Source organism: Sivoneniella epilithica UHCC 1019 (assembly GCF_040830845.1).
Classification (GTDB): Bacteria; Cyanobacteriota; Cyanobacteriia; order Leptolyngbyales; family Leptolyngbyaceae; genus ULC077BIN1.
Genome location: NZ_JBFPDP010000040.1, coordinates 1 through 52,533, shown reverse-complemented (window position 1 = coordinate 52,533; position 52,533 = coordinate 1). Strand labels below are relative to the sequence as shown.

The following is a 52,533-nucleotide window of genomic DNA, read 5'->3' as shown; positions in this document are numbered from 1 at the left end:
TGGGCGACCAATGACCTCAACTTAAGTGAACTCCAAAGACTTCAGTTCGCCGAGTTTGCTTGGGCGATTGAGGAGTACCATCGAGGACTCAAGCAATGTTGCGGAGCCGAACGTGCTCAGGTTCGTTCCAGTCGTGCCCAGCGCAATCATGTTGGTTTAGCGATTCGTGCCTTCCTGCGTTTGGAACTGCATTGGTTCGCAACGGGCATCAGTTGGTACGAGGCAAAGTTGGCGATCGTGCGGGATGCGATTCGTTCCTATTTAGCCGCTCCTCGCTTTGTTCTCAATCCAACTGCGTAATCCCTGCCTAAATTTGCGGCTATTGAACCAGTTGAAGAAATGGAGAATGAATCAATGGCGATCGCTCATCCTGATCCTGAAATCCATCCCCGCAAGTCTCGTGCGAGTGTGCCCACGGATTTAATGCATCAACTCAAAGAATTGGCGGCAACAAAATTCAATGTTGAAGGCTCTAATGCGGATGTGATGCAGGCGATCGTTAAGTTTCTCAGAGACGATACGACTCCGACGATAGCAACTTCGATTGAATCGTTTGGCAGCACGTTTCAATGGTTTACGGCGGAGGTGGAAAGGTTGAGGGCGGAAAATCAAAAACTTGCGGCAAAACTTGACCAAGCGCGGGTACAACTTCAAAGTATGGAATCGGGGGCGATTCGACCCGTAGAGGAATTGGAGGCGTTGAAGAGTGAAAATGAGCGACTGAAGGCGGAGTTGATGCAGTTTCAGCAGTTAAAACAACTGTTTACGGGTTCGGCTCCAGTTGCTCCGATACCTCCGACCGTGGTGCCAGCGGTGCCAGTTCAACCCAGAGTTCAACGAACTGTCGCGAGTCATATGCCGCAAAGAAGAATTCGGGATGAGGGAACTGCGTTAGAGAAAATTGATGAGGCGATTTCTCTGATTATTGCCTGGAATGATGATCCAATTAGAGCGTTTAATGACAAGTGGTTTATTGGCGTTCCCGCGCTTTTACAGTTACTCAGGGGCAACAACTATTCGGCTTCTCAAGGTCGAGTACAACAAGCTCTAGCCAACCGTAGACCGGAGATTGAAAGCCATCATCAACAGCATGGGCTTGGGCAACGCCATAACGTCAGACACATTCGCCCTATTAGTCAAGATATCGCTTTATGAGGGATGCGATCACTGTTGTTTGACTCAATTAAGAAGCTGGGAACAGGCTCACAATTTAAATCCGATTTTGTTGGTTGAAGCGGTCACAATCAAATTCAACCACTGTTGCCTTGATAGATTCTCATACTGCCAAATACAATGCACTCGATTCTTGAGGGCGCACATGGAGGTAGATGCCGGTAGTGGCAATGCTGGCATGACCTAAAGTCACTTGCACTAAGTTAATTGGGGTGCCTCGTTCCAAAGCATGGGAGGCATGGGAATGCCGAAACCAATGAGGTGAGACTTTCGCGGCTACCTCTGCGCCATCGCAGGAAGTTTTAAGAATTCGTTGTACCTGACTGCGATCCAGCATCTTTCCACTCCGGCTCTTGAACACAAATTCATCTGGGTCTAGGGTTTCCCGTAAATCTCTGACAATCTGCCAGGTCGCCGCACTGAAAACAACGGTGCGCGTCTTTTGCCCCTTGCCAAACAAGGTCACTTGTCCTCGACCAAAGTTGGAGTCTTGCAAATCCCGCCAGCGCAATGAAATGATTTCAGACACTCGCGCTCCCGTGGCATATAGCAATCGTAGTAAGGCGTAGTCACGGGCTTTGGACGTATGAGAAAGGATGCTGAGAACTTGCTGTTCACTCAAAATCCGTTCGGCGATCGTCAGTTTCGTTTTAGGCAGTTTCACCGGTTTGCCTACGTTACGAGTGAATACGCCGAGGTCGTGTCCAAAGGTGATCAGGGATTTGATGGCACACAATCTGCGTCGCTGCGTAGAAGGAGCATACCCTTGGGCGATGAGAGCGTTGGCAAAGGCTTGAACATCATTAAGGGTGATGGTTTGCAGAGATTTATACTCCACGAATGCTAGAAAATATTTGATGTCACGACGGTAGCCATCACAGGTGTTTTTGCTCTTACCATGCAACCATAGCTCAATTAGGTCTTGATTGTTCTGTACGACCACCATCGGTTGCAGGTCGAACACAAAAGATGCCACCGTTTGGAAGGGGGCTTCTGAAGGTGGGGCAAATGGATTAAGGGTTATCATGATGCTCTCCAAGGTGTAAGCATGGTTTCCATTGCTTCTTACCTTAATGCGATCGCCCCTCCAATCCACTAATTCTCACATCTACACTACCGTTATGATGCCTACGGTCAGAAGCTTGGTGAATCGGGCACGGCAGAGAACAAGTACCTGTTCGCTGGAGAGCAGTTTGACGAAAACTTAGACGATTACTATCTACGTCAGCGTTTCTATGATACGAATACTGGTAGATTCGGCAGAATGGACACCTATGAAGCTGGGGTGGGAGATCTCAGCAATGCGAATAAGTATGTCTATGCCAGCAATAATCCAATTACGATGACTGATCCAACCGGGCTATTTAGTGGAAATATCCAAGAGTTTACAGTAACAGAAAAACTGCGAACAGACTTAGAAGCAGCTTATCGTCTGCCTGCGGCACTACGTACCTATCAAGCAACACGAACAAGTATGCTCGCCATAGCAGCGGCGGTGGCAACAGCTACAGCTTTTGGCGCAATAATGACTGTCAGCACTGCTCGAAGCCTAAACCGCCTTTTAGGAGTCCCAATAGTTTTTTGGGGAAACGATGTGAATGAAGTTACAGAACACCAATTTAAAGCTGTAACAGGTTCTGGATACACCATCAACAACACAAGTGGCGCAATTGGACAATCTATACCTATTAGTGTTGCACTACATCGTGGAGATACGAGGTTTCCCGACAAATGGAGATACGATCATCCTCAATCTATAGGTAGAAGCCGCGTGTCACAAGTAGATGAATTTCCGTATGGTTCGACCATAGAAGGAGGTGAGAATAATTACAATATGGGACTTGTGTCTCTGCATCAAGTGAATGGCTCTCAAAATGCTAGTAATGGAACGAGACTACGACATTTTTGGAATAAACCAAACGTTAATGTGACCAAGTATGGAACTAATCGGCTCTACAGTCTATTCCTGAATGTTCCTGTTCCAGGGTTGGGTGGGTCATTCGGTCTAGACAGACAAGGGCAGCCTGTATCAGTCTAACGATGACTTGAATTAACAACTTTTTGGTGAAAAATATGAGCAATGTTTCTGTTCTTGGGGAAACTCTATTAAGTTTCATCAGTCCACACTTTTTAAAGTTTGTTCAAGAGTTAAATCCAGGAATTTCTCGGTCTATTCTTCAGTCGGATTTATCAGAACTGGAACAGACATTACCCAATGATTTTTACGAATTATATGAATGGAGGAACGGAAGTCTAAATGGATTTCCACGACCTTTTAATTCAGGAGACATTCTTGACTTTTCTCCGGTCGAGCTTATTGTTGAAGAAATGAAATGGGAACTATATGGAGACGCTCCTCCAACTTATAGAGGTTGTCGCCTGCTACCTTTTATTAAAGTAGATTCGGATTCTGTTGCCATTACACTAGGACGTAATTACTTTGAAGAGGCTCACATTATTTACATTAATGAAGTAGGTGACTCATATCTGTATTGTGACAGTATCACCAGTATGTTAACATCCACTGTTGAATGTTTTGCGTCTGGAGCTATAGCTGTAGACGATCAAGGCAATGTCGAGGAAGACTATTATCTATCCTCAGAAATTTGGCAAAGAAATAACCCTTACGCATTAGCTGAAGCGATTTCAGAGCTAACATCATCCATAGATGTGTGTACTTCAGAAGAATTAATAGAAGACAGAGATTATTCTAGAGGACTTGACTCTTTGACCTCTACTTTGGCAACATTGTGGAGGTTTCGTCCGGCAGAAGCTATAACAGTGCTACAAGGTAATTTAGTCAAGCTTAAGGAAATTAATTCAGCAAGAGGGGGAGGGTTGTATTTAACCCTAGATGAATGGCTTGAAAAAGTTGAATAGTGGCATTCTCATCACCTGACAAACTTCAACCCTTCCGCCCCTTTGGTAAACTGGTCAGTAAAGATACTCATGACCGTGCGCTTGCGAATCTTGATATTGCCACTGAGGGACATGCCCGACTGCAACTTCACCTCGCGCCCATTCACTCTTAACGACTGCCGCTGCAATTGAATCTTTGCCGGAAACGTATACTGAGGCTGAATTTGGGTAGGCGGCAATGCATCCGAGCCAATCCAGATTAGCTTGCCCTGAATATCGCCAAACTCACTAAATGGAAACGAATCAATCCGCACATCGACGGTCATGCCTTCTCGGATAAAGCCAATGTCTTGATTGGTAATCGACACCTTTGCCACCAGCGCATCATTCGGCACAATTTTGAGAATCGGCTCCGTCGTATTTGCCACAAACCCCGGTGAACCTGCCTTCAACTCAAACACCGTTCCCGCCACAGGCGCGTGTAAATCCCCATACTTCAACGTCTGCTGCGTCTGACTCAACTGACTGTCAATCTCCGCAATTCGGCGATTGTTCTCCAGAATTGCCTTGCTCAATTGACTATCAATCTCGGCAATCTTTTGACCATTTTCCGCTAGTTTTGTCGTCCCCTCCTTGCGATCGCCCGCCCGCGTATTTTCCACCTTGGTTTGCGACTGAGAGATGGCAAATTGCAGCCGGATTTTCTCTTGCTGTAGCTGCCTCACCTCTGAACGGTTCGCTTCCACCTCTTGCTCTTGCTTCAGGTACTGCACCTGGGAAATTGCCCCGGTTTTTGCCAGGGGAGCCACATTATTTAAGAGCCGTTGATTAATTTGAAATGTCTTTTGAGCAGCCACCAGCTTCGTCTGCGCTTGCTGCAACTGCTGATACAGTTGACTAGTTTCTAAGCCGCCTGCGGTCGTCCGGGTTTCCAACTCCACTCGATTCGATTGCAATCTCTCCCGTTGGTCTGAGGTCAAAGCATTCCCCCCAGTCGTACCATCCAACTGCGCTCGAAACATCTGATCTTCTGCCACTAACTGAGAGCGGCTGCGGGTCAAACTCAGAAATTGGGTTGGAATCGGCACCCTGGGATCGGTTGCTTGCCCCCGCATCTGCGCTCCGTAAAATTCATTCTCCTGCACCAGCGTCAGCCGAATCTTTTTGAGCGAAGCCAGTTGCGCTTGCACCGTCGTCGGGTCGAGCCGCAATAACAACGTTCCCCGTTTTACCTGTTGCCCATCTTTGACGTAGACCGCCTTGACCACGCCATTGACGGGAGCCTGAACATCCTTCACAGCCCCTCGCGGCTCTAGTTTCCCCTGGGCTGGAATGGCTTCCTCAATTTCTGCCAAACATGCCCAAGTCACCCCCGTAACCGTCACGCCCATCAAGACCCAGAGGATTGCCCGTGACCAGAATGGCGACTGCTTCATCATTAGCGGATGTTCAAACCGCTCTTCCTTAAACACCCGCTTTGGTTTTACCTTTGGACATGGTTCTGATTGAGGTTGTGCTGTAGGAACTGGCTCCACATTGGCATTCACCTTGCCATTGAGTTCCCCTGTATTGAGATGCCCGTTGTTGCTAATCGTCATGTCAGACTGCCTCTTGCTTTCTCATCTCCCTATCGCCCCATCGCCCCATCGCCCCATCGCCTCATCCCTCTTACTCCCCACCCGCATCCTGCTGCTGGTACAGGCAGTAATACAATCCCTTCATTGCCATTAGTTCCTCATGGGTTCCCTGCTCTGCCACAGCCCCCTTGTCCATCATCAAAATCAAGTCAGCACTGCGAATCGTGGCAAGTCGATGGGTGATGAAGAAGACCGTGCGTCCTCGAAATGCCGCCATCAAGTTTTGACACACCTGCCGCTCACTGTGTAAATCCAGGGCAGAAGTTGCTTCATCCATCACCAGCAAATTAGGATTCTGCAACACCGTGCGGGCGATCGCTACTCTTTGGCGTTGTCCACCGGAAAGAGAGGCTCCCCGTTCCCCCACTCTGGTGTTGTAGCCATTGGGCAATTCCATGATGAACTCGTGAGCAAAGGCAATCTTTGCCGCTTCCACAATTTCTTCGGGAGTCGCATCGGGATTGGTCAGAGCAATGTTTTCCTGGACGGTGGTATCAAACAGCAGCGTATCTTGCAGCACCATGCCGATTTGTCGTCTGAGCGAATACAACTCGACTTTGTGGATGTCGTAGCCGTCAATCAAAATCCGCCCTGACTCCAGGTCATACAGACGCGGCAGCACTTTGGTTAGGGTACTCTTGCCGGCTCCACTTTGACCGACCACGCCGATGAATTTACCTGCTGGGACTTCTAGACTGACGTTGTTTAGCTGGCGGGACCCATTCGGGTTGAAGCGGAAGCATACGTCTTCGTACTTGACCACGCCCTCAATTGCAGGCATGGGAATGTTCTTGCGATCGGCTTCCTCGGTTTCCTGGGGCGTATCCAAAATGTCAGCCAACCGTTCCAAGGACAATGCCGTTTCCTGAAAGTTTTGCCACAGTTGAATCAGTCGCAGGAGTGGGCTGGTGGTATAGCCAGCAATGATGCGGAAGGCAATCAGTTGTCCCAGTGTCAATTGTCCCTGTAGCACCAGGTAAGCACCAACCCATAGCAGCAGGAGGCTGGATAACTGGTTGAGAAAGTTGCTGAGCGACCCTGCGGTCGTGGAAGTCAATACGGTCTTAAAGCCAGCCACCACATAGCGAGAATAGCGGTCTTGCCACTGCCAACGAGAGCGCAGTTCGATATTCTGGGCTTTAACGGTTTGAATTCCAGAAACCACTTCCACCAAATACGATTGCGTCTCGGCATTGCGCTCCGCTTTGATCCGGGTCTGCCGCCGGATGATCGGCGAAACAATCAAGGTGAGCAGCGCAAACAGCGGTACGGTTGCTAGAGCAACAGCTGTGAGCAAGAGGCTGTAGAACAGCATGACCACGATGTAGATGACCGAAAAGACAGCATCGAGTACCACCGTCAATGCGGTGCCCGTGAGAAACTGGCGGATGTTCTCGAGTTCATTGATGCGGGTGGCGAGTTCTCCCACGGGGCGCTTTTCAAAGTAGCGCAAGGGCAATCGCAGCAGATGATCAATCACCTCACTGCCCAATGCCATGTCAATTCGGTTGGTGGTATCAACAAACAGCATCGTCCGCAGCCCGTACAGCAATGCCTCGAAGACGGCCATCAGGATCATCAAGCTACCCAGGACGTGCAAAGTATCCCCACTGTTCTGCACAATCACTTTGTCGATGATCACCTGAGTGATCAACGGATTCGCCAACCCAAACAGTTGCACGAAGAAGGATGCCAGCAAGACCTCAATCAAAACTTTGCGGTAGCGGATGACCGACGGGATAAACCAATTCAGTCCAAACTTTTGCTGGGGCGTATCTTTAGTCGGTTGTAGCAGCACCACCTCGCCTTCTTCTCCCCAAGCTTCGGCAAAGGCACTGGGTTTCATTCGGCGGATGCCCTGTTCGGGAATTGCCAGCACCAGTTCCTTTTCAGTTGCTTTGTACAGCAAAGCAAAGCTATCCTGCCAGGGCAGCATCACTGGAGTTTGCAAACGGGTGAAGGCAGCAGACGGCACGGTTGCCAGTTCGGCGGTCAGTCCCATCAATTCAGCGATCGCCCCACAGAATTGCAGGGAAATGCTGCCGCTGCGTCGGTCTTGATTGACTAAGGCACGGCGCATGACATCCCGACGAAAGGGCATTTTCCAGAGCTGACTAAGCATCTGGAAGCAGGCAAGGGAGCCATCAATCGGTCCGCGACCCTTGACATGGGGATATTTAGCTTTACGCCTGGAAGTCTCTTCGTCGTCTTCCAAAGCGGTTGGACGTTCTGGGGCGAAGGGGATCTCAGCTATTCGCGGTTGGCTATTCGCTGTTAGCTCTTGATCGCTAACGGCTAACGGCTGAGGGCGAATGGCTGCAATGGGAATGCCGATTAGACGGGCGGAGGGGCTGTCGATGGTGAGGACGGCTTGCGGATCATCTAGGCGATCGCCTGGGGTGAAGTTGGTGGTGCCGCCGCTGAGGAGCCAGAGCAGGTTGGGGTCGAGTTGACTCAGGGGTGTTTTGCCCTTCGGCAGAGTAAGAACGGTTGCGTCGGGAACCAGTTTGAGCGTCAAAGCTTTGAGGTCTACTTCGCCAATTGCTTGACGTTGCAGTTCGGCACCCAGCAGATCAAACAGTTCGGTCAAATCCACATGATGGTGAAAGGCAGCGGCAAATTCGGGTTCCTGTTGGAGAAGTAAACGAAAGTCTTGGGCAGGCAGGGTGAGGCAGACGGATTCAACTGACGCAATTCCCGTTTCACAGGGGATGCCGCGCAGCAGCCCAGCCCAACCGAGAATGGCTCCAGGGCGCAACAGTTGCAGGGTGTCGGGCAGTTGCGAGTGGGGAGAATAGGCGAGCAGTCGGGCTTGCCCTTGGTAGAGAATGGCGACTTGAGCAGGCATAGTTTCGCGCATTACAATCGCTTGTCCCATCCGGTAGCGCAGCAACTGAAGTTTGCTGGCTAACAGTTCTAGGGCATTCTCACTCAGGCGGTCGAACGGGGGAGTGGTCGCCAGAAAATCGTAGATGGGGGTGGTAGTGGAGGTCATGCGTGAGCCAGGGCAAGTGGGGCAAGCTGAGATGTGGGCTGGGGTTGAGTTAACTGTTCCTGGAACCAGGTGTCAAAGAATTGATCCAGCAGCCGCTGCCGCATGGCATCATCGAGTTGAGCCGAAATCAGTTTTTCCAACCGGAAGACAACGTACCACTCACCAATTTGAGTGGGTGGAAAGAGTTGACCGGGTTGACCTTGAACCAGTTTTTCTGCCAGAGCAGGATGGGGTTGGGTCAGGGGCACGGGTCCCAGCAGTCCACCCGTTTCGGCTTCAGATCCTTGCGAGTATTGCTGGGCAAGGTCAGCGAAGGATTGCTCATCGGCTTGAATGCGGAAGTAAAGTTCCTGTGCCACTTCCGGGTGGAGAGTGCGGATGAGGGAGTAAATCACCTGATCTAGTTCGGATTTACGGGTGAGGAAGTAGGACTCCAATTTGTTGCCCCAGGTGCGGTGTTTGAATGTCTCAATCCGCAGGGCGCGAGTGGCGCGGGTTTCCAGTTGTTGGGGTGTGATGCCCTGCTGAAGTAACCAGGCTTGACGAGCGGGTACTTCCGTCAGGTGATGGATTTCATAGAACTGTTCCAGGGCTTGCTCAGTTTCTTCTAAGCTGCACTCAATGCCTTCAATTGCCTGATCAGTCAGCAGTTCCCGGCAGAGTTGCGGCAGCAGTTGATATTGAATCAGCAGGGGCATCAAATCGGTGGTCGTGATGGTACGGTTCCCGATTTGCAAAACTGGGGTGGTCATAGGTAGATGCGGCAGGGCGGTAGGAGGATAGTCAGAGTTGGCGATTAGCTTTGACAATCCTTAGTGCAGAGTACCCAGTTCTAATGGAGGAATCACTATGACAGTGGAAGAATTTTAGAGAATCGTGCGGAATGGCTAGGGGGCGATCTCAAGGCAAAATCCGCCAGCATAGCCAACGCGATCGCACTCCGTCACTCCTTCATCCACATTCTCCATGAAATTGCATGGGCGTGTTGGGTTTCGCTTCACCCACGGGTTTACAGACAGAAACTTGACAATGCTCAATCTAACCTACGCCAGGGATGATCGCACTGAGATTCGGAGATTCTGAGCAACTATGAAAATCGCCCATCTGCCCGTTGCAGCATTTCTACAATTTCCTGAAACCCATTAATTTCTGCCCAAAGCATTGCTGTCCAACCACTACGACTTCTGCGGTTGGGTTTAGCTCCACGATCTAGAAGAAACTTTACCAGATCAGTGTTACCTACAATGGCAGCTTCCATAAGAGCAGTTTCGCCCTCTGCGCTCCTAGCCTCAATGTCAGCGCCTCTCTCAATAAGTTGACAAGCTAAGTCTGTTAATCCTTCCCGAATTACACACATCAACAGACTTACACCTGTGGCACGTTGGCATACATCAATAGACTCACCTTGCTCTAGAAGGCTTAAAATGCTCGGTATAGATTTTGATGAAACTGCCGATTCCATCGCAGAACTCATTGAAACAAGTTTTCTAGCCATGTAGATTGTGTCCTGAATTTTTACCGTAAAAAACCCACATTAGATTGATGAGCCATGTAGCTACCAAGCACCACGACTAGCATTGAAAGCTGCTAAAGCAAGTTGTGGTATTAATTCCGAAGTAATTCTCTGAATAGTGATGTATGCCGCTGTTGCCGCGGCTGCGTCTATCCAATCGCTAATAATATCGTAAGTAACAACACCCAAGATAGGTGGATGAACCCAGACAATATCACTACTTTTAGTCACTATGAATGGCGGAGGTGTAAATGTATTCCCTGGTAGCCAATGTTGAGGCATTTCTGAAACTCCGTTAAGGAGAGTAAGATATGCAGCTAATTCTCCTAATCCTCTAGTTAGCTCATTTGAGGATTTGATTTCATAAACTTCATAACTGCCAAAATCTACTAAGTCTGGTCTTAATCTATTAAAAGGAGGAACTCCTGGATGATTGTAGTCATTGAGTGCTCGCCTAATCACATATTGTAAAGTTAGTTGACGACTTCCATCGATCGCTCCTAAAAAATCACTCCAGCGAACACCGTGACGGTCATACTCACGCTTCTCTACATTCTCGGTGATGAAGTACTGACCTATTAGGTTGTTAATCTCACCACCTCGATCAAAGTTAAGGACAGAAAATCCAGTTGGATCGATAAATTTGACTGGATTAGCATTTGCGTAGATGTACTTCTGAAGAGTTATAGGTTCTGTGCGTTGTCCTTCCCAAGAATCTCTTCTAGTAAATCTTCCAATTTCCGCATCGTAATATCTTGCCCGCAGGTAATAGTCTCCTAAAACCTCGTCAAACTGCTCCCCGGCAAACAGGTACTTGTTTTCTACAACGCCCGTGCTGCCTAGATTTTCCCCAAAAGCATCATAACGGTAGTGTAGATGTGAAAGTTAGTGGGTTTGGAGGGGCGATCGCGGAACGATACAATACGATTGCACTACCAGATTGCCAAAGGGCTAACATGGCTCAAAATCCTTTTGATCAGTTGTCCAAGCAGTATTTGGAAGAACTGCTTGCTCCCCTGGGTTCTGTGAAGCGGCAATATGAGATACCGGGGGAATCGAAATTTGTTGACCTTTGGTTTGTTCCTACCGCTACGCTAACTGCACAAGCAACTGACCTAGGGACATTGGGACGCATCACACAAACAATGGTGTTGCTAGAACCCTTTCGCAATGCTCCCACTCGCTATGAGGTGAGAACGTGCCTGTTGAAACTGATCTGGATTCAAGAGGATGAACGACGCAAAGCCGAGCAACTGGGACAGAAGCTCAAGGAAACCGACTTACCGCAACTCTGGATTCTCGCAGCAACCGTGACAAAACCCGTTATCGGAGCGTTCAAAGGGGAGGTGAGGGAGGATTGGTTGCCAGGGATTTATTTTTTGGGTGAGGGGCTGAAAACTGCGATCGTTGCCATTGACCAATTACCTGAAACAGAAGAGACCTTGCTCCTGAGAATTTTAGGGCGTGATCGGACGCAAGAACGAGCCATCCAAGAGGTCTTGGCACTTCCGCTTGAACATCCGAAACGGAATGGCATCTTGCGGTTGCTGGCAAGCTGGAAGGTTAAAATCGAGATAGATGAGATTTTGGACTTTACGAACCGGGAGTCGATGATGGCACTTTCAGAAGCCTTTTTGCAGTGGGAGCAGCAGACGCAAGAAAAAAGTCGGCAGGAAGAAGCACGATCGCTCATTCTCCGCTTGCTCACTCGCCGAGTGGGAGGACTATCAGAGCCAATGCGATCGCAAATTGAGCAACTCTCTGTGCCTCAATTGGAAGCTTTGGGAGAGGCGTTGCTAGATTTCAGTAGCATGGCAGATCTGGAGAATTGGTTGGGGGAGAATGGGTAGAAGCGATCGCTGAACATGACCGTTGATTCAGCGTCGCTGGCTCTAAAAATGCTTCAGGAGAACCTTCCACTGGAAACGATCGCTCGCACTACCAAATTGACGATCGCTCAACTTCAACAACTCCAGGTTGACCCACCACCGTAGCACTGAAGGTGAGATTGCTGGCAGAATCATAGCTGTTTGCGATCGTCTATCTCGTAAACGTTCCTGAATGTTGGGTTTCATGCTTCGATTAACCTATTAGGGAAGGAAGCTTAGTTTTCTTTAGGATCGTCCCTGGGAAAAGATTCACGCAAATCCATCCATTCCTCAAACATTATTTTGAGATCTGATTCACTAATTCCAATTGTTTCATCATAATTAATATTATATAAACCGTTACATACCTCGTTAAAGGATTGCCACACAGTATAGAAATTATTTCTCGAGATTTCTATACTGATAACAGGTTGATCTGATGCGTTGAAATCAAGTTTTTGTCTAAGGTATTCAAGGAAATGAATGACCTCTTCCAAGAAGTATCCTACCCGTGTCTGAAACTCTCTCTCTGAGATGGATCGACACACTTCAGAAATTACATTAGATATTATCCTTAGTTCATGATAGCTCAAACCTATTAGATGTAAATCACCATCACTAGATATATATTGCATTGTTTTAATTCATCAGTGTTACATGTTGAAAATGATTTATCCTTAAGTTGCACTAATTCTTTGTGTCAGGCCAAACATCAAAGAATTCTTTTTTATTTCTAGGTCGAAATGCTGTTCCACCATGAGGGTCTTCCGGATTTTCAATCACTATTGTTCCTGTATTGTCATCCCAGTAAGCCGTTCGGTGTCCTGAGCTTTTTTGATCTGATGGGTTCATCATTATACTCTCTATAAGCTCTGCAAGTTCTTGTGCACTGTTTATTCCAATTGGTTGGAACTCTCCCCGATGGTCTGGCCAAGCATGTTGATAAGCAATGTCATATGCTACGTCGATATTAATTGAAAAGACATACTGTACAAAGTCATTAATGTCTCCCGCTGAACGACCAGTATGAGAAGGAACACTTGGGCTACTTCCACCACCAACTCCACCCAATGGTTCTGGAGTCCAGGTATTCCGCCATGCAAGAATGCTATCTAGTACAGTCCTTGGTCGAGCATCTTCGCCAAATCCTCCAAGTCGTTCAGGATTGTAAGAACCTGTCGTTATGGAAGCAACTTTGATGGCGGCTAATATACCAAAGATGACATCTCTAGCAACAAATTCTGTTAGAGCAAGTAGACCTGATGGATCAACTCCATTGATTGGATTGTTGTGAGTGTAGCTGTATTTGTGCAGTGTTAGTGGTTCAGCCTGTCTGCCTTCATAAGTATCTCGCCTTGTAAATCGTCCAGAGTCAGTGTCGTAGTAACGTTGTCTTAGATAGTAGTCACCCAAATTCGAGTCAAACTGCTCTCCTGCAAACAGGTACTTGTTGTCTACAGCACCCGTTTCGCCTATATTTTTCCCAAAAGCGTCATAACGGTAGTGTAGATGCAGAAAATGATGGGATTGGAGGGGCGATCGCTCCATACAAAGACTCAAAATCATTCCCTCAAGCTGGTACAATCGCACCATGTTTGATAACGTTTCCAAATTCCTTGTTGAGCAATACTCAGCCGATTTTGCCAGTTGGCTGGTGGGTGAACCGATTGCATTGACTGAATTGAGTCCATCCGAATTGTCGCTGGAACCGATTCGCGCTGATGCCTTGATTCTGCTGCAATCGGCTGATGTGGTTTTACACTGTGAGTTTCAAACCGACCCTGACTCAACGATGCCCTTTCGGATGGCAGATTACGCCCTTCGCGTGTTTAGACGGTTTCCTCAAAAACGTTTGGTGCAAGTGGTGATTTACTTACGTCCTACTGACTCCGAGTTAGTGCAGCAAAACACGTTTACTGCCAATCGCCTGCGGCACGAGTTTCAAGTGGTAAGGTTATGGGAGCAACCCACCGAGGTTTTCTTTCAGCGCCCTGGACTGTTGCCCTACGCTGTGTTGAGTCAAACGAGTGATCGCTTCTCAGTTTTGCGGGAAGTGGCAGAAGCAATTGACGCACTACAAGGCAGACAGCAGCAGAGCAATTTAGCTGCCGCCACTGGCATATTGGCTGGGTTAGTATTAGAAAAACAGATGATTCGACGATTGTTACGGAGAGAACTGATGCAAGAGTCTGTAATTTATCAGGAATTGCGGGAAGAGGCACGTGAGGAAGTTCGTCGGGAAGAACGTCTCAAGGGTGAGCGGTCGCTCATTCTGCGCCTTCTCAATCGCCGAGTGGGGGAATTGACCCAACAAGCACGATCACAAATTGAGCAACTCTCTGTACCTCAACTGGAAGACTTGGGAGAGGCGTTGCTAGATTTCAGCAGCATGGCAGATTTGGAGAATTGGTTGAGGGAAAATGGGTAGAAGCGATCGCTGAACATGACTGTTAATTCAGCGTTGCTGGCTCTGAAAATGCTTCAGGAGAACATTCCACTGGAAACGATCGTTCGCATTACCAAATTGACGATCGCCGAACTCGAACAACTCCAAGCAAACAACCAGTAGTGATCGCATTACCCACCTGCCATCGCACTCCCTCACACCACCATCAGAGCGATCGCTCATCCTAGAGCAACTCACAAACCTATTTATAGAGCTGCCTCAGAATATTCAAGATGCGATTGTCTATCTACCGAGTGATCGCCTCAAGGCATTGAGTCTTGCTCTTCTAAGATTTAAGAGCTTAGTAGATTTGGAGCAATGGTTGAAAGAAAATGCAGGCTAGGCAATCGCACTCGACCAGCCTACACGATACGCGATCGCGCTTTCATTAAATCCAGTAGTTTCAAATGATCGTACTGTGTCTTCACTTCCTTCTAAACTGAGAGGCTACGCACTAAAACTTTCCAGTTTCTGTACGTTTGGTAGAATATGTGGATCTTCCACTTCGAGAATAATCAACTAAATCATCTTCACCGTCAGCAATTTGAACTGAAAACCTATAAGGAGCTAGTAGTGAAATTCTGGCTAAGCCTTCAGGTGTTTCGTTTCTTACAGTTAAACCCTTGGGTAAAGTCAAAAGCACCTTTTTCCCGCTGATGGTATAAAGCACCACTGGTACATCTCTTTCTAAAACACCAAACTTGTATTCCGGACTGTTGCAAGAATTAAGCAGAACTAGAAAGTTGAGTAACAGAGAAATACAGAGAACAGAAAGATAGAACTTACGATTGCTCATTGATATTTAAATAAAGTGAGTTTAGTGCAAAAACATTCTCAACTATTCTGAATATTGTTTCTTAGAAGAATCCCCAAGAAGGCAAAATTAAATCAACTCCAGCGTCCTCAAACCACTTACCCATTGCAAAGTAAATGAGGACTTCAATAGGGTTCCCTAATCCTGGCTCTTTCGCTGGTCTTGATGATCTACGTGATCCTGCGTTGGTGACCCTACTAGGGTTAAGGTATGAAGCTTCATTTAAAAGTTGACCATACTGAATAGGCGAAATCTCATGCGCCGCGCCGTACAGCATTACACCCTTATCAGGAAGTGCATCCTGAATAATGGTAGTACAGTTGTTAGCACCAGCAACAAATCTGTATTCTCCTATCATCTTACCTAGCTGACCATAATGCATTTTAGTCTCCCCAGGTTGCCGATATCGGCTTTCAAAGAACTCAGCTATTCCACGTTCTTCGGCTGGAGTATAGTTTAAGAAATAGCGATCTACAGTGTCCTGTGAAGATGTAAAGCCAGGATTGTTAAAATATTCGGCAGTTGTTACTCTGAATAAAAAGCCTCCTCCTTTTGTGCCACCGGAGTGGGGGGGAATTGTTCCACTTGGTTGATACCTGCCAAACGTATAGACTGTACCATTTACATCTATCGCAGCATGTCCATACCAGTTAGCACCTGAGTGAATGTAAACGAATGTCGCAAATCCACTTGGATCGATCCCACTGACAGGGTTTGCATTTGCATAAATATACTTTTGCAAAGTTACAGGATTGTCAAGAGTTCCCTCATAATCATCCCGTCGTATGAATCTTCCTGCTTCCACGTCGTAGTACCGTGCCCTGAGATAGTAATCATCCAAATTCTCATCAAACTGTTCTCCAGCAAACAGGTACTTATTCGTTACACCACCCGCATCACCGAGATTCTGACCAAAAGCATCATAACGGTAGTGTAGATGTGAAAATTAGTGGTTTGGAGGGGCGATCGCTCGCTCTTATAATTAGAACCTCTGAACTGCTTTATACCCCCGCTATGATTGACCACGATCGCCTGTTCAAAGAACTCCTCTCCACCTTCTTCATCGAGTTTTTGGAGCTATTCATCCCGGAGATTGCCAGCACGATCGCACCCAATTCGCTTCGCTTTCTGCAACAGGAATATTTTGCAGATTTAGTCGAAGGTGAGGAGAAAGTGATTGATCTGTTAGTAGAGGTAAAGCAGGCGGGTCGAAATGCGACCTTTCTGGTTCATGTGGAAGCTCAGGCATCCAGTCAAGCCCACTTCAATCGCAGGATGTTCCATTACTTTGCAAGGCTGCATCAGCGGCATCTCAAGGATATTTACCCGATTGTGGTGTTTTCGTTTGATGAACCGTATCGTGAAGAAGTCAACCGCTATACCGTAGAGTTTCCCAACCGGAAGGTGTTGGAATTTAGCTTTGAGGCAATTCAACTCAATCGATTGAACTGGCGAGACTATTTGCATCAGCACAATCCAGTGGCGGCAGCATTGATGAGCAAGATGCAGATTGCACCGGGCGATCGCCCCAAGGTAAAGGCAGAATGTCTACGCCTGTTGGCTACACTGCGATTAGACCCAGCGAGAACCCGCTTGATTTCGGGTTTTGTGGACACGTATCTGCGATTGAACAGTCAGGAAGAGCAAGCATTTCAGGAAGAGGTTGGTAAACTAGAGGTAAACGAGCGAGAGGGCATTATGCAAATTGTCACAAGTTGGGCAGAGCAGGCGCGACAAGAAACTCAAGTTGAAATCGCCCGGCGGATGCTGGCAGAAAAGTTGCCTATAGAAACTATTGCGCGTATCACAGGGCTTTCTGTTGAACAAATCGAGCAGTTGCAGAAGATCGATCCTCAACCTCCGCAAGCATAACCAGCGCGATCGCTCCTCGCCATAAGGTGCGATCGTACTTTAGAAGTCATTGATCATTGATTCCACGAACTTCAAAACTTTATCTTGAGGAGTTTCTTTGCAAAGTAAACCAATGGTAAGCATAATTGTTTGACTGAGAAATCCAAATGTTATCAAGTTAGACGAAAAAAGACCATGAGCAGCACAATTAAAAGTAATTTTACCTGATGGTACTGAGCTAAGCTCCTCTTGCACTTCTAATGCCTTTTTAAGAATAGCGGGTACGTATTCTTCTGAAATTCCTATTTGAATAATTTCAGGTGCTACCGCAAGAAATTCTTGAAAGCTAGGTGTTTCATTTTCGCCTACAGCAACTTGAATGAGGAGCTTTTGAGTTTCTTCAGGTGAAAATTTTGCTCCTAGAAAGCCATAAACAGGTCGGGAACCTTGAAATAGACGCAATTCAATAGCAGCTTGATGGGGTTTGCCACAAGTTGCAGTTGTTGCTTCACAAATGTCAACAGTTGCCTCACAAATTTTTTGAGCTGTGAAACCTGTTGGAGGAACTTCGTCTAACCAAATTCGCCCCTTTTTACCTGAATTTAGTTCTAGTTCAAACATTATTTTAACCCCCAAAAGCTTTTCCAATAATTATTGAAGTGATCTGGATGTGCCTGGATAACTTCAGGTGCATAAACAGACCTTTGATCTACTGCGTATTTAGCTAAAGCTGCTGAATGGGCTTCTTCATAAGCCATGCCTCTCGACATAAAACCAGCTTCGGCAACTTCATGTGTATAGAAAACTGCATCTGCATTTGAGATTGGACGGTTTGCTTTATGTGCTGCTCGAAGTCTTTCTATCATCATTGTATTAGGTGGATGATCACCAAACCTCTTTAAATGGGTTTCCACAATCTCAAGCCCCTTTTGAGAAACTTTGACAGTCCTACCTGCCAAAATACCAAAACCCTGACCAAAGTTTTCAATACTCCCTCCTACAATCATTCCACCGCGAGGAACAGGTATCGGAGGCAAGTTTTTGAGAAGATAGGATGCAGCGAATCCAACAGATACAAAAGCTGCATTTATTGCAAAATCTGTAAAAAAGTTATCTACCCCATAGTTACCATTAGAAAGAGTGGAGCTAATGAAGTAAGCTCCGGTATCAGCTTGGATTCCTGCCAAAATGTTACGAACTGAATTGGCTGCGCTAGCTTCAGCAAGGGTGAACAATCCAGTTGGATCTGTGTGGTTAACTGGATTTGCATGGGTGTAAAGATATTTATGCAGTGTTAGAGGGTTACTTAGACTACCCTCATAGCTGTCTCTTCTGGCGAACCTTCCCGTACTGGTGTCGTAATACCGCTGCCGCAGATAGTAATCGTTCAAGCTCTCGTCAAACTGCTCCCCTGCAAACAGGTATTTGTTATCTACAGCACCCGTTCCGCCTATGGTTTTACCAAAAGCATCATAACGGTAGTGTAGATGTGAAAATTAGTGGTTTGGAGGGGCGATCGCCCTTGAATCTGGCATCCTTTCCCAAGACTTTTAGTAGTACAATCGCTTTGATTGTTCAGTCTGACTCACCCATGAGACGGGATTCAATTTTCTATGCCTTATTTCAGCAATCTCCGACGCTTTTATTTGAGTTACTCGAAGAGCCACCTCTGGGTGCTGACAAGTATCGATTCGATTCCGTAGCGGTGAAAGAACCTCGGTTTAAAATCGACGGAGTGTTCTTACCCCCTGACACTGAAGTACCCGGAATTGTGTACTTTTGTGAGGTTCAATTTCAAAAGGATGAACGGTTGTATGAGCGGTTATTTGGTCAGTCGTTTTTGTATTTCTATCGCAACCGCGATCGCTTCAGGGATTGGCAAGCTGTAGTGATTTATCCATGCCGCACAATGGAGCAGAGCCAGATTGAACCTTATCGGGCGTTGCTGGAAAGCGATAAAGTGCATCGTGTGTTTTTGGACGAGTTGGGAGAGATGGAGCAATTACCGTTAGGAGTTGCATTAATGGTATTGACAACCCTTGGAGAAGCTCAAGCACCAGCAGAAGCAAGAGCGTTACTCGTGCGATCACGGCAGGAAATAGACGAGCCAGCAGCTAGTCGCGCCATAATGGAGATGCTGACCAGTATCATGGTCTACAAGTTTACAAATCTGAGTCGGCAGGAGATTGAAACGATGTTGGGAATCAGTTTGCAGCAGACGCGGGTATACCAGGAAGCTAAAGAAGAGGGGCAGCAGGAAGCGCTTCAGCAAGTAGTGATGAATCTTCTAAAGGAGGAAATGACGGTGGAGGCGATCGCTCGTGTTACTGGACTATCGTTTGAACAAATCGAGCAGTTGCAGGCGATATTACCTCAAAACCCACCAAAATAGTCAACGCGATCGCACTTGGCTGCTACACAGTATCTACAAGGCTCAAAAAGTTCAAGATATATTTGCACCATGTTCAAGAAGCAATCTAACTAATTCATCATTGCCTTGTGCCGCAGCTATATGAATTGCACGAAGTCCGCGCTGATCAGTTACATTGACATCGGCACCATGGGCAATTAAAGTGTGTGCAGATGAAGTTCCTCCTCTGCGATGTATAGTTGCCTGCAACGGTGTTTTACCAAAGCCATCACTAATATTAACTTGAGATCCAGATAGCAATAAATATTCTACAGTTTGCTGATTTTGAGAGTACGCTGCCTGCCATAGGGGGGTACTGCCATCTTCTCCAACTGAATTAACATCTGCGCCTAGCTCGACTAATCGTTTAACAACATCTAGGCAGCTTGACCTAGCGGCAACATGTAAAGGCGTGAATCCTTGCTTATTTTTTGAAGAGATATCTGCTCCAGAAGATATCAGCAGATTAAATATATCAATATCTTCTACAGCCCTATACAGATGAAGAACAGAATCCCCTGAATTATTAAGCACAATGTGGAGATCCGCACCTGTTTGAATTAGAAACTCAACTGTATCTATTTGTTGAAAACGAATGGCATCAGTAATTGGATAACCACCCAAATCTTTATAGGTTTTATTTACATTGAAACCTTGACTTATAAATTTTTTAATTATGTCAACTCGACCCAGCATGACACTGGCGCATTCATCAATTTTAACTCCTTGATTTAACAGGAAATCAATTACTTCTTTTTGCTCGTAATCAATAGCACAGTGTAAAGCAAGCCGCGAATCTCTACGACGCAAGTTAAGGTCTGCACCATTTTCTGATAAACAGTGGATTACATCTAGAAATCCTCCCGTAGCAGCCCAATGTATGGGCGCATTTCCAGATTCATCCAAAGAATTGACATTAGCTCCAGATTTGATAAGAAGTTCAACCACTTGTGGCGAACCACTTCTGGCAGCTATTGACAAGAGTGATTTTATGCCTCCTGGGAAATTACTCATGATTTTTACCCTCGCTTCAGCATACCTGGATACGCTGTTGTAATGAAGTGAATATTGCCTAGTGGTTTGACAGAGCCAGAGACTGTTGCAGGAATGTTGGCTCCTGGCAATGTAATAGATTCTGCCCAATCTCCATTGGGCTTACAGCCATCTTTCACATACGCTTCTCCAATGGCTGCTATTACATCGTTGTAAGTCATTATATCAGGGAAGAATGAAGAGGTTTTTTGGGCTTTTGGGTTGCCTATAAGATGGTAAGTCGCTTCGTATGGGCTATACCATGCAGTTGATGAAATCTGATTTTCATCTAACCATTCAAAATCGTACCCTTCTTGTGCGAGCGCTGTGGAATGGAATCCCGTCACGCCACCAAACCGTGTGTCTGGATAAAAAATGTGATCCTTATCAATTTCGTAACGGCACACTTTGTTTTTTGTATTTTCAAGTGTAGCTGTATAAGTTATGGCTCCAATACTTGCAAGGATAGCTAAGATTGCAAAGACAGCCGCAGCCTCTCCTATGCCGCCACCACTAGAACCAGCACCAGCAATAAAACCTGATGGATCTTGCATCATGACTGGGTTTACATTTGCATAGATATATTTGTGTAATGATAAGGGTTGCTCTACTGACCCTTCGTACGTGTCCATTCGACCAAAACGTCCACTGCCCGTATCGTAGAAACGCTGACGTAGATAATAGTCTCCTAAACCCTTGTCAAACTGCTCCCCGGCAAACAGATATTTGTTTTCTGTGTTGCCTGTTTCGCCTATGGTTTTACCGAAAGCATCATAACGGTAGTCATTCAGGATAGTTCCCTGGTCATCCGTGAGCAACCGAGTGCTACCTAAACCATCCACCAGATAGAACGTCGTTTGATCGCCCTGGGTCTGGCTAATCAAGTCGTTGCCGTAGGCGTAAGCAACCTGCACCTGTCCATCGGGCGCGTATTCCTCCCACACCTGGGCAATCATCCCTTCATCCAGCAAGAACCGCGTTTCTACCCCATTCACTGTGCTGCTGACCCGAATCCCCTGGTCGTTGTAGCGATACTCCATCTGCTGCCCATTCACCGTCGCAGAAATCAACCGCTTCTCGTCATCCCAGACATAGGTGGTTATGCCCGATGCCTCAGTCTTGGTCAGGGTGCTGCCATTGTTGTCATAGGTATAGCTTACTGTGACCGCACCGTTTACTTTTTCATTCAGCAGGCGATCGTTGATGTCATAGGTATACTCCGTCTCAGTAGTAACCCCATTCGCCGTTTCCTTTTTCCACTGACGGTTGCCCACCTCATCGTAACTATAGTCTTGGGTCAAATCATTCTGAGTCCCGGCGGCATCAATCACTTCCTTCGTCAGGCGATACAAATCATCGTAGGTATAGGTGAGTGTTCGGGATTCCCCATTTTGGAATTCATCGATTTGGGTGCGGTTGCCTACCTGATCAAGCGTGTACTCATAGCTTGCCAGCTTTGTGGTGTCCCGCCAGTTTTCTAACTGCTTGAGGCGATTCAAGTCATCATATTGGCGAGTTTCCTGAGTACCATTGCCAAAGGTAGTTTGAGTCAGGTTGCTGACAGCGTTGTAGTCATAATCGGCTTGCAGCGCCCCATTCAGTCGCACCACGTCTAGGCGATTGCGTTCATCGTAGGTATAGGTCGTGGTGCCAGATGCGGTGGTCAACGAGGTACGATTACTGGTGGCATCATAGCCATACCCAATCGAGCGTACTGTCTGGTCATTCCCCAAACCGAGGATATCAGTGCGTTGAGTCAATCTGTCGCGCACATCGTAGTCATAGTCGTAGATCGCTGTAGTTTGTCCCGCCGCATCCACAAACGAAACTGTGTCTTGCAGATTGTTGCGGGTATAGGCATAAACGACCTTGGAACCATCGGCAAAGGATTTCTGCGTCAGGCGGTTTTGCTCATCGTAAGTAAAGGTGAGGGTCTCCCCGTTGAAATCCGTGACCGTCTGGGTGTTGCCCACTGCGTCGTAAGTCATCGTAGATCGCTGACCCAGGGACAACACCGTGGCAACCCTGCGCCCCAGGATGTCGTATTCGTAAGTGGTGCGATGGTCATTGGCATCTTCCTGCCAGATTAGTTGTCCCTGCTCGTTGTAACCATACTCCGTCCATTGCTCCAACGCATCCTTCACCCCAGTCAGCCGACCCAAATCGTCATAGCGATACTCAGTGCGGTTGCCATTTTGGTCTACCGCCGCAATTCGGCGACCCAGATTGTCATAATCCTGAGACATGATGCTTTGGTCGGCAAAGATCGTCTTCACCATCCGTCCCAAATCATCGTAGACATAGCGGGTGGTTTTCCCCAGCGCGTCGGTCACTGCCGTTTGCTGTCCGGCTTGGTCGTATTCATAGCGGGTGGTGGGATTATCGCTCAAATCACTGGGTGTGACATCTGCCGCAATCACCGCAATCTGCCGTCCTGCGGCATCATAGCGAAACTCAGTGCGATTACCCCGCTCATCAATCTGTGCTCTGACCATGCCGTCGATAAAGTACTCGGTGCGGCTGAGATCGTTGTCGTTCCAGTTATCCGGGGTGCTATCCGCCAGGATGGTTTCCACCATCCGTCCTACTTTGTCATAGACGTAGCGGGTTTCTCTGCCCAATGGGTCAATATCCGCAATCTTGCGTCCAGCATCGTCGTAGCGAGACTCCATGCGGGGATTATCGGTGGCATCGTTCGGTGTGCCATCCGGGGCAATGGTTTCGATCAATTCACCCTTGTCGTTGTAAACCGATTCCATGCGCCGACCGAGGGCATCTATCACCGCCACTTGACGACCCAATTTGTCGTATTCGTAGGTGGTGGTGCGATTGTCAGCATCGGTCATGGTTTTCACCCGACCCTCATCATCGTAAGTCCAGGTGGTGAGCAGGGTTTCAACCGTGCCATCAGCTTGGATGCGATAATGCCGCTCCGTCAGCTTATCGCCGCGTTGATTGTAAGTGTAATTGGTGATGTTACCCTGAGCATCCTTCACCTCATAGACATCGCCGCGACTCGTGTAGGCAAAGCTGGTGGCTTCTCCGTTTGCATCGGTAACCCCTTTTAGTTGCCCAGTTGCGTCGTAGTTGTACTTCGTCACAACTCCGTCTGCATCTTTGGTTTCGGTCAGATTGCCGTTGCTGTCATAGGCATATTGAGTCGTGCGACCTAACGCATCGGTTTCACTCAGCAAACGGCTCTTGTCACCGTAGGTGCTATAAGTTTTCAGCCCCAAACTGGTTTCAGAGATTAGGTTGCCCTGGCGATCTCGCTGGGTGACAATGCCCGTTTCTTCAAAGATTTTGTTACCTTTGGCATCGTATTGGTAGCGGTTAGTAAAGCCAATGATCACATCATCGCCCAGGTTCTCGTCGGAGCGATCTGAGATCACCGTTTCTTCGGTGACCCAGTTGTTGGCATCGTATTTGCGCTGAGTGACTTTTCCTTCCGCATCAATTTCAGTCAGCACATTGCCGCGATCGTCGTAGACATAAACCGTTTCATTACCCAACTGGTCTTTGACAACCTGGCGATCGCTGCTCATGTCGTAGGTCATCACGACCGCTTTCCCGTTGACATCGATGATTTCCTTCAGGCGACCAGTCTCGTCATACTCAGTTCTTGCCCCCGTGCGACCGAGTGGGTCGATAATTTCTCTGAGGAAATGAGAACGGCGATCGCGCCCCCCATCATCAGTGCCGGGAATCTTTGGGTCATCATAGGTGGCATCGTAGACCATGCGAGTGACGTTGTTTTCGCGATCGCTCACACTCACCAAATCCCCTTGAGCATCATAGGCATAGCGCACCAATTCCCCTTCCGGGTCTTTCACCGACGTAATCCGCCCTGACCCATCGCGCTCAAACGTCACCTGCTGCCCCGTTGAACTGGTAATTGCCGCATCCGTATAGGTGAGCGTATTGCCATTCGTATCCTTGACCGTCAACAAATCCCCCGTCTGAGCATCAATTCGATACTGGGTGCCATCCTTGCTGGTTAGCACATACACGCCACCAAACAGGGGGTCAGCCGGATTGAACGGTTGCCCCTGGAAGCCCCTGTACTTGCCATCTGCCGTGCGAGTAAAGAACTCCTTCGACTCGATCGTCAGGGTATTGGTCACCCCCTTGTCTCCCACAAAGGTTGGTTCATAGAAGTACTTGGTAAACAGCCCCAAACTCACCCCATCAATTTCTTCCACGGGCTTGGCTTGGAACGAAAAGGCTTGCCGCTGCCCACCGGGTAAGGTAATGAATACTTTCGTCTGGTCATCAAAGGCAGGATAGCGTCCTAAGATTTCATCTTCCTCAGATCGCTTACCTACACTGGTTCGCAAGTCGGTATCGCGAAACTCCATCCGCCAGCCATAGCCAAAATCATCGAAGGTTGTGCTGGTCAAGGTGTCGTAAGTGCGAGTCAGCGTAATCGGAATCCCCGTCACCGGAATCGACAGGTCGGTAAACGATAGCCGGAAATTGCCCAGTTTCAAATCCCCTTGAACACTCACCTCATCGTCGATGGTGACAACCCCACCATTTGCTCCATAGAGGGAGAGCCGCACGGTGTAGGCATCATTTTGCAGTAAGGATGGGTCAAAGGTTGCTACTTCATTGGCACTTATTCCACCCTGCTTTTGCGTCAGGGTTTGCCATTGGTCACTCCCCACGGGTGCCACTTCCAGTGTGTACCCGGTCACTCCTTCCCCACCCACCGAGAACTGGGTGGGAGCGGTCACGACATCGGGCAAATCAAAGGTGAGATTGGGAGTGAAGGTGGCGGTGGGATCAATCACCTCGATCGCCAGATTGGCAGTGTTTTGGTTCCCGGCTCCATCGATCGCCGTGGCAACTGCCTGGATAAACCCGGTTTGATTCAGGGTCACGGTTGCCTGTCCATAGGCATCTAGCATCACCGGAGTGCCATTCACCATTAGGGTCAGGTTTTCTACCCGCACATTATCGGTTGCCCGTGCCATCAAGGTGACGACGCTGCCTTTATCGACCAGGGTTTGGGTAGCAAGGACAGTCACTTTGGGCTTTTCGGTATCTGCCACCACGTTCAGCGCAAAGGTTTGTTGCACGGTGGCACCCTGGCTATCGCGAACCGAGATCGTCACCGTCTGGGGCGTTCCCACATCGGTTGCTTGGGGATTCCAGACTAGCCGTCCGCGATCGTCTAGGGTCATGCCTTTGGCGGTGGATGCGGCATCGAGTTGATAAGTGAGGCGATCGCCATCCACATCCACTGCCCGGACATCGTAGCGATAGGTGGTGCCCAAGAGTGCTGATTCTGGAGCAATCGATGCAATTGTGGGTGCATGGTTTTCCTGCACAGTGAGGGTAAAGCCCTGTGCTCCGCCTAATCCCTGTAAGTCGATGGCTCCAACCGCCACCTGATAAGTGCCAATCACCGGACGATCCCAGTGCAATATTCCGGTCATGGGATGGATTGTCATCCCGGACGGACCTTCTAGCAACTGATACGTTAAGGCATCGCCCGCATCAGGATCGGCGGCAGTCACCTGATAGGTGTAAGGTGTGTCAGTATTTGCCAGGAAGACGGGCGTAGACGAGATCGTGGGAGCCTGATTGACAGCCGTAGTGCTCACCTCGACTGTGAAGCGCTGGGTCGTGGTTCCCCCCTGCTCATCGGTGACAACTACTTTCACTTCATGGAGTCCAAGCTGTGCAGTCGTAGGTTGCCACTGAATCTGACCGTCGTGGCTAATGGTCATTCCCTGGGGGCGGGTACTCAGACTGTAGGACAGCCCATCTCCTTCCAGGTCTGTTGCCACAACTTGATAGGTGTAGGGTTGGTTCTGGGCAGCCCGAGTCACCGGAATCGATGAAATTGCTGGAGCCGTGTTCGCCCCTCTAACCGTCAGGGTGAATGCCTGTGTGGTACTCAAGCCATTGCTATCGATTAAATTGACTGTAACGTCATGGGTGCCAATTTGAGTGGTACCCGGATGCCAGCGCAAAGCACCCGTGGTTGGATCAAGCACCATCCCATCCGGGGCTTTCACCAAACTCCAAATCACTAGATCCCCATCTGGGTCACCTCCAGTTAAGTCATAGGTATAGGTCCGATCTACATTCGTCACCAATGTCGGAGCTGAGGTAATTTCAGGGGCTTGATTGGATGCCTGATGCGTGACATTGAGCCAGTAAGTTTGAGTCGTAACAAAGTTTCCATCGGTAATCTGAAGCGAAACCGGATGGGCACCTGATTGAGTCGCCGTGGGAACCCATTGAATTAAACCATTGGCTGTCATGGTCATGCCTGTAGGAGCCGTCTCCAGACTGTAGGTGAGCGCATCTCCATCGGGATCATTCACCTGAACTTGATAGAAATAAGCGTTGCCTAGTCGCGTGACGGTGCGAGGCATTGAAGTAATCAAAGGAGCTTGATTGGAGGCGGCTGGATCAACGATCAAATTCAACTGCTGAAAAGCTTCTCCCCCTTTTCCATCAGTGGCTCGAATCGTAATTTGCCACGGCTGAAGCGCATTTGACTCTACCCAGTTGAATGCCCCACCCACCTGATTCGCCTCAGGGATCCAGGTCACCCAACCCATGACTGGATCAATCGAGACGTTAGTAGGGGTAATTGGACTGGTCGAGTCTGGCACAATCTCATAGGTCAAGGTGTCACTATCGAGGTCAATGGCACGGGACTGATACTGGAATTGTTTACCAACCTGGGGATGGAGTTCTGAAGGTGCGGACGAAGTAAAGACCGGGGCATGATTACCCGCCTTGACCTCAACTGTGAAGGCTTGCAGGTCTAATCCACCTTTGCCATCCTGGACTCTAACAATCACCTCGTGCAGCCCAACTTGAGCATTGGAGGGTCGCCAGGAAATCGTGCCATTGGGGGCGATCGCCATCCCTTCAGGCTGTAACACCAGATCAAAACTGAGGGCATCGCCATTCAGGTCAGTCGCCGCCGCCCGATACAAAAACTTCTCACCCGCCGTGACGTGCTCAATGGCAGTGCTGGTAAACTGGGGTGCAACGTTATTGGTCGCATTGACCGCAACATTCGTATTGGCAAAGTCAATCCCAAAAGCCGTTTGTTCTGCTGAGATTGTCACATCCCGATAAACCGGAGATAAGGGTGAAGTTTGTGTCCAACCGGGCTGCAACTCTTGAGCAATCCGGTAAGTTCCAGGCGCAAGCGTAAAGGCATAATTACCCTGAGAATCGGTATAGCTATAGGCTTCACCCACATCCCGTTGCCCATCCTGATCCAGGTCTACGTAAACCAGCCAGTCTGCCATGCCCCGCTCATTCTGGTCTGATTTACCCAGTCCTCGGACAATCATCAGATTATCCAACCCCGTCCAACCATTAAAGATGAAGTCCCCGGTTACTGGGTCCGTGGTGGCTCCCCAAGCCCCGGCATAATCATCAATGAAAATCTCCCCCGTCGAGTTGATTGGGTTTCCTTCGGCATCCACTTCATAGGCGGTAATTTGTCCAACATTCCAGTTGGCGACCAGCATCCTGTTACCGGATTCAAACCCGGATGCAGAGACAGGCACATAGACAAAGCCTCCGGGTCCGTAACCAACGGTTGTTTCATACTCCAGGGAGTCAATCTGATATCTCGGCGTACCGTCTGGAAAAGTTCCACCAACTGAGTACTGAACGGTGTAAAAGGCGTTGCTAGGATAGTGTCCGGTTGCTTTGAGTTGTCCTGCCCCTCCAAACCCATCGGGGACAAAGGTTAACCCGCCCAGGGTATCAGGCAGTGTTTGATAAGGAGTCCCTCCCGGTTGAATCTGATTCACCCCCCCCGGTGCCCATTGGTTTGCCAGCAATACCCGATCTGCGGTGTAGACCAATCCTGCATCGTTGTAAGGAGCATCAGCATAATATTTGGCGGCATAAGGAGTCTCTGGATTGCCATCATCATCAAACCCAATGATGTGTCCGCCCTCTCCACGCAGGACCTTCACTTCATACAGTGCTCCTCCTCCACTAGCAGCGCCGCCACCTACTAGCAAAGTATTCGGGTCAATTTGACCTGACGCATTCTGTTTGAAAGCCATTGCACCCAGAATTCCAGTCACTCCCTCCGGTTTACCTAAGTCATAAGGGGTATAAATATCTTGGAAGCGCTCACCCACAGTAACCTGGTCATACGGCGTGAGGTTACCTGGATTGGTAACTCTGCGTTGTCCATTGCCATCCATGTCTAAATAAACACTGCCTCGGATGGTGCCTGGAGTCACACTGCTGACCTGCAAATCAAAACTTTGAAATTCAACTCCACCCCGACCATCGTCTACACGTACTTTAACGGTATGCGAGCCTGCAAGCGGTGTTGCCCAACTGATTTTGCCCGTTCCAGGGTCGATCGTCATCCCATTCGGTGCATCAGCCAATCGATAGGTAAGAAGATCCCTATCGACATCGATCGCGTCTACATCATAAAGATACCAACGAGAGGTGTAGGCGGTTTGGATTGCTTCAGTGACGATCGATGGGTTGTGATTGCCAGGGTCTGGATGAACACGGACATTAAAGGATTGTTCAGTCTCGCCACCTTGCCCATCCTTCACTCCAATTCGGACAGAATAGCGATTATTTTCTTCAGCTTTAGAGGTGTCACCATTCCCTGGAGTGATAATTGCTGTCAGCCCTTTTGACTTCAAGACCTGGAAACTGTAATCAGTCACAGTCGGAGAGTTCCCAACAATTGCTAGAACGTACTCTCCATCAGTCGGCAACGTCATTTCAAAATCGCCAGTGATGGTACTAACGCTATACAGTGGTTGTAAATGACCGGGACGGTACAGTGTCCAGCTAACCAGGTCACCCAAAATCCCATCAAAATAGAGTTTCTGCTCTGCCGTTCCGTCAAACTTGTACAGATGAGTGGAGAAGCCAGGTTGCAGGGTTGCATTCACCTGCTGGTTAAGGCTTAACTCCTGAGCATCTTCAACATCCAACAGCCGGAAACGGTAATCCAACTCAGTATCTTGCTCTCCACTAATCAGCAAGTTGTATGTGCCAGATTCCGTTAAAATATGAGGACCATTGTCTCCAATCGCAGATCCAAAGGTATTAGAACTGAAAACCTGGGTTCCTTGAGGGCTGATCAAGCGAACTGACAAAATCCCAGGAGAGTTGAGAGGCAACATGCCATCGTAAAAAATCTGCTGCCCAACAGTACCCGTAAAGCTATACACTTCAGTTGCTCGACCCGCACTCAGCGTCTTAGAAACCATAACACCCATCTGCAATGAATTCTCATTTCCTCGTGGGTCTGGGGTTTGTGAGGGGAGTTCAAGAATCCGATACGAATAATCTCCTGTACTGGTTTCGTAAAACCCTTTGATCTGAACAGTATAGATACCTGTTTGTTGCAACTGAATCAGATTCGAGTCACTAGAAGCGTCAGTCCCAAGAACCTGAATTCCATCTGGGTTGAACAGGATGATTTGCACTGGGTCATAGTCTGCGTCCAGACTATCAAGATAAATTGTGGTTCCAGCATTTGCTGTAAACGTGTGCGCTACAACCTGCCCTGATGCGATAGTTCCAGATCGTACAAGTCCCAATCCCGTCGTTGCGATTGGCGATGCTGTTTGATCGGCTACGGTAAACCGATAGGTAACAGGATCATCCTGATTGCCTTGAATCGCTAACGTGTACAGTCCATTAGCGGGCAACATAACGCTGAAATCAGGATATAAGGCTGAAGGAGTGGAGATCACTTGACCATTTGGACTATAGAGAGTCCAATTTGCTTCGTTCCAGGAAGCTGCTTCCAGATCAAAATTTAAGCGTTGCCCGACACTTCCGCTCAACTGGTAGAGTTTGACTCCACTATCAGGATCTACCACACCTGCAACTGAACTACCGATGGGTAATTTATCAGCCGTAGCCAGATCCAGCAGCCGAAAGCGATAATCACCTGTGATCTCAGCATCACCATCAAGCACTAAGCGATAGGTTCCTGCTTCAGTGAGGATAACCGGAGTTCCATCACTGTTCGTAGCGTACTCAAAAACCTGATTTCCTGTAGGACTAATCAGTCTAGCTCGAATGTCGCTTTTGCCGATAAGACTGTCAAAAAATAGTGCTTGTCCAACAGATCCTGTGAAGGTAAACTCATCTGATTCTCCTACTTTGCTGAGAGTTCCAGATAAAGTGCTACCTAAAGTCAGAGCAGTTACTTCAATGGTTGATGATACACCTTTAAATCTGTAATTAACTTCAGCCTCAGAATTTCCTCGAATAGCCAGGACGTAGATTCCGGGGGCTGAAGCGATAAATTCAAAGTCTGGAGATGAATTGAGTGGGGCACCAATGACTTGGTTATCGGGACTGTAAAGAACCCAATCACCATTGTTCCAAGAGTCTGCTGTTAGATCAAAATACAGCCGTTGCCCGACGATCGCCTCAAATTGATATAAATCCACTGCTTTCCCTGAATTCAGGCTAGCAGTAATCGGTGTATCCAGTGTCAACTCAGGGATATCCTCTAAGTCAATCAGTCTGAAGTTGTAATTGGCAGTAGTATCACCATTGCCATCAACCACTAATTGGTAAGTGCCTGTTTCTGCCAAGTAGAAAGGGTTACTGTCGCTTGTACCACTAAAAACTTCTGCCCCCCGGGAACTGACTAACTTAAAATTGACTCGATTATCGTGAATTAAATTATCAAAGTATAAACGTTGTCCTGCTTCAGCTTTGAATGTAAATGTGTCGCTTTCCCCTGGTTCAGAGAAAGTGCCACTCACAACCTGATTTAACGTCAACGGTGCCGAAACCGATTCAGGAGTGACCAGTTGGAATTGATAGGTGAGGTCGCTACTACCATTACCCCGCATCACCAGTAGATATTCTCCTGTGGCAGGCAAACTAAACTCTGCATCGTTGTAGATGTAGTTAGATGCAATGGATTGTCCTCCCGGTCCAAACAAGTACCACTCATTGAAACTGTCAATCTGCTGGTTAAGATACACATTCTGTTCAGCATTGCCCATGAAACGGTAGACATTGCTGTGAAGGCTGTCTATCAGTTGTCCTATTACCAATTCATCCAACTGAATCAACTGGGTATCCGCTTGATTTAACAACCGGAAGCTGTAACTCCCGATTGCATCGCCATAGCCATCAACAACCAACCGATAATTGCCACTCTCGCTGAGAGTAAGAGTTTGAGCTAAGCGCCCGTCATTTTGAATCTCGTTGCTGTAAATCTCGCGACCACTGGGACTGTACAGCCGAACCACTAAATTGACGTAATCAGCGCTCAAGGCATCCAAGAAAAGCTGCTGCCCAGCCGTTCCAGTAAAGGTATAAGTATCATTTTCTCCAGGTTCAGAAATGGCTCCACTCACAGTTTGATTCAATGCCAGGGGTGCTGTAACTAATTCTGGAGTCACCAGGCGGAACTGGTAGGTGAGATCGCTACTGCCATTGCCCCGCATCACCAGCAGGTACTCTCCGGTTGCAGGCAAACTAAACTCTGCATCGTTGTAGATGTAGCTAGATGCAATGGATTGTCCTCCCGGTCCAAACAGGTACCAATCGTTTGGAAAGCTGCCTGCCTGCTGGTTGAGGAAAATAAACTGTCCTACACTGCCATTAAAGCGAAAGAGCTTCGTTTCTAAGCTATTATTAAAACTTCCTGCAACGTTCGTATCAAGAGAGATCTGAGTTGCGGCAGATTTGTTCAATAACCGGAAACTCACATTGCTTTCAGCAGCTGGAGTCCCAAAAAATACCAGATAATGAGTGCCTGCTTCATTCAGGGTTAATGTTTTGGCTAAGTCCTGGTCATATTCAGCATCACTATTGAATAATTCTCGTCCACTTGGAGTCACCAGGCGAACAGAAACGTTGGGATCGATGCCGTTGAGGGCATCGTAATAAAGTTGCTGCCCTACTGCGCCTGTGAAGCTGTATACCTTAGCAGCCGTGGCAGGATTTAAGGTGACATTGGTGACGGCACCCAGTGTCAGAGTATTTGCGGTAGCTCCCACATCAATCATCTGATAGCTGTAACCACCATTTCCTGTGAATTGCAAGGTGTAAGTCCCTGATTGCTTGAGCAGGAAAACCTGCGAATCTCTATTGGCAATATCAAAGGTGATCCCGCTTCCATCTGGAGCCACAATCGAAGTGTACACGTCCCCAGAGCTTCCCCGACTATCGAAATACACTAAAGTGCCAACAGTCGCTGTAAACGTTCGAGTCGCAGGGGTTGTCTCTGTGCTGGTGCCACTATAAACCGTTCCAAACCCACTCTTCGTCACATTCAATGGGGCAAGTGAGTTCACTTGAACGCGATAGTTCACCGCACTATCGCTATAGCTCCGTAGCGCTAGAATATAGGTTCCCGTATTGGCGAGTTCGGCATCAAAGTCAGTCTCCAGATATGCAGAGCGAACGACTGAATTCCCAGAACCATACAGCACCCATTCTGCTCCATATTCAGCCGATAGGCTATCAAATCGAAAACGTTGTCCAGTGTTGCCATTAAATTTGTAAAGCTTGGTGGTTTGGGCAGCCAAACTATCGGTGATGGGAGTGCCTAGTGTAATCGAAGCAATCGTTGCTAAATCAACCAGTCGAAAGCCATAATTTCCAGTTGTTTCTCCAGAACCATCTACAACCAGTCGATAGGTCCCACCTTCAGTCAGGGTAAAGGGTTCTGGCTCTGTTGTACGTAGATCACGCTCTAGAAGTTTTACTCCACTTGGGCTATACAGTGAAGCACCAATGGAGTAGTCGCTTAGCAAGGTATCTAAGTATAGTCGTTGTCCATTGCTGCCGGTAAACGTATAGACATCCTGTTCGCCCTTTTCTGCAATCGAACCCGTAACTGTAGAACCGTTAGAAGTGATTGCAGTTATTCTGGTTTCTGGGGTGATGATCCGAAATTGATAATCGAGCGCCTCGGCACTGTACCCATCCAGTGCCAGGGTATAAGTTCCCGTTGCTGAGAGCGTGATTTCAAAGTCAGATCGAATATCAGCGATATAAATTTGTTGATTTCCACCGTCATAGAGCGACCAGACTCCTCCACCGGAACCTGTTTGAGAGTCAAAATAGAGTGTTTGCCCTGCGGTGCCTGTGAACGTATGCAGGTGAGTTTCCTGACCCGGATTGAGTTGTCCGCTGTAGTCTGCATCCAGGCTGATTACCGGAGCCAGTCCTGCATTGAGCAGGTTGAAGCTGTAGTTGCCAATATTTTCCTCATAGCCATCCACGACCAGTTGATAAGTTCCGGCTTCAGTCAGGGTGAGCAGAATGACTGCTGCATTGACTAAGTTCAAGTCCAGAAGCCTCACTCCACTAGGACTGTGGAGTGAGGCACTAATGGAGTAATCGCCGGATAGACCGTCAAAATAGATTTTCTGTCCGATTTCTCCAGTAAAAGTGTAAACGTCTTGTTCCCCTTTCTCTGTGATTGAGCCACTCACCGTGTTTGGATTGGCATTACTCCCAGGGGTAATGGGTAGAGTTGTGGTTTCAGGGGTGATGACGGTAAAGGCGTAATCTACCATTTGGTTGAATGCAAGTCGTCCTTGAATCGCCAGGAGGTATTCTCCGCTCTCTGGTAAAACAACTTCAAGGTCGGTGAAGCTATAGCTGGAACTAATGATCTGATTACTGTTGTTGTAAAGTACCCAGCCAAGATCTCCCTGATTGCGGAGCTTATCAAAAAACAATCGTTGTCCTTTGTTGCCCACAAACCGGAAGATATCATCTTCTGTCCCTGGTGTTAGCTGTCCCTGGATGAGAGTATCGAAGGCAGCAATGGGGGTCAGGGCCACATCGATTAGGCTAAACCCATAATTCCCAGTACCGCTGTCTCGACGGCTGACTTTAACGTGGTAGTTGCCAGCTTCTGCCAGGGTGATGAGGGCATTTTCAGTCCAGTGAAAGTGGGTAGAACTATCTCCAATCACCTGACGACCACTGGGACTATAAACTTCTAACTTCCAACTTGAAGCCTGACCCGAATACAGCAAGGAATCAAAATAGAGCCGTTGCCCCGCAGTTCCAGTGAATGAGAATTCATCAACCTGCCCAGCGGTATTGATGTTACTTCGCACTGTGTCCCCCAAAACTAGAACAGCAGAGGGTTTCCATTGCACTTGTCCAGTGTTGGGATCAAGGGTCATGCCATCTGGACCTGAAATGAGACGGTAGGTCAGTGGATGATCTTGATCTGGGTCGGTGGCATCTGCATCATAAGTGTAGGGTTGGTTGATATAGGCATCTACTTCTGGAGTGGATGTAAAACTGGGTGGGCGATTGGGTGGTGATTGCAGGACCGATAAGGTGTAGGTTTGGGTGGTTGTCCCCCCTCGACCATCGCTTACTTGAACAACCACTGAATGATTTCCAGTGTTGGCAGCGGTTGTCTCCCACTGAATTAACCCTGTCTGGGCAACAACTGTCATGCCTGGCGGTGCCACCAGTAGTTTGTAGATCAGCCGGTCCTGATTGGGATCTGATGCATGGACCTGATAGGTGTAGGGTTTGCCTGCAACGACTTCTGGCACGGGTTGAGAGTTAACCGTAGGATCCTGATTTAATTGCGCCAGAACCACAAGATCATAGGTGAATTGAACCTGGTTGGGGTTGTAAAACACCAGGCTGCGGATGCTGGTTAATTCCGCTGGATCAAGTTTGCCATCTGCGACAAGGGAACTGAAGTTGTAGTAGGGCAACCCTTCTGGCGTATACCCATCAGGATTGCGAACCACAACACCAGGATCACTAATATTGCGAATAGCCACCAATAATGGAGCATCCACACTGTAGGTACCGCTATTTTGGATCGCAATATCCGCGTATAACAGTTCCAAGTCCGCGTTAAAGGTTGTGAGGCGGTACTCCACGTTGATACTGGAGGACACATCCGCTAGAACCAGGAATTTATCAGATTGAATCGGGTTAGGGGGTGTAGCAGCGCCAGGAATAATCCCAGTGGACGACTGAGTACCCAGTGGTGCATCCGTAATCGCAATATCCTTGACCCGGACTCCGGTAGTCGTATCGCCATCATTGTTCACCAGGCGGAAAATCAGCGTCGCCACCGTCCCCGGTTGAATTCCCGTCAGGTTTAAGCTTACCGTTTGAGTCTGACTGGAATAGGTGGTTCCGGCTCCCAGTGCCACAGGCTCCCCTTCAGTCCAGTTGAAGAAAGCATCTCGCCCTGGAGCAATGGTATGCACCAGCGAGTTGCCATCAGCATCCACGATCGCTACTTCAAAGGCATCCTTGATGGAATCTAAGTCGGTGGTGTCGAAGGTCAACGGGTCAATCTTAAAACTGAGAATTGACGGTTGAGTAATGGTGAAGGTCGTCGTCTGCTGTGGGCTAAAGTTAGCGCCTTCGCGCAGCAGCACATCCACAGAGATAAAGAAGGTTTGGGTAGACGTTAAACCGCCTGTATCAGTTACTGTAAGAGTGATTGAATAGATGCCGGATTGATTCGTAGAAGGGGTTCCCGATAGCTGCGCTGTGCCATTTCCGTTGTCTACAACTGTTAACCAACTGGGGAGATCGGTTGCCGAAATGGAGCGAACCGTGTTTTCTGGATCTGTGGTGGCAATGGGATAGCTGTAAAGGGTGCCCGCTTCAGCACTACGGATGGGCGTACTGACAAACCGGGGTGCTTCGTTGATGTCGGTCAGGTTGATTACCAATGTCTTGTCGTAGAACAAGTCAGGGGTGCCGCTGTCCGTGGTTCTCACACGCACCGTATAGGTAGAAGTTGCCTCAAAATCGAGTCTGGCATCTGGTGCCACCTGAAGTTGGTTGCCCACCAGTTGAAAGCGTCCACCTGCATCATCGAGCAACGTATATTGGTGAGTATCAGCCGCATCTGAGTCGATTGCGCTCAGTTGACCAATCACCGTCGCGCCCACACTATTTTCAGCGACGGTATTGTCACTCAGCAGAATGTCCGTGGGTGCCGCATTCGTAGCAAGGCGTGTGATGGTGATGGTGGTGCTTTGCTGATTTCCAGCGCTATCAACCGCTTGTACGGTGAAAGCATTAGTGCCTAACGCTAATACCACACTCGCAAAAACAAACTGACCCGATGCATCGGCGATCGCGGTGGTGCCTGTTTGCTGCAAGGTCACGGTTGCGCCTGCATCGGTCTGCCCCATCAAACTAACCGTGGCGTTGGTGGTTTGCTGGTCGCCCACAGGCGTGGAATCAAAGGCAGGGTCTAGGGCAAAACTGAGCGGCAGGGTGGTATCGAGAACAAAGGTGAACTCAAAGATCTGGGAAATATTGCCGTACTGGTCGCTTGCCTGGAGTCGCAGAGTATGTGCTCCATCAGGCAGGGTACTGCCATAAATTTGTTCTAACCGCTCCCGTGTAAAGGTAAAGCGTCCATCGGCTCCGCGATCTGAGAGCACATCAAAACTGGGGCTGGCGACCCCAAAACTGGCGTTGAATTGGGCGATCGCACTGGCATCTGCCAAGGTGCCCATAATTGTTGGATCAGCCGTAATCAGATCAGCGCTAATGCCGGTGTCATTGGCTAAACCAGCCGCAATCACTGGTGCTGCCATATCTAAATTCACAATCACAGTGAATTGCTGGGTTGTGATATTTCCGGCAACATCAGTGCTGGTAAGCGTCAGGGTATGCGCTCCGTTCGCAATTCCTGCGAAGTCGATCGCCTGGTCAAAACTGCTGCCTGTGAGCGAGATTGGAATTTCTGCTGAATCATCAAAACGATAGCGGAGGGTGGCAATCTCAGTCCCAGTTCCATCCGCACTACCAACCAATCGAGCATGGTTCACCAGCGTGGCATTGTCAGCAATGCTGGTGACAGACAGCAACGGCAGGCGCGTGTCCACGGTGATGGTTAGCGGAACCGATACCGCACTGGTATTGCCTGCTGCATCGGTTGAGATAGCTGTGATTTGGTAAATCCCATCACTCAGTTGACCCGTGGATAACTGCCAGGTGCCATCGCTCGTGGTTTGAGCGACGGGAATACCATCAACCAACAGTTGCACTACACTGCCTATCTCCGCTGTGCCCACAATCATCGGAGTGTTGACGCGGGTAATGTCATCGCGGTTGCTACGTCCGCTATCATCGGTAGAAAGCAGGTTCAACCCTGGCATTGTCGGTGCCGTAGTATCAAGCGTGAAAGAAGCAGTGAAGGCATCCGAGAGGTTGCCAAACTCATCTTTAGCTTTGAGAGAAAGGGTATGGAAGCCGTCAGGCAGGATTCCTCCGTAAATTGCGTTTAGTTGAGCTTGGCTGAGGCTGAAAGACCCATCGGCATTGAGGATATCGGTAATGTTAGTCAACTCGGTCGCATTTTCAAATCCTGCCCATACTTCGACAACCCGGCTGCGGTCTGAGATCGCCCCTGTAATCTTGGGGTCCGACGTAATGTGATCGGCATTAGTAGCGCCATCCGGTGCGGTGTCGCGAACAAGCGATGCGGTAATCACGGGAGCCGTAACATCCAGATCTACCGTCACGGCGAAGGTTTGGGTTGAAATGTTCCCTGCCTGGTCAAGGCTAGTAATAGTCAGGGCATGAGTGCCATTGCTAATGCCAGTGAAATCAATTGCCTGGTTAAATCCACCCGCCTCCGTGAAAGAAAGAGGAATTTCAGCGTGCCCATCGAAGCGGTAGGACAAAGAAACCAGGGCTGAACCCGTTCCGTTAGCGCTGCCTGCTAGCCGGGAACCATTCACCAATGGGGTCGTTTCAGGGTTTGTGGCAAGCGTCAACAGAGGAATCGTCGTGTCGATCGTCAGTTGCAGTGGCTCGGATACGGCACTCACATTTCCTGCCGCATCGGTTGAGAGTGCGGTGACGACATGCATCCCGTCCGCCAGTGCGGGAGTTACCCACTGCCAACTGCCATCGCTGACAATTTGACCCATAGGATTGCCATCCACAAAAAGCTGCACCGTCGTGCCCGCTTCTGCAACGCCCATGATTGTGGGCGTATTTGTCCGGGTAATATTGTCTGTGTTGCTTTGCCCGCTGTCGCTAAAGTCTGCGAGATCAAGAACAGGAGCAGTAGGCGGTGCGGTATCGAGCACAAAAGCAACGGCAAACACTTGGGATAGGTTGCCGTTGGTATCCTGTGCTTGCAGCCGTAGCGTATGGGAGCCATCGGGCAGCGTCCCACCGTAAATGGCTTCTAGTTGAGCGCGGTCGAAGATGAATTGCCCATCTGTCTGTCGTTGAGCCGTGACATCGATAAAATTGGTTGCCGGGATAGTATCAAAGCCAGCCCGAAAAGCAACGACTGCGCTGACATCAGCAACCGTGCCGCTGATGGTGGGATCAAAGGTGACCTGGTCGGTGTTGGTATTGTTATTCGGTGCCGTATCGCGCACTAGACCCGCGACAATCACGGGTGCCTCTTCATCCAAGGCGATCACAACATTGAATTGTTGGGTGGTGACGTTGCCTGCCAAGTCGATCGCCGTCAGGGTCAGAGTATGCGTCCTATTGCTGATGCCTGTGAAATCAAACGCTTGATTGAATGCGCCAGTACCGTCAGTGATAAGGGCAATCTCCACTCCAGTATCAAACCGATAGCTGAGAGCCGTGATGCCAGAGCCGGTTCCATCCACAGATCCCGCCAATCGAGCATTATTGGTCAGAGTAACGGTGTCGATTGGAGTGGTAAGGGTCAACGTGGGCAACGCTGCATCGACGACAACAGTGAGAGTAGTGGAATGGCTACTGACGTTACCCGCACTATCAGTCGCGATCGCCGTCAGTTCATGGGTGCCGTTCGGGAGGGGTATAGAGGTGATTTCCCAAGCGCCATTCGCATCGGTTACAGCTTCTCCTACCGCCTGATTGCCTTGATAGAGTTGAATGGTTGTTCCAAGCTCTGCATTGCCTCGAATGGTGGGAGTAGTGATGCGGGTGATCCGATCTGCGCTGCTTTGCCCACTGTCGCTGCCTGCGGCGAGTTGCAATTCGGTTGGTGCAATGACCGTAGTATCGAGGGTGAAAGTGAGGTTGAAAAGATTAGAGCGATTACCGAATTCATCTTCTGCCTGCAAACGCAGGGTGTGTAGTCCATCGGCAAGGGTGTCACCCAATACTTGTTCTAGCTGAGTGCGGGTTAGTGTGAAAGTTCCATCGGCTTGGCGTTGGGGCGAGATGCTGACAAAGTTGGCGGGGTCGGTGCTGTTGAATCCAGCGCGGAAAGAAACTACTGAATTGGCATCGGTGAGACTGCCGCTAATGGCAGGGTCAAAGGTGATTCGGTCGCTATTGGTACTGCCATTCGGGGCAGTGTCACGGACCAACACTGCACTGATGATAGGTGCTTCTGTATCCAGGGCAATTTCAACGGTATAGGCTTGAGTGCGAGTGTTGCCAGCAACATCCACTGTTGTTAGGGTGAGGGTATGGGTGCCGTTTGCAAGTCCAGTAAAGTCAAAGTTTTGGTTGAACTCACCGACATTGCTCAGAGAAACAGCAACCCCTGTCCCCGTATTAAAGCGGTAGCTCAATGAGGCAACTGCCGACCCGGTGCCGTTGATGGTGCCTGCAAGTTTGGCGTTGTTTTTCAGCGGAGCAGCGATTTGGGTGGTCAGAGATAGCTGTGGTAGGGCGGTGTCAATGGTGACGTTAAGTGGCGAAGACGTGGCACTGGTATTTCCTGCAATATCGGTGGCGATCGCGCTCAGAGCATGAGTCCCATCTGCTAGTTGGGTTGTGGCAATTTGCCAGGTGCCATTCGTAGATGCGGTCGTTTGACCGATAATCTGTCCGTTGTTGAATAGTTGAACGCTAGCGCCAGCTTCTGCCACACCTGAAACCGTGGGGGTGTTAATGCGAGTAATTTGGTCAGTGCTGCTTTGACCGCTATCGCTGGCAACAGTCAAGCCGAGGCTGGGTGCCCCAGTTTGGCTATCAAGGGTAAAACTGATGGCAACGTTGCTGCTACTGCCGTATTTGTCTTTTGCCTGTAAATATAGGGTGTGCTGTCCATCGGGCAAGGTGGTGCCGAAAACGGTATTGAGTTGACTGCGGGTCAGAGAGAAGTTGCCGTTCGCGGTAAGGCTGGAGCGGATGTCAATGTAGCTATTGACTGGGGCGGTGTTAAAGCCTGCTTTGAATTCGGTGATTTGATTGGGGTCTGTAACGGATAGATGACCGCTGGTATTGCCAGCGCTGGCACCCACTTGAATCCCCCAACCCGTCAGGGTAATCGAGCCTTGAATGCTGGGGTCAAAGGTAATCCGATCCGTGTTGGTCGTATTGTTGGGGGCGGTATCGCGGGTCAGGGTGGCAGTAATCACTGGCGGATTGCTGCCCAGTTGCAGATCTGCAACTCCCACGACCGTTGCCCGACCGTTAAACAGGACGTTACCCTTTGCCCCAATCGTCCCATACAACGAAGAGTTGCCGTTGGAGGTGTAGTTGCGAGCAGTCAGAAATGCGCCACGGGTGTCTGCCGCGCCGTTGTAGGTGATATTGCCCTGGGATACCACTTTCATGTGGTTGGCAGCATCTAGATTTGTGGTGGCTCCATTGAAGTTAATGTCGCCGCTATTGTTTGCTAGCAGTGTGGAACCCCCAAATCTGGCACCCCCGTTCATGTTGATCGTGCCGGAGGACAGGACGGATAAGTTGCTAGATTGAACATTTGACAGGTTAACGTTGCCGTTGTTGGTTACCAGCACCACGTTGTCAAACACATGACCGCTGCCGTTGAAGTTGATGCTGCCGTTATCAACCAGGATGATGGTGTTACGCAGAGTAATGCCATTGGGAATGTTCAGCCCGCCGTTGGTGACGCGCACAACCGTGGGTTGAGCCGCAGTGCCCGGTGCTGGAAATTTGCGGTTCCAGTCGGAGGCATTGTTGAGCGGATTTTGAGCGGCGTTAAAGATGACAGTCGGGGTGCCAGCAGGAATGCGGCGGTCAAGCTCCTGAGATTTTACATCTGCATAGGCGGGTACAAAGAGGGTTTGCTGGGGGATTACAGGCGGCGGAATTAAGCCTGCATATTGACTGCCGTTGGCATTGGTAATGGTGTAGCCCTGTCCAACAGTAACGGCGTTATCGACCAGGATAGGTCTACCATTCGCATCGCGCAACACGTTACCGTTGGCATCCCGACGTACAGGTAGGGTATTGGTTCCGTTGATAGTGAAACCTGTGCCAGCGTAGATCAGGGCATCGTCGTTGGGATTCAGCGCATCTCCATCAAAGTCGCCATTGCCATTGACGGTAAAGGTGCCTTCTGCCAGGATGGTGAACTTGGGTAGAGTGCTGGGAGTGCTGGGAGTGCTGGGAGTGCTGGGAGTGCTGGGAGTGCTGGTAGAACTACTGCTGGACTGGCTGGGGATAGATGCTGCGGATGTAGTGTAGGCAGCAATTGTTTGGGTGGAAATGGGGTTGCCTGTAATCGGATCTTTACCAGGCTGTGTAGGGCTGGATCTGACAGTTTGAGGGGTATTGAAAACAGTGGAGTTGTCCAACGGCAATTTAGCAGTGGATTTAGTTTCTGCCAGAGATTGAATGTCGGCGGGTTTGGTCAGCGGGTCAATGTTTGCATTGGGAGCGGTTGAGGTCTGCGAGAGTGCCTTACCCAAACCCAGAAATGAACTACTATCCAGCAGGGATGCTTCTTCTAGAAAAGGTTTGGCAAAGACATCTTTGCTGCTTTGGTTCAAAGGATTATCGGAATTTGGCATGACTAATCTCGCAGGGGTAAATGAACCGGAGGTGAACGGTTAGAAAATGGGAGGGAGTGATTAAAAATCGGCAGGATAAACCCTTGCATATCGGGTGCGTAGGTCGTCGATATACAATCATTGGAATAGAAATAGGTAAAGCCCCAAAGCCGCCCAGAAGAAAAAGTCTTGAACTCACTCAAGACTGAGAGTAGACTTTATCTAAAGCTGCACTAAGCAAACACAGGTAGTAATGTCGGCTGGCTTTCGATGACACTTAAGAAATTCTGGTTAATCAGGGCTTGATAAGTGTCAAGATCTGCTTGAGCATGGTCTAAAACTTGATGCAAGTGTTGCAGTTTTTCGGGCTGAGTAGTCCCCTCAAGAACGTAGTCAAAGTTGCCACCGAAAACAATCACAGGTTTAAGGGTTTCATCAGCCTGACGAATTTTAGCTTCGCTGATAGTGAGATTAAATGGACTGCGCTCCAGGGTATAGGTGAAGCTCAAACGAGTTCGGGGAGCCGCCTGCCCGATGGTTTGCCAGGGACCATCAGCCAACAGTGTTTTGCTCAGATAGGTGCTGGTGGCTTCGGGTGGGTCAAATTCGACATGTCCAGCCGGATTGATGCCGACCGCCTCGTATTCCATGTTCGGCAAGCTTTGGATGCAGCGACGGGCGACTTGAATGATTTCGATTACGCTAAAATCTTTGCTTTCGATGGTTTCAGTAAACAGAATACGTCCGGCTTGAGCCGTGATGACAACACTGTTTTGGAAAGCCAGTTGCACGACTTGAGGGGTGTAAATCGGTTGACGTGCTAGTTCCCACTCACTGGGAATAATGCCGCTGTATTTGAGGAATTCTAGATTGAAGACAGCAGGACTTTGATTTTGGGCAGCAACAATGATCACCAATTCTTGTGGCGTGATAGATAAGGACATATTCATAGCTCAGGTGGAGATGTTTGGTTGATGCTTAAACGGTTAAAGGAAATACTGTGAACTCACATAGCAAGGCTGTATCCAGGAACTTGTAGCCCAGGAACAGACTTTAGATTCGCTGTCTTGCTTATCAGCTTAAGCGAGTTTTTATCAGTTTATAAGGATATTTCTACGGAAGCTTATCCACTAAGCGATTAGTAAATACACTTTAGTGTTCAGACTCCTAATACCACTACTTCATGAAGTCATCTGAAGATGTTAGCTTGATTGTGAAGCTAATGTAAATCAGTCTGCTAGACCTTAAGCTCTGTCTATTTCTTTAAAGTTCTGTCGGCTCAGTAAAATAACCTTGGTGCTAGCCAGGTGTAGTCAAACTAACATTTCTAAGAAGCAATTGTACGCCACTCAAAGATATTCCAAGACAGGAACAATGAACGGAACAAATCCGGGGGCACACATTCTGCGACCCTTATTGGTATATGACCCGTTTGAAATGAATTTTTAGCAGAACTGGGCGCTAGATGAATTTCAGATGAGGACAAAACATCCTCTTAGTCCAACCGACACCTAAAAGTGCGGAACCAATCTATGAATACAGCGGAACCAATCTATGAATACAGATGAGCTACTCATTAAGAAGCTTTGCGATAATAGGTTGTTTTTTTTGATCTAACTTTTCTCTATCATTTCTTGAATGACACCATTGGTAAATCCAAAGTGACTGAGGTTAGATCACTACACTTATTGCCGTCTATCCTATGGCTTTTCTTGATGTTTGATGTTTTCAAGGGGCTGCTCATTTAATATTCTCTTCTCCAGTTCGTAGCGGCTTCCACTCCAGCTAAAAACAAGCTGCCGAACTCGATTATCTTCAATTTGATTCGCGACCAGCATTGGAAAACTCTCATTGGGTTGATTAGGAGAATTGTATTGAAACAACAATGGAATTCCTTTAGGTATGGGCGATCGCAAATATTGTGTCCACACTAATCTATAAGACATTTGCACATCGTCATTGAGAGTGGGCGGAGTAACCTCTGGCACTTGGGCATAGGCAGCAAACAAACAACCTGCTGCACCACAAAGCTGAGGAACCTTGGAAAAGTTGAAAACAATCGCTTGTCCCTGTTGTCCTTTGAGAGGGTTTGCCAGCACGGGCAGATTTGGTTGTTCCTCTTTGGGTACGGTGGTCAAATTATCAAACGCTTGATGAAGTACTAAAGGTGTAGTTTTCTGAGCATCTGTCCACTGCAAAGGCTGTCCATTGAGTGCTAGAACTTGTCCAGCACAGCCCGTCAATTCGAGCAGAGAGCCAAGCAATAAGAAACAGGCAAATCCAATCCGAAACCACAGTGCAAAACGCATTTACCAATGGGGCGGAGGTGAAAGAACTGGCTGTTCTGTTGGTTTAGGTATCACATCGCTAACGATCAATTCACTTGTATTTCTCGTCGAAGATAACTGAGTCATGACACTCTCCTATTGTTGGTACTTACGCCAGTTTGGGTCATATTGATTGAGAAGTTTTTCAGCCGTTTTTTGAGGCACACCCGATTGTTGTAACCCCTTTAGTCCGAGATAACCTCCACCTGATGTGATTACCTCCCAACGCCTACCGTTTTGCTTGAGTAGCGTATTGCCACCCATTTCGCCGCGTGTCCAACCGACGAGCGCAAACCCATCCGCGATCGCGACCTCGTGTAGTTTTGCTTTGATAGTGACACCTTGACAATTGAGGTATTGCAGAACCGCTTTCTGAACCGCCGCCTTTTCTGAGCTAGCCTGAGTTACCAATACTGGCTGAGATATTGCCCCAGCAACTTGACCGGAGTGTATCCACGGCTCGATCGCGATTGTCGTGAACAGCATTGCCAGAACCAGCAGCATATACGTCATGCGTTTGTAGTGAGACATAATTGACCTCCTTTATTTGACCACTCGATAAATTTCTTCCGTTGGTGCTCCCCGGATGTAAGCACTATTGTTGTAGTACCCATTAAACGTGCGGTCAGACTTCCAGCGAAACGAAGCTCGACTAGACGAATTGGATAGCACTTGAGAGCAGCCATCATTCTGACAAATGCCAATATGTTCATACCCTTTTGCCAAAATGATGTCCCCTGCTTTGGCTTGCGATGGATTGACTCGCGCCCCACGCCCCGCTTTCAAATCCGCTGCCACGGATGGCACATAATCCGGGTTTGGGTTTGTTCATAAATGTCTTCATGGAGGTTTGCACGGGTAGTTTCAGGGTGACTCCATAACTCATCCAGAATCGCGATCGCTTGAGAGTTCGTCATTGCCCCATAATCCAACCCATCTAAAAACTGCTGAAAGTCCTTGATTTCAGCCGCTGTCATGGTGGGATCTGGTTCAAAGGTAAACCTGTAGCACTGTTTAATGCTTTGGTAGTGCTTTTTCGTAAAGGGTGAGGGGAAATGGAGACGACGGCTTAAGTAACCCGAGATCAACTATGAAACCATACTTAATCTGTCCGAGTTGTGGATCAGATGACATCATCAGGACTTACGCAAAAGTCATTTGAACAGATGGATGCTTGAGTTGGGCAGTCAAGTAATCCGAAAGCATTCCATACTTGATCTGGTAAACCGTTTTGCCTGTCTGATAAGCGATCGCCTTCAGGCGACTCCAAACGAGTAACGCACAGGCAATATGATTACGCTGAATGCGCGCTTTGCGACATTGACAAGCCTCTACTCCAGTTAACTGTTTAAGTTCTCTGTGAAACTCCTCAATCTTCCAACGAATGCCACACTCATCTTGTACCGCATCCGTAGAAGCTTGAGTTAAGTCGTTAGTGACGACAAACTCCGCCGGAGTTGGTAGAAACAGTGACCCGGAACAGTTTCACCTTTTTGTCTTTAGGAAATCCCCGAAGTTTGATCAGCTTGCCTTGCTCTAACTCCTGGGCACTCCAAACCAGCTCATCCACGCGCTGATAGGGCGCTGCATCGCCACTATCATCCACGCGTCGATTCGTTTTGAGCGGACAGTAGTACACTTTCCCCAGTTGGTCAATTTGTGCCATCAATTTTTGAGTCGCATACCAGCTATCCATCAACACCCTTGTCAAGGGTAACTGCTTGCTGTATACCACCCCATTGAGCATCTGGGCAACCTGGTCAAGCTTGCTTTGCCCATCTCCATCAGGGTCGTAAAGGCGATAGTCAATTACCCAAAACTGCCCGGTTTCGCCATTCACGTATACGCAGCTAATTAACCCGATGCCTCGAATGACTCGGTGTTCGTTACCGCTATATTGTCGCCTTACCAGTTCAATTGATCCTGAATAACGTTTGTCCAATACCGTATCGTCGAACAGCACATAAGCTTTCTCATGCGGTTGTAGCACTATTCTCACGTTATCCCACAACAGGCGCGGAGTCAGTTTCTCACCTCGCAGATAGCGATTGATCCGGTCATGGCTAATCCCATCAAGATGGTCAGCCAAGTTGGTCACGGTGTAGTTGATGGGGCTGCTCAGCAGATATTGGCAGTAGTCAAGTTTAGTAAAACTCATGCCTCTAGTTTTAAGGACTGTCTTATTTTGCCTTATCCTCTCCCTGCGTAAGTCCTGATCATGAAAAACGGAACAACTCGCCGGGGCAAGCAAAACCATAAATGCCGAGACTGTGGTCGTCAGTTTGTCGAAGATCCCCAGTGGAAGCCCAAGGATCAAGATACCAATGCTCTAATTGATCGGTTATTGCTAGAGCGGATTCCTTTAGCGGGGATTGCTAGAGTCCTGAAACTGTCAGAAAGTTGGTTGCAGCAGTACGTCAATCAGACCTATGAGCAGGTGCACCAACAAGCCGAGGTACTGCCCAAAACAACCGCAAGGTTGACGGTTCAGATGGATGAGTTGTGGTCTTTTGTGGATGACAAAGGCAATAAACAATGGGTTTGGTTAGCGATGGATGCAGCGACCCGCGAAATCATTGGGTGTCTTGTCGGCGATCGCTCTCAGGAATCGGCACAAGCCCTATGGGATAGCCTGCCGCGCCGCTATCGACAATATGCCCGGATCTACACCGACCACTGGGAAGCCTATGCCTGTGTGCTACCGAGCAAACGACATTTTGCAGTGGACAAGGATTCTGGGTTGACGAGCTATATTGAGCGGTTGAATAACACGTTACGACAACGCATTTCACGCTTAGTGCGCCAAACTTTATCGTTCTCGAAGAAATTAGGCAATCACATTGGAGCGATTTGGAATTTCATTCATCACTACAATCAAAAGATTCGAGAGAAATTGCGACGGGAGCAGATGGTTTCTTTTTCTCTGTCCTTTACGTAAGGGCACTACCAGACATTGTTGAGAGTTGGAGGGCATTACACTGGCTTAAACTCAAAAACATCAGTTCAGGAATTATTCAAATTCAACCGATTGAGACAGGGGCAGGACCTTTATCAAAAGTTATCGAAAGACTAGAGAACCACCAAGACTTCAGCCGTCGGCTGATTAACGCAATCTACGCCGAGATTGACCAGAAACTAGAGAAAACCTCTGGTGCCCGCCTCATCGTTGAATGTGAATTTGAAACCCTACTGGAAACTATCTGCGCTCAGCGAAATCCTACAGAACTCGACGAAAAAAAGTTGAAAACAGCCCTTCTCTGGTTACATCAGAGGAAAATTTTGCGATTAACCGAGGGGCTACTCCTTTTCAGCCAAGCATTAAAAGTCCGAGTTCATAAAGGAGCCAATATCACCACCATTAACCGTAAGTATCCAGAGGTGCAAAACCACTATTCTGAACAAGCCCGTCGCACTCACTTAATGTTGGAATACGGGCGATTAGGAGAAGACCAGGCTGCCCGCCAACAACTCGTCGAAGATTACTTTAAGCTTCCTTGTGAGGAATTCGCTAATAAATATCCAGTCCTCCATGCAGAAGCTTGCAAGCGTCCCGTTACCCAGGAAGACTATAACCGGATTATGGGATCGCTCAACCCAGCCCAAACCGCTATTGTCGAAGCAGACGACCCGGCGATCGCAGTCATCGCGGGTCCAGGCTCGGGTAAAACACGCACCATTGTTCATCGAATTGCCTACCTGATCAAAGTCAAACGAGTCAACCCCGATCGGATTCTGGTATTGGCTTACAACCGCAATGCCGTTCGAGAACTCCGCATACGGCTTAAAGATTTGGTGGGAACGTCAGCATCGCGACTGAGAGTATATACCTTTCATGGACTGGCACTGTCCCTATTAGGTCGAACCATTGAGGAATCAGACACCCAATCCCAGAAACAGCAAAGTACGGAACACAAATTCCAAAAACTCCTTGAGTAAGCCTGTAACCTTCTGGACAAAGGGAACGAAGATGCCTTAGCTGATGAAGATAGTCAGATGCGTCGAGTGAGGCTATTAGGCAACACAGAACACATCTTTGTGGATGAATACCAGGATGTTGCAGAGCAGGAATACCGCCTGATTCAGCTAATTGCAGGATTTGGTGATTCTGAAGATCAAGCGCGATCAGTTCAAATCAATCTTTGTGTGATTGGTGACGACGATCAAAATATCTATGAATTCAGAGGAACCAACCCTAAATATATCTTGCAGTTTCAAGCCGAGTACAAGGCAAGACGATTTCTATTAACAGAAAACTATCGTTCTACTGAATCCATCATCCAAGCCTCAAACTACGTCATTCAAAACAGTCCCGATCGCTGTAAACGAGACCTCCAGGAACAAGTCCAAATTGATGCAGCCCGGATTGGTCAATCAGGAGTGCCTGTCAAAGCACTTCAATTTTCAACTCCAAAAGAACAAGCCATCTGGATCACCACACAGGTCAAACAATGGATTGCAGAAGGAACACGTCCCTGCGAGATTGCAATCCTGGCGCGGGAATGGGATGAACTCAAAGAAATTAGAGCCTTGCTCGATCGATTAGCCAACATTCCCACTCATACGTTGAAAGGAGGCGAAATTAAGCTAGTTCGCAATCACGTTACTCAGCGTCTCTTAAAAGCTCTCAAGCGTGATTCCAGCTTAATCATCCCGCCCGCACAACCTGTCAGAGAACGCTTTGAAAGTTTCTTTGAAAAAACACATCATGGATTAAACGAGCTTACAGTCAAAACCCTCCTAAAGATTGCCACCGATTTAGATGAGGAAAGAGGTTATGGTTCAGATTTAGCTGATGAAATCAGCACTAATGAAATTATTACTGCTATCTACGAATTTAACGAAAGTCCTGATCTTTCCATTGATGAGGCGGCTGTTCTAGTGACTAGCTGTCATGGAGCCAAAGGACTTGAATTTCGCAAAGTAATTTTACTAGCAGACAAGTTCTCTACTAATGCAAAACAAGCACAACAAGAACGCAGATTGCTTTATGTTGCGATGACAAGGGCTAAAGAGGAGTTAGCTCTAACTTCAACTCGCAATAGCCAATTCATAAAAGAGATGCAGCTTGAAGTGGAACAGAAATCAGTGGAGCAGATTAATTTGCCCAGCTTCATTTACTACGCTGACTTTAGCCCATTTGGAGAAAGAAGGGGCGGTCAACAAAAAGGGGATATCAATTTAGGATATCTAGCCACGAAATCAAAACAAGCCATTATTCAAAAATTAAGAGAAGGAAGCAACTTACAAATGAAATGTAGTCGCTACGGAGATGGCTGGACAATCTGGACTGAGCAAGATGAAGAAATTGGAGCCTTATCAAGACATGCCAATCAAGTCCTGAGTGACCAAGGAATTCGCCCCAGTCAATTTGAATGGCAACCTGGTGAGGTCACTGTACGCCACATCTATCAACATTTAGATATTGATGAGGTAACAGGCGAAGTTAAAGAAGAGTGGGATCTAGTTGTTCCCCAAGTCCGGGTCTGTCGCTGAAAATAACTCTCTTTGATAAGAACGACGGGCAGCGGACTACCTGGCATATTTCGAGAATTTATAGTCGGCTCAGTTATAGCAACGGAAAAATTCTGGTCGTTAAGGCTGAAAGACTCATGAATTAAAGCTTTCAGCGATTACTTTGCTTGCGTACTTGTGGGCTTGAACTGTCCCATCTTTAGCCATAAATGGGACAGTCCGAATCACAAGCAACGATTTTGCGCCGTTTCAGGTTCTAGTGTTTGATCAACCAGTCGCCGAAAATGGGACAGTTGCTTTTGGCGCTTCACTAACGACCAGAATTTTTCCGCTGCTAATATCAAGCCCAGTACAAATGTCATGAACAGGTCCTTTGAGGCGATGTATGAATGGCACCTGTTGCCCTGGCGCACAAGCTAGAGCGGCAAGTGTATAAGCTGCAAACGCGAATCTATCAAGCCTCTCGCCGTGGTGATGTGAAGGCAGTTCAGAGATTACAACGACTCCTTTTGAACCTGGCTGACTGACACATTTTCTCGTATTTCAGGTTAAGCGGTACTGAGCCGTTGTTCCAGCGGGAGAACACAATCGACTGTAGTGCCTCTAAAGTAGAGCGGTTGTCGTTTGGCAGCTTGAGATTTGGAGGGGATACAGGGGTCTAGATCCAGTGCAGATTGAAGTGCAACCGTCGTCGGAATTGGCCAGCCTTGTACAAGTGCTTTGCGAATCCAATGCCAACCGATTTTGAAATAGCTACTGCCTCTAAACCAATGAGGGTCAACTTGGCGGCGCTCACCTTGGTCAACCACAGCCGTGCCAACACTGGTCAAGTAGAGGGTAGCAACCGCGAGCACCAAGCACAAGCGTGAGAGCCTGGCAGCAGAGCGGATGTGGGAGGATTCAAGTTGAAACCCGTTGGATTTATCATCCAAAAAGTTCTCCTCAATATCAAACCTCAAGCCGTATTCAACAAAAGTTTCGGTCGTAGTGGGTTGGTCACTGACGACATACCAGCGTTCCCGACTGGGATAGTGATGAGCTAAGGCTAGATGCACCAGACCATAGCGAGCTTTAGTAATCTTGACCTGATGCAGAAACAGGGCATGACTGGTGGATAGAGTGTAGAACGAGATGGGCATACCCTGCTGACCGCGATACACCAGAAAGTTGGACTTGACCCGAATCCGATAGTGCCAACCCAGGCGATGCAGGTGCTTGAATAACTCCACATCAGCAAAGCCCCGGTCTGCTAAAAACAAGACTTCAACTCCTGTGGGCAATACCTCAACGACGGCATCCAACAGCGGAGCGTAAGTGGCATGCATAAGCAACGGTACTGCTAGAATGCTCCAGCACCTTCCAAATCACTGGAATTCCTCGTCCTCGGTATACGACCACAATCCGAGTGATGCAGTACTGCTCACACAACCGGGTTGTATCGAGTGCCAGAACAATGCGCTCTTGCTGCCAAACTGATAGGGCATATCCAATCAACCGGGCATACAACGAATGCTCGTGTACCCGCTCATTCTGAAGCCACCGTGAAAACCGCCGTTGCGTACTTTGAGCATAAACCGCACGACTTTGCACATAATCGCTCCATGCCGTTAAGCTGATTTGTCCGCTGGCAACCAGTCCTACGACCATCCAAACTAACGGGTATAAGTGGCGCTGATCTCGCCAGCGACAGTGTTGACCCAGCAACGCTTGCAGCGTATCATAGAGGCGAGGGGTGTTTTCCATAGTGACTTCTGTTGATGTGGTAATCCTCAGAATACTTGGATTTACCCCTCTTCCAAGATTTTGTGTCAGTCAGTCAGGCGATCGCCCTAAGCGGTCAAGCCGCCACACGACCAACGTATCTCCGGTTCGCACATAGTCGAAGGCTTCCTTCAATCCAGGGCGATCGGCTTTAGTGCCGCTTATCTTGTCGGAAAAGATGCGGTCACACCCAGCTTGTTTCAAAGCATCGTGTTGCAAGTTCAAATTCTGGTCATCAGTGGAGACGCGTTCGTACCCGATCAGCATAGTGAGAGTTCTAATGTACTCCAACTGTATCAGAACTCGTCAAACCTGCATTGTTTTGAAGCATAGATTTAAAAACAAGTTAATTTACACATTTTCAGTCCAAAAACCGTAATTTAGGATCACGAACAGAATCGTCTCATAAACGACCCCAAAAGAGACATTCAGAAAGGCGATCGCCACTTAGCGTTTCAGCCCTAAAACTCTCTAAAACAGCTTGTCAATCTATCTATCAAAATTGAACCGATGAGACGAGTTTTGATGCAGTTATAGGAAAAGTAGGGTCGAGTAGAGAGGGTTCGATCGTGCGTTAAATTTCTGTGGGTTCGGATAAAGTAGAAAATAGTTACTTTATTGCTCAACCTATGGAATGCCCGTTGTATGGACATTTGAAGGTTCATAAACACGGCAAGATGCCCAATGGAGTCCAACGG

Annotated in this window: 36 protein-coding genes and 6 pseudogenes; 16 read left to right on the top strand and 26 right to left on the bottom strand. The window is 48.3% G+C overall.

All coding sequences use genetic code 11. The features are described from left to right. Together AB3R30_RS20220 and AB3R30_RS20215 are read left to right on the top strand one after the other, a co-directional pair. A pseudogene (locus AB3R30_RS20220) lies at positions 1-300 on the top strand (IS701 family transposase); the annotation flags it as partial. Positions 301-339: 39 nt separating this feature from the next. Next, positions 340-1,155, top strand: coding sequence for a hypothetical protein (locus AB3R30_RS20215; protein WP_458651017.1), 816 nt, complete (start codon positions 340-342; stop codon positions 1,153-1,155). A 121-nt stretch (positions 1,156-1,276) separates the two neighbouring features. Here AB3R30_RS20215 and AB3R30_RS20210 read toward each other — a convergent pair whose 3' ends face one another. After that, positions 1,277-2,200: a tyrosine-type recombinase/integrase gene (locus AB3R30_RS20210; RefSeq protein WP_458651016.1), complete on the bottom strand. Its 924-nt coding sequence runs from the start codon at positions 2,198-2,200 to the stop codon at positions 1,277-1,279. 105 nt (positions 2,201-2,305) lie between these two features. Between AB3R30_RS20210 and AB3R30_RS20205 the strand changes: the two are divergent. The 3 genes and pseudogenes from AB3R30_RS20205 to AB3R30_RS20195 all read left to right on the top strand — a co-directional run. Continuing rightward, a pseudogene (locus AB3R30_RS20205) lies at positions 2,306-2,524 on the top strand (RHS repeat-associated core domain-containing protein); the annotation flags it as partial. Next, positions 2,516-3,211 (top strand): NucA/NucB deoxyribonuclease domain-containing protein, encoded by a 696-nt coding sequence (locus tag AB3R30_RS20200; protein WP_458651020.1) that lies wholly within the window; start codon positions 2,516-2,518, stop codon positions 3,209-3,211. The pseudogene AB3R30_RS20205 and the gene AB3R30_RS20200, both read left to right, overlap by 9 nt. Before the next feature lie 35 nt (positions 3,212-3,246). Continuing rightward, complete coding sequence (locus AB3R30_RS20195) at positions 3,247-4,053, top strand: SMI1/KNR4 family protein (RefSeq protein ID WP_458651015.1); 807 nt, start codon at positions 3,247-3,249, stop codon at positions 4,051-4,053. A gap of 11 nt (positions 4,054-4,064) precedes the next feature. Here the strand turns inward: AB3R30_RS20195 and AB3R30_RS20190 are convergent, their stop codons facing one another. The 7 genes and pseudogenes from AB3R30_RS20190 to AB3R30_RS20160 all read right to left on the bottom strand — a co-directional run. Then, positions 4,065-5,630, bottom strand: a complete 1,566-nt coding sequence (locus tag AB3R30_RS20190) for an HlyD family efflux transporter periplasmic adaptor subunit (RefSeq protein ID WP_458651014.1) — start codon at positions 5,628-5,630, stop codon at positions 4,065-4,067. Positions 5,631-5,700: 70 nt separating this feature from the next. After that, entirely contained in the window at positions 5,701-8,664 is a 2,964-nt protein-coding gene (locus AB3R30_RS20185) for a peptidase domain-containing ABC transporter (RefSeq protein ID WP_458651013.1), read from the bottom strand. Then, positions 8,661-9,416 (bottom strand): peptidylprolyl isomerase, encoded by a 756-nt coding sequence (locus AB3R30_RS20180; protein WP_458651012.1) that lies wholly within the window; start codon positions 9,414-9,416, stop codon positions 8,661-8,663. The genes AB3R30_RS20185 and AB3R30_RS20180 overlap by 4 nt, the downstream gene beginning before the upstream one ends. A 135-nt stretch (positions 9,417-9,551) precedes the next feature. Then, entirely contained in the window at positions 9,552-9,701 is a 150-nt protein-coding gene (locus tag AB3R30_RS20175) for a hypothetical protein (protein WP_458651011.1), read from the bottom strand. A 50-nt stretch (positions 9,702-9,751) separates the two neighbouring features. Further along, complete coding sequence (locus AB3R30_RS20170; protein ID WP_458651010.1) at positions 9,752-10,159, bottom strand: ankyrin repeat domain-containing protein; 408 nt, start codon at positions 10,157-10,159, stop codon at positions 9,752-9,754. A gap of 60 nt (positions 10,160-10,219) precedes the next feature. Next, a complete protein-coding gene (locus AB3R30_RS20165) occupies positions 10,220-10,639 on the bottom strand; it encodes a hypothetical protein (RefSeq protein WP_458651009.1) in 420 nt (139 codons plus the stop codon). Positions 10,640-10,813: 174 nt separating this feature from the next. Continuing rightward, positions 10,814-11,029, bottom strand: a pseudogene (locus AB3R30_RS20160) (RHS repeat-associated core domain-containing protein); the annotation flags it as partial. Between the two features lie 104 nt (positions 11,030-11,133). Here AB3R30_RS20160 and AB3R30_RS20155 point away from each other — a divergent pair. Beyond that, complete coding sequence (locus AB3R30_RS20155; protein ID WP_458651008.1) at positions 11,134-12,027, top strand: DUF4351 domain-containing protein; 894 nt, start codon at positions 11,134-11,136, stop codon at positions 12,025-12,027. A 15-nt stretch (positions 12,028-12,042) separates the two neighbouring features. After that, positions 12,043-12,171: a hypothetical protein gene (locus AB3R30_RS20150; protein WP_458651007.1), complete on the top strand. Its 129-nt coding sequence runs from the start codon at positions 12,043-12,045 to the stop codon at positions 12,169-12,171. Positions 12,172-12,732: 561 nt separating this feature from the next. Here AB3R30_RS20150 and AB3R30_RS20145 read toward each other — a convergent pair. Then, positions 12,733-13,638: an RHS repeat-associated core domain-containing protein gene (locus AB3R30_RS20145; RefSeq protein WP_458651006.1), complete on the bottom strand. Its 906-nt coding sequence runs from the start codon at positions 13,636-13,638 to the stop codon at positions 12,733-12,735. Here AB3R30_RS20145 and AB3R30_RS20140 point away from each other — a divergent pair. From AB3R30_RS20140 to AB3R30_RS20130, 3 genes are read left to right on the top strand one after another with little or no spacing between them, the layout of a single operon-like run. Beyond that, positions 13,637-14,473 carry an Rpn family recombination-promoting nuclease/putative transposase gene (locus AB3R30_RS20140; protein WP_458651005.1) on the top strand — a complete coding sequence of 279 codons (837 nt, stop codon included), beginning with the start codon at positions 13,637-13,639 and terminating at the stop codon, positions 14,471-14,473. The two genes, AB3R30_RS20145 and AB3R30_RS20140, sit on opposite strands and share 2 nt — an antisense overlap. Before the next feature lie 15 nt (positions 14,474-14,488). Next, complete coding sequence (locus tag AB3R30_RS20135; protein ID WP_458651004.1) at positions 14,489-14,614, top strand: hypothetical protein; 126 nt, start codon at positions 14,489-14,491, stop codon at positions 14,612-14,614. A 7-nt stretch (positions 14,615-14,621) separates the two neighbouring features. Further along, entirely contained in the window at positions 14,622-14,834 is a 213-nt protein-coding gene (locus tag AB3R30_RS20130) for a DUF4351 domain-containing protein (protein ID WP_458651019.1), read from the top strand. A 111-nt stretch (positions 14,835-14,945) separates the two neighbouring features. On the opposite strand, the gene AB3R30_RS20125 is transcribed toward AB3R30_RS20130, so the two are convergent. Both AB3R30_RS20125 and AB3R30_RS20120 read right to left on the bottom strand, forming a co-directional pair. Next, entirely contained in the window at positions 14,946-15,287 is a 342-nt protein-coding gene (locus tag AB3R30_RS20125) for a hypothetical protein (protein WP_458651003.1), read from the bottom strand. Between the two features lie 61 nt (positions 15,288-15,348). Then, positions 15,349-16,218: pseudogene (locus AB3R30_RS20120) on the bottom strand (RHS repeat-associated core domain-containing protein); the annotation flags it as partial. Positions 16,219-16,244: 26 nt separating this feature from the next. Here AB3R30_RS20120 and AB3R30_RS20115 point away from each other — a divergent pair. Continuing rightward, on the top strand, positions 16,245-17,177 hold the full coding sequence (locus AB3R30_RS20115; protein ID WP_458651002.1) for an Rpn family recombination-promoting nuclease/putative transposase: 933 nt from the start codon (positions 16,245-16,247) through the stop codon (positions 17,175-17,177). Positions 17,178-17,216: 39 nt separating this feature from the next. Here AB3R30_RS20115 and AB3R30_RS20110 read toward each other — a convergent pair whose 3' ends face one another. From AB3R30_RS20110 to AB3R30_RS20100, 3 genes and pseudogenes are all read right to left on the bottom strand, one after another. After that, positions 17,217-17,777, bottom strand: a complete 561-nt coding sequence (locus AB3R30_RS20110) for a hypothetical protein (protein ID WP_458651001.1) — start codon at positions 17,775-17,777, stop codon at positions 17,217-17,219. Next, positions 17,777-18,391: a hypothetical protein gene (locus tag AB3R30_RS20105; RefSeq protein ID WP_458651000.1), complete on the bottom strand. Its 615-nt coding sequence runs from the start codon at positions 18,389-18,391 to the stop codon at positions 17,777-17,779. The genes AB3R30_RS20110 and AB3R30_RS20105 overlap by 1 nt, the downstream gene beginning before the upstream one ends. A 57-nt stretch (positions 18,392-18,448) precedes the next feature. Then, positions 18,449-18,577, bottom strand: a pseudogene (locus AB3R30_RS20100) (RHS repeat-associated core domain-containing protein); the annotation flags it as partial. 170 nt (positions 18,578-18,747) lie between these two features. Between AB3R30_RS20100 and AB3R30_RS20095 the strand changes: the two are divergent. Beyond that, positions 18,748-19,548, top strand: coding sequence for an Rpn family recombination-promoting nuclease/putative transposase (locus AB3R30_RS20095; RefSeq protein ID WP_458651018.1), 801 nt, complete (start codon positions 18,748-18,750; stop codon positions 19,546-19,548). A 51-nt stretch (positions 19,549-19,599) separates the two neighbouring features. On the opposite strand, the gene AB3R30_RS20090 is transcribed toward AB3R30_RS20095, so the two are convergent. The 8 genes and pseudogenes from AB3R30_RS20090 to AB3R30_RS20055 form a co-directional block, all read right to left on the bottom strand. After that, a complete protein-coding gene (locus tag AB3R30_RS20090) occupies positions 19,600-20,580 on the bottom strand; it encodes an ankyrin repeat domain-containing protein (protein WP_458650999.1) in 981 nt (326 codons plus the stop codon). Positions 20,581-20,585: 5 nt separating this feature from the next. Further along, on the bottom strand, positions 20,586-42,296 hold the full coding sequence (locus AB3R30_RS20085) for an Ig-like domain-containing protein (RefSeq protein WP_458650998.1): 21,711 nt from the start codon (positions 42,294-42,296) through the stop codon (positions 20,586-20,588). A 212-nt stretch (positions 42,297-42,508) separates the two neighbouring features. Then, positions 42,509-43,225: a hypothetical protein gene (locus AB3R30_RS20080; RefSeq protein ID WP_458650997.1), complete on the bottom strand. Its 717-nt coding sequence runs from the start codon at positions 43,223-43,225 to the stop codon at positions 42,509-42,511. A gap of 750 nt (positions 43,226-43,975) precedes the next feature. Beyond that, a complete protein-coding gene (locus AB3R30_RS20075; protein ID WP_458650996.1) occupies positions 43,976-44,584 on the bottom strand; it encodes a hypothetical protein in 609 nt (202 codons plus the stop codon). A gap of 114 nt (positions 44,585-44,698) precedes the next feature. Beyond that, positions 44,699-45,133 (bottom strand): hypothetical protein, encoded by a 435-nt coding sequence (locus tag AB3R30_RS20070; RefSeq protein ID WP_458650995.1) that lies wholly within the window; start codon positions 45,131-45,133, stop codon positions 44,699-44,701. 12 nt (positions 45,134-45,145) lie between these two features. After that, positions 45,146-45,400, bottom strand: coding sequence for a hypothetical protein (locus AB3R30_RS20065; RefSeq protein WP_458650994.1), 255 nt, complete (start codon positions 45,398-45,400; stop codon positions 45,146-45,148). Beyond that, complete coding sequence (locus AB3R30_RS20060) at positions 45,385-45,579, bottom strand: hypothetical protein (protein WP_458650993.1); 195 nt, start codon at positions 45,577-45,579, stop codon at positions 45,385-45,387. Before AB3R30_RS20060 ends, AB3R30_RS20065 begins: the two co-directional genes overlap by 16 nt. Before the next feature lie 166 nt (positions 45,580-45,745). Next, positions 45,746-46,760: pseudogene (locus AB3R30_RS20055) on the bottom strand (IS701 family transposase). A gap of 60 nt (positions 46,761-46,820) precedes the next feature. Here AB3R30_RS20055 and AB3R30_RS20050 point away from each other — a divergent pair. From AB3R30_RS20050 to AB3R30_RS20040, 3 genes are all read left to right on the top strand, one after another. After that, positions 46,821-47,540 carry an IS1 family transposase gene (locus tag AB3R30_RS20050; RefSeq protein ID WP_458650992.1) on the top strand — a complete coding sequence of 240 codons (720 nt, stop codon included), beginning with the start codon at positions 46,821-46,823 and terminating at the stop codon, positions 47,538-47,540. A gap of 341 nt (positions 47,541-47,881) precedes the next feature. After that, positions 47,882-48,538 carry a UvrD-helicase domain-containing protein gene (locus AB3R30_RS20045; RefSeq protein WP_458650991.1) on the top strand — a complete coding sequence of 219 codons (657 nt, stop codon included), beginning with the start codon at positions 47,882-47,884 and terminating at the stop codon, positions 48,536-48,538. A gap of 57 nt (positions 48,539-48,595) precedes the next feature. After that, complete coding sequence (locus AB3R30_RS20040; RefSeq protein WP_458650990.1) at positions 48,596-50,095, top strand: 3'-5' exonuclease; 1,500 nt, start codon at positions 48,596-48,598, stop codon at positions 50,093-50,095. A 203-nt stretch (positions 50,096-50,298) separates the two neighbouring features. Here AB3R30_RS20040 and AB3R30_RS20035 read toward each other — a convergent pair whose 3' ends face one another. Next, positions 50,299-50,436, bottom strand: a complete 138-nt coding sequence (locus AB3R30_RS20035; protein ID WP_458650989.1) for a hypothetical protein — start codon at positions 50,434-50,436, stop codon at positions 50,299-50,301. A gap of 27 nt (positions 50,437-50,463) precedes the next feature. Between AB3R30_RS20035 and AB3R30_RS20030 the strand changes: the two genes are divergently transcribed. Then, positions 50,464-50,601, top strand: a complete 138-nt coding sequence (locus AB3R30_RS20030) for a reverse transcriptase N-terminal domain-containing protein (RefSeq protein WP_458650988.1) — start codon at positions 50,464-50,466, stop codon at positions 50,599-50,601. A gap of 21 nt (positions 50,602-50,622) precedes the next feature. Here AB3R30_RS20030 and AB3R30_RS20025 read toward each other — a convergent pair whose 3' ends face one another. The 3 genes from AB3R30_RS20025 to AB3R30_RS20015 form a co-directional block, all read right to left on the bottom strand. Next, entirely contained in the window at positions 50,623-51,399 is a 777-nt protein-coding gene (locus tag AB3R30_RS20025) for a transposase (RefSeq protein WP_458650987.1), read from the bottom strand. Beyond that, on the bottom strand, positions 51,359-51,817 hold the full coding sequence (locus tag AB3R30_RS20020) for a hypothetical protein (RefSeq protein WP_458650986.1): 459 nt from the start codon (positions 51,815-51,817) through the stop codon (positions 51,359-51,361). Before AB3R30_RS20020 ends, AB3R30_RS20025 begins: the two co-directional genes overlap by 41 nt. A gap of 69 nt (positions 51,818-51,886) precedes the next feature. Continuing rightward, positions 51,887-52,102 carry a recombinase family protein gene (locus AB3R30_RS20015; RefSeq protein ID WP_458650985.1) on the bottom strand — a complete coding sequence of 72 codons (216 nt, stop codon included), beginning with the start codon at positions 52,100-52,102 and terminating at the stop codon, positions 51,887-51,889. Positions 52,103-52,533 lie beyond the last annotated feature (431 nt).

Excerpts from the sequence above, each read along its gene's own strand:
- AB3R30_RS20035 (WP_458650989.1), bottom strand. The coding sequence starts at position 50,436 with ATGACATTTGTACTGGGCTTGATATTAGCAGCGGAAAAATTCTGGTCG.
- AB3R30_RS20200 (WP_458651020.1), top strand. The coding sequence starts at position 2,516 with ATGACTGATCCAACCGGGCTATTTAGTGGAAATATCCAAGAGTTTACA.
- AB3R30_RS20110 (WP_458651001.1), bottom strand. The coding sequence starts at position 17,777 with ATGTTTGAACTAGAACTAAATTCAGGTAAAAAGGGGCGAATTTGGTTA.
- AB3R30_RS20050 (WP_458650992.1), top strand. The coding sequence starts at position 46,821 with ATGAAAAACGGAACAACTCGCCGGGGCAAGCAAAACCATAAATGCCGA.
- AB3R30_RS20025 (WP_458650987.1), bottom strand. The coding sequence starts at position 51,399 with ATGCATGCCACTTACGCTCCGCTGTTGGATGCCGTCGTTGAGGTATTG.
- AB3R30_RS20070 (WP_458650995.1), bottom strand. The coding sequence starts at position 45,133 with ATGTCTCACTACAAACGCATGACGTATATGCTGCTGGTTCTGGCAATG.
- AB3R30_RS20125 (WP_458651003.1), bottom strand. The coding sequence starts at position 15,287 with ATGAGCAATCGTAAGTTCTATCTTTCTGTTCTCTGTATTTCTCTGTTA.
- AB3R30_RS20215 (WP_458651017.1), top strand. The coding sequence starts at position 340 with ATGGAGAATGAATCAATGGCGATCGCTCATCCTGATCCTGAAATCCAT.
- AB3R30_RS20060 (WP_458650993.1), bottom strand. The coding sequence starts at position 45,579 with ATGACAGCGGCTGAAATCAAGGACTTTCAGCAGTTTTTAGATGGGTTG.
- AB3R30_RS20080 (WP_458650997.1), bottom strand. The coding sequence starts at position 43,225 with ATGAATATGTCCTTATCTATCACGCCACAAGAATTGGTGATCATTGTT.
- AB3R30_RS20020 (WP_458650986.1), bottom strand. The coding sequence starts at position 51,817 with ATGGAAAACACCCCTCGCCTCTATGATACGCTGCAAGCGTTGCTGGGT.
- AB3R30_RS20040 (WP_458650990.1), top strand. The coding sequence starts at position 48,596 with ATGCGTCGAGTGAGGCTATTAGGCAACACAGAACACATCTTTGTGGAT.
- AB3R30_RS20150 (WP_458651007.1), top strand. The coding sequence starts at position 12,043 with ATGACCGTTGATTCAGCGTCGCTGGCTCTAAAAATGCTTCAGGAGAAC.
- AB3R30_RS20190 (WP_458651014.1), bottom strand. The coding sequence starts at position 5,630 with ATGACGATTAGCAACAACGGGCATCTCAATACAGGGGAACTCAATGGC.
- AB3R30_RS20085 (WP_458650998.1), bottom strand. The coding sequence starts at position 42,296 with ATGCCAAATTCCGATAATCCTTTGAACCAAAGCAGCAAAGATGTCTTT.
- AB3R30_RS20180 (WP_458651012.1), bottom strand. The coding sequence starts at position 9,416 with ATGACCACCCCAGTTTTGCAAATCGGGAACCGTACCATCACGACCACC.
- AB3R30_RS20210 (WP_458651016.1), bottom strand. The coding sequence starts at position 2,200 with ATGATAACCCTTAATCCATTTGCCCCACCTTCAGAAGCCCCCTTCCAA.
- AB3R30_RS20075 (WP_458650996.1), bottom strand. The coding sequence starts at position 44,584 with ATGCGTTTTGCACTGTGGTTTCGGATTGGATTTGCCTGTTTCTTATTG.
- AB3R30_RS20185 (WP_458651013.1), bottom strand. The coding sequence starts at position 8,664 with ATGACCTCCACTACCACCCCCATCTACGATTTTCTGGCGACCACTCCC.
- AB3R30_RS20095 (WP_458651018.1), top strand. The coding sequence starts at position 18,748 with ATGAGACGGGATTCAATTTTCTATGCCTTATTTCAGCAATCTCCGACG.
- AB3R30_RS20090 (WP_458650999.1), bottom strand. The coding sequence starts at position 20,580 with ATGAGTAATTTCCCAGGAGGCATAAAATCACTCTTGTCAATAGCTGCC.
- AB3R30_RS20145 (WP_458651006.1), bottom strand. The coding sequence starts at position 13,638 with ATGGTGCGATTGTACCAGCTTGAGGGAATGATTTTGAGTCTTTGTATG.
- AB3R30_RS20140 (WP_458651005.1), top strand. The coding sequence starts at position 13,637 with ATGTTTGATAACGTTTCCAAATTCCTTGTTGAGCAATACTCAGCCGAT.
- AB3R30_RS20030 (WP_458650988.1), top strand. The coding sequence starts at position 50,464 with ATGGCACCTGTTGCCCTGGCGCACAAGCTAGAGCGGCAAGTGTATAAG.
- AB3R30_RS20135 (WP_458651004.1), top strand. The coding sequence starts at position 14,489 with ATGACTGTTAATTCAGCGTTGCTGGCTCTGAAAATGCTTCAGGAGAAC.
- AB3R30_RS20170 (WP_458651010.1), bottom strand. The coding sequence starts at position 10,159 with ATGGCTAGAAAACTTGTTTCAATGAGTTCTGCGATGGAATCGGCAGTT.
- AB3R30_RS20015 (WP_458650985.1), bottom strand. The coding sequence starts at position 52,102 with ATGCTGATCGGGTACGAACGCGTCTCCACTGATGACCAGAATTTGAAC.
- AB3R30_RS20155 (WP_458651008.1), top strand. The coding sequence starts at position 11,134 with ATGGCTCAAAATCCTTTTGATCAGTTGTCCAAGCAGTATTTGGAAGAA.
- AB3R30_RS20195 (WP_458651015.1), top strand. The coding sequence starts at position 3,247 with ATGAGCAATGTTTCTGTTCTTGGGGAAACTCTATTAAGTTTCATCAGT.